56 protein-coding genes (2 of these 56 running past the window's edge) are annotated in these 54259 nt (G+C 68.0%); 18 read left to right on the forward strand and 38 right to left on the reverse strand.

Annotated features, from left to right (window positions below; all coding sequences use genetic code 11):
* Positions 1–186, forward strand: partial view of a posphoenolpyruvate synthetase regulatory kinase/phosphorylase PpsR gene (ppsR, locus tag ACKTT0_RS21295; protein ID WP_028355977.1) — the end only. It extends 645 nt beyond the left edge of the window; 186 of the gene's 831 nt are visible here — the last part of the coding sequence; its start codon lies off the left edge, out of view; the stop codon is at positions 184–186.
* 45 nt (positions 187–231) lie between these two features.
* Here ppsR and ACKTT0_RS21300 read toward each other — a convergent pair whose 3' ends face one another.
* Positions 232–1221, reverse strand: a complete 990-nt coding sequence (locus tag ACKTT0_RS21300) for a Bug family tripartite tricarboxylate transporter substrate binding protein (protein ID WP_407851761.1) — start codon at positions 1219–1221, stop codon at positions 232–234.
* Between the two features lie 60 nt (positions 1222–1281).
* Positions 1282–2613: an aromatic ring-hydroxylating oxygenase subunit alpha gene (locus ACKTT0_RS21305; protein WP_407851762.1), complete on the reverse strand. Its 1332-nt coding sequence runs from the start codon at positions 2611–2613 to the stop codon at positions 1282–1284.
* A gap of 203 nt (positions 2614–2816) precedes the next feature.
* Here ACKTT0_RS21305 and ACKTT0_RS21310 point away from each other — a divergent pair, with 203 nt between their 5' ends.
* The 6 genes from ACKTT0_RS21310 to ACKTT0_RS21335 are packed head-to-tail and all read left to right on the forward strand — an operon-like array spanning position 2817 to position 7044.
* Positions 2817–3590, forward strand: coding sequence for a FadR/GntR family transcriptional regulator (locus tag ACKTT0_RS21310; RefSeq protein WP_407851763.1), 774 nt, complete (start codon positions 2817–2819; stop codon positions 3588–3590).
* Positions 3591–3631: 41 nt separating this feature from the next.
* Positions 3632–4834: an NAD(P)/FAD-dependent oxidoreductase gene (locus tag ACKTT0_RS21315; protein ID WP_407851764.1), complete on the forward strand. Its 1203-nt coding sequence runs from the start codon at positions 3632–3634 to the stop codon at positions 4832–4834.
* Positions 4835–4850: 16 nt separating this feature from the next.
* Positions 4851–5177: a 2Fe-2S iron-sulfur cluster-binding protein gene (locus ACKTT0_RS21320; protein ID WP_407851765.1), complete on the forward strand. Its 327-nt coding sequence runs from the start codon at positions 4851–4853 to the stop codon at positions 5175–5177.
* Between the two features lie 31 nt (positions 5178–5208).
* Complete coding sequence (locus tag ACKTT0_RS21325; RefSeq protein WP_407851766.1) at positions 5209–5415, forward strand: hypothetical protein; 207 nt, start codon at positions 5209–5211, stop codon at positions 5413–5415.
* A gap of 36 nt (positions 5416–5451) precedes the next feature.
* Positions 5452–6453, forward strand: coding sequence for a 2-hydroxyacid dehydrogenase (locus ACKTT0_RS21330; RefSeq protein ID WP_407851767.1), 1002 nt, complete (start codon positions 5452–5454; stop codon positions 6451–6453).
* A 21-nt stretch (positions 6454–6474) separates the two neighbouring features.
* Positions 6475–7044 carry a 3-phenylpropionate/cinnamic acid dioxygenase subunit beta gene (locus tag ACKTT0_RS21335; protein WP_051439555.1) on the forward strand — a complete coding sequence of 190 codons (570 nt, stop codon included), beginning with the start codon at positions 6475–6477 and terminating at the stop codon, positions 7042–7044.
* An 8-nt stretch (positions 7045–7052) separates the two neighbouring features.
* On the opposite strand, the gene ACKTT0_RS21340 is transcribed toward ACKTT0_RS21335, so the two are convergent.
* The 16 genes from ACKTT0_RS21340 to rpsB form a co-directional block, all read right to left on the reverse strand.
* Positions 7053–7838, reverse strand: a complete 786-nt coding sequence (locus tag ACKTT0_RS21340) for a TrmH family RNA methyltransferase (protein WP_407851768.1) — start codon at positions 7836–7838, stop codon at positions 7053–7055.
* A complete protein-coding gene (gene rnhB / locus ACKTT0_RS21345) occupies positions 7835–8449 on the reverse strand; it encodes a ribonuclease HII (protein ID WP_407851769.1) in 615 nt (204 codons plus the stop codon). The genes ACKTT0_RS21340 and rnhB overlap by 4 nt, the downstream gene beginning before the upstream one ends.
* Entirely contained in the window at positions 8436–9623 is a 1188-nt protein-coding gene (gene lpxB, locus ACKTT0_RS21350; protein ID WP_407851770.1) for a lipid-A-disaccharide synthase, read from the reverse strand. Before lpxB ends, rnhB begins: the two co-directional genes overlap by 14 nt.
* Positions 9620–10414 carry an acyl-ACP--UDP-N-acetylglucosamine O-acyltransferase gene (gene lpxA, locus ACKTT0_RS21355; RefSeq protein ID WP_407851771.1) on the reverse strand — a complete coding sequence of 265 codons (795 nt, stop codon included), beginning with the start codon at positions 10412–10414 and terminating at the stop codon, positions 9620–9622. Before lpxA ends, lpxB begins: the two co-directional genes overlap by 4 nt.
* On the reverse strand, positions 10415–10870 hold the full coding sequence (fabZ, locus tag ACKTT0_RS21360) for a 3-hydroxyacyl-ACP dehydratase FabZ (protein ID WP_407851772.1): 456 nt from the start codon (positions 10868–10870) through the stop codon (positions 10415–10417). It lies immediately after the preceding gene.
* Positions 10871–10931: 61 nt separating this feature from the next.
* Complete coding sequence (lpxD, locus tag ACKTT0_RS21365) at positions 10932–12026, reverse strand: UDP-3-O-(3-hydroxymyristoyl)glucosamine N-acyltransferase (RefSeq protein WP_407851773.1); 1095 nt, start codon at positions 12024–12026, stop codon at positions 10932–10934.
* Positions 12027–12044: 18 nt separating this feature from the next.
* Positions 12045–12602: an OmpH/Skp family outer membrane protein gene (locus ACKTT0_RS21370; RefSeq protein WP_407851774.1), complete on the reverse strand. Its 558-nt coding sequence runs from the start codon at positions 12600–12602 to the stop codon at positions 12045–12047.
* A 112-nt stretch (positions 12603–12714) separates the two neighbouring features.
* Complete coding sequence (gene bamA / locus ACKTT0_RS21375) at positions 12715–15045, reverse strand: outer membrane protein assembly factor BamA (RefSeq protein ID WP_407851775.1); 2331 nt, start codon at positions 15043–15045, stop codon at positions 12715–12717.
* A 54-nt stretch (positions 15046–15099) separates the two neighbouring features.
* A complete protein-coding gene (rseP, locus tag ACKTT0_RS21380) occupies positions 15100–16431 on the reverse strand; it encodes an RIP metalloprotease RseP (RefSeq protein WP_407851776.1) in 1332 nt (443 codons plus the stop codon).
* Positions 16432–16457: 26 nt separating this feature from the next.
* Positions 16458–17657 carry a 1-deoxy-D-xylulose-5-phosphate reductoisomerase gene (locus ACKTT0_RS21385; RefSeq protein ID WP_407851777.1) on the reverse strand — a complete coding sequence of 400 codons (1200 nt, stop codon included), beginning with the start codon at positions 17655–17657 and terminating at the stop codon, positions 16458–16460.
* The gene (locus tag ACKTT0_RS21390) at positions 17654–18511 is read right to left on the reverse strand and encodes a phosphatidate cytidylyltransferase (protein WP_407851778.1); all 858 of its coding nucleotides are present in this window, start codon (positions 18509–18511) and stop codon (positions 17654–17656) included. Before ACKTT0_RS21390 ends, ACKTT0_RS21385 begins: the two co-directional genes overlap by 4 nt.
* 18 nt (positions 18512–18529) lie before the next feature.
* Positions 18530–19294, reverse strand: a complete 765-nt coding sequence (gene uppS, locus ACKTT0_RS21395; protein WP_407851779.1) for a polyprenyl diphosphate synthase — start codon at positions 19292–19294, stop codon at positions 18530–18532.
* Between the two features lie 138 nt (positions 19295–19432).
* Entirely contained in the window at positions 19433–19993 is a 561-nt protein-coding gene (gene frr, locus ACKTT0_RS21400) for a ribosome recycling factor (RefSeq protein WP_407851780.1), read from the reverse strand.
* Between the two features lie 15 nt (positions 19994–20008).
* Positions 20009–20725, reverse strand: a complete 717-nt coding sequence (pyrH, locus tag ACKTT0_RS21405) for a UMP kinase (RefSeq protein ID WP_407851781.1) — start codon at positions 20723–20725, stop codon at positions 20009–20011.
* Between the two features lie 93 nt (positions 20726–20818).
* On the reverse strand, positions 20819–21697 hold the full coding sequence (gene tsf / locus ACKTT0_RS21410; RefSeq protein ID WP_407851782.1) for a translation elongation factor Ts: 879 nt from the start codon (positions 21695–21697) through the stop codon (positions 20819–20821).
* Positions 21698–21874: 177 nt separating this feature from the next.
* Positions 21875–22624: a 30S ribosomal protein S2 gene (gene rpsB / locus ACKTT0_RS21415; protein WP_407851783.1), complete on the reverse strand. Its 750-nt coding sequence runs from the start codon at positions 22622–22624 to the stop codon at positions 21875–21877.
* Positions 22625–23001: 377 nt separating this feature from the next.
* On the opposite strand from rpsB, the gene map reads away from it, so the two are divergent.
* A complete protein-coding gene (gene map, locus ACKTT0_RS21420) occupies positions 23002–23823 on the forward strand; it encodes a type I methionyl aminopeptidase (protein WP_407851784.1) in 822 nt (273 codons plus the stop codon).
* A gap of 10 nt (positions 23824–23833) precedes the next feature.
* Positions 23834–26446 (forward strand): [protein-PII] uridylyltransferase, encoded by a 2613-nt coding sequence (locus ACKTT0_RS21425; protein ID WP_407851785.1) that lies wholly within the window; start codon positions 23834–23836, stop codon positions 26444–26446.
* A 130-nt stretch (positions 26447–26576) separates the two neighbouring features.
* On the opposite strand, the gene ACKTT0_RS21430 is transcribed toward ACKTT0_RS21425, so the two are convergent.
* The 3 genes from ACKTT0_RS21430 to ACKTT0_RS21440 all read right to left on the reverse strand — a co-directional run bounded on the left by ACKTT0_RS21430 (position 26577) and on the right by ACKTT0_RS21440 (position 29186).
* Complete coding sequence (locus ACKTT0_RS21430) at positions 26577–27995, reverse strand: dihydrolipoyl dehydrogenase (RefSeq protein ID WP_407851786.1); 1419 nt, start codon at positions 27993–27995, stop codon at positions 26577–26579.
* Between the two features lie 126 nt (positions 27996–28121).
* Entirely contained in the window at positions 28122–28850 is a 729-nt protein-coding gene (locus ACKTT0_RS21435; protein ID WP_407851787.1) for a glutathione peroxidase, read from the reverse strand.
* A 132-nt stretch (positions 28851–28982) separates the two neighbouring features.
* The gene (locus tag ACKTT0_RS21440) at positions 28983–29186 is read right to left on the reverse strand and encodes a heavy-metal-associated domain-containing protein (protein ID WP_407851788.1); all 204 of its coding nucleotides are present in this window, start codon (positions 29184–29186) and stop codon (positions 28983–28985) included.
* 195 nt (positions 29187–29381) lie between these two features.
* On the opposite strand from ACKTT0_RS21440, the gene cueR reads away from it, so the two are divergent.
* Positions 29382–29771 (forward strand): Cu(I)-responsive transcriptional regulator, encoded by a 390-nt coding sequence (gene cueR, locus ACKTT0_RS21445; RefSeq protein WP_407852475.1) that lies wholly within the window; start codon positions 29382–29384, stop codon positions 29769–29771.
* 56 nt (positions 29772–29827) lie between these two features.
* Here cueR and rlmD read toward each other — a convergent pair whose 3' ends face one another.
* The 7 genes from rlmD to surE all read right to left on the reverse strand — a co-directional run bounded on the left by rlmD (position 29828) and on the right by surE (position 36304).
* Entirely contained in the window at positions 29828–31201 is a 1374-nt protein-coding gene (rlmD, locus tag ACKTT0_RS21450; RefSeq protein WP_407851789.1) for a 23S rRNA (uracil(1939)-C(5))-methyltransferase RlmD, read from the reverse strand.
* Between the two features lie 102 nt (positions 31202–31303).
* Positions 31304–32056 (reverse strand): TorF family putative porin, encoded by a 753-nt coding sequence (locus ACKTT0_RS21455; protein ID WP_407851790.1) that lies wholly within the window; start codon positions 32054–32056, stop codon positions 31304–31306.
* Positions 32057–32354: 298 nt separating this feature from the next.
* Complete coding sequence (locus tag ACKTT0_RS21460) at positions 32355–32990, reverse strand: hypothetical protein (protein WP_407851791.1); 636 nt, start codon at positions 32988–32990, stop codon at positions 32355–32357.
* A gap of 110 nt (positions 32991–33100) precedes the next feature.
* Positions 33101–33889 (reverse strand): 3'-5' exonuclease, encoded by a 789-nt coding sequence (locus ACKTT0_RS21465; protein ID WP_407851792.1) that lies wholly within the window; start codon positions 33887–33889, stop codon positions 33101–33103.
* Complete coding sequence (locus ACKTT0_RS21470) at positions 33886–34728, reverse strand: peptidoglycan DD-metalloendopeptidase family protein (RefSeq protein ID WP_407852476.1); 843 nt, start codon at positions 34726–34728, stop codon at positions 33886–33888. The genes ACKTT0_RS21465 and ACKTT0_RS21470 overlap by 4 nt, the downstream gene beginning before the upstream one ends.
* Positions 34729–34745: 17 nt before the next feature.
* A complete protein-coding gene (locus tag ACKTT0_RS21475) occupies positions 34746–35561 on the reverse strand; it encodes a protein-L-isoaspartate(D-aspartate) O-methyltransferase (RefSeq protein WP_407851793.1) in 816 nt (271 codons plus the stop codon).
* Entirely contained in the window at positions 35546–36304 is a 759-nt protein-coding gene (gene surE / locus ACKTT0_RS21480) for a 5'/3'-nucleotidase SurE (protein ID WP_407851794.1), read from the reverse strand. The genes ACKTT0_RS21475 and surE overlap by 16 nt, the downstream gene beginning before the upstream one ends.
* 158 nt (positions 36305–36462) lie before the next feature.
* On the opposite strand from surE, the gene plsY reads away from it, so the two are divergent.
* Positions 36463–37101: a glycerol-3-phosphate 1-O-acyltransferase PlsY gene (gene plsY / locus ACKTT0_RS21485; RefSeq protein ID WP_407851795.1), complete on the forward strand. Its 639-nt coding sequence runs from the start codon at positions 36463–36465 to the stop codon at positions 37099–37101.
* Positions 37102–37108: 7 nt separating this feature from the next.
* On the opposite strand, the gene tsaD is transcribed toward plsY, so the two are convergent.
* Positions 37109–38152 carry a tRNA (adenosine(37)-N6)-threonylcarbamoyltransferase complex transferase subunit TsaD gene (gene tsaD, locus ACKTT0_RS21490; RefSeq protein WP_407851796.1) on the reverse strand — a complete coding sequence of 348 codons (1044 nt, stop codon included), beginning with the start codon at positions 38150–38152 and terminating at the stop codon, positions 37109–37111.
* A 61-nt stretch (positions 38153–38213) separates the two neighbouring features.
* Here tsaD and ACKTT0_RS21495 point away from each other — a divergent pair, with 61 nt between their 5' ends.
* From ACKTT0_RS21495 to trxA, 3 genes are all read left to right on the forward strand, one after another.
* Entirely contained in the window at positions 38214–39506 is a 1293-nt protein-coding gene (locus tag ACKTT0_RS21495; protein WP_407851797.1) for an NCS2 family permease, read from the forward strand.
* 170 nt (positions 39507–39676) lie between these two features.
* Complete coding sequence (locus ACKTT0_RS21500; RefSeq protein ID WP_407851798.1) at positions 39677–40696, forward strand: LLM class flavin-dependent oxidoreductase; 1020 nt, start codon at positions 39677–39679, stop codon at positions 40694–40696.
* Between the two features lie 129 nt (positions 40697–40825).
* Positions 40826–41206, forward strand: a complete 381-nt coding sequence (trxA, locus tag ACKTT0_RS21505; protein ID WP_407851799.1) for a thioredoxin — start codon at positions 40826–40828, stop codon at positions 41204–41206.
* A gap of 51 nt (positions 41207–41257) precedes the next feature.
* Here trxA and ACKTT0_RS21510 read toward each other — a convergent pair whose 3' ends face one another.
* The 6 genes from ACKTT0_RS21510 to ACKTT0_RS21535 form a co-directional block, all read right to left on the reverse strand.
* Complete coding sequence (locus ACKTT0_RS21510; RefSeq protein WP_407851800.1) at positions 41258–41851, reverse strand: IMPACT family protein; 594 nt, start codon at positions 41849–41851, stop codon at positions 41258–41260.
* Between the two features lie 27 nt (positions 41852–41878).
* Entirely contained in the window at positions 41879–42751 is an 873-nt protein-coding gene (locus ACKTT0_RS21515; RefSeq protein WP_407851801.1) for a type 2 periplasmic-binding domain-containing protein, read from the reverse strand.
* Positions 42752–42768: 17 nt separating this feature from the next.
* Complete coding sequence (locus ACKTT0_RS21520; RefSeq protein WP_407851802.1) at positions 42769–43542, reverse strand: ABC transporter permease; 774 nt, start codon at positions 43540–43542, stop codon at positions 42769–42771.
* A complete protein-coding gene (locus tag ACKTT0_RS21525) occupies positions 43539–44537 on the reverse strand; it encodes an ABC transporter substrate-binding protein (RefSeq protein WP_407851803.1) in 999 nt (332 codons plus the stop codon). The genes ACKTT0_RS21520 and ACKTT0_RS21525 overlap by 4 nt, the downstream gene beginning before the upstream one ends.
* 85 nt (positions 44538–44622) lie before the next feature.
* Positions 44623–45381: an ABC transporter ATP-binding protein gene (locus tag ACKTT0_RS21530; protein WP_407851804.1), complete on the reverse strand. Its 759-nt coding sequence runs from the start codon at positions 45379–45381 to the stop codon at positions 44623–44625.
* A gap of 144 nt (positions 45382–45525) precedes the next feature.
* Positions 45526–47130 carry an ABC-F family ATPase gene (locus tag ACKTT0_RS21535; RefSeq protein ID WP_407852477.1) on the reverse strand — a complete coding sequence of 535 codons (1605 nt, stop codon included), beginning with the start codon at positions 47128–47130 and terminating at the stop codon, positions 45526–45528.
* A 315-nt stretch (positions 47131–47445) separates the two neighbouring features.
* Here ACKTT0_RS21535 and ACKTT0_RS21540 point away from each other — a divergent pair, with 315 nt between their 5' ends.
* The 4 genes from ACKTT0_RS21540 (at position 47446) to ACKTT0_RS21555 (ending at position 52052) form a co-directional block, all read left to right on the forward strand.
* Entirely contained in the window at positions 47446–48570 is a 1125-nt protein-coding gene (locus tag ACKTT0_RS21540; RefSeq protein ID WP_407851805.1) for a TRAP transporter substrate-binding protein, read from the forward strand.
* A 124-nt stretch (positions 48571–48694) separates the two neighbouring features.
* Entirely contained in the window at positions 48695–49318 is a 624-nt protein-coding gene (locus tag ACKTT0_RS21545; protein ID WP_407851806.1) for a TRAP transporter small permease subunit, read from the forward strand.
* Positions 49315–51240 carry a TRAP transporter large permease gene (locus ACKTT0_RS21550; protein WP_407851807.1) on the forward strand — a complete coding sequence of 642 codons (1926 nt, stop codon included), beginning with the start codon at positions 49315–49317 and terminating at the stop codon, positions 51238–51240. Before ACKTT0_RS21545 ends, ACKTT0_RS21550 begins: the two co-directional genes overlap by 4 nt.
* Positions 51241–51257: 17 nt before the next feature.
* Positions 51258–52052, forward strand: a complete 795-nt coding sequence (locus ACKTT0_RS21555) for an enoyl-CoA hydratase/isomerase family protein (protein ID WP_407851808.1) — start codon at positions 51258–51260, stop codon at positions 52050–52052.
* An 89-nt stretch (positions 52053–52141) separates the two neighbouring features.
* Here the strand turns inward: ACKTT0_RS21555 and ACKTT0_RS21560 are convergent, their stop codons facing one another.
* The 3 genes in view from ACKTT0_RS21560 to ACKTT0_RS21570 are tightly spaced (at most 52 nt apart) and all read right to left on the reverse strand, a layout consistent with a single transcriptional unit that may run on beyond the window.
* Positions 52142–53113 (reverse strand): LD-carboxypeptidase, encoded by a 972-nt coding sequence (locus ACKTT0_RS21560; protein ID WP_407851809.1) that lies wholly within the window; start codon positions 53111–53113, stop codon positions 52142–52144.
* On the reverse strand, positions 53110–53559 hold the full coding sequence (gene tadA / locus ACKTT0_RS21565) for a tRNA adenosine(34) deaminase TadA (RefSeq protein ID WP_407852478.1): 450 nt from the start codon (positions 53557–53559) through the stop codon (positions 53110–53112). The genes ACKTT0_RS21560 and tadA overlap by 4 nt, the downstream gene beginning before the upstream one ends.
* 52 nt (positions 53560–53611) lie before the next feature.
* Positions 53612–54259: the 3' portion of an HAD family hydrolase gene (locus tag ACKTT0_RS21570; protein ID WP_407851810.1), read on the reverse strand. The gene runs 201 nt beyond the window's last position; 648 of the gene's 849 nt are visible here — the last part of the coding sequence; the start codon falls outside the window, past its right edge; it ends in the stop codon at positions 53612–53614.

Consider the following 54259-nt stretch of genomic DNA (forward strand, 5'->3'; position numbering starts at 1 on the left):
GAAGTGCGCAACGAACGGCGTCCGAACAGCAAATACGCCACCCTGGAACAGTGCCGCTACGAAGTGGCGGAGGCCGAGCGCATGATGCGGCGCGAGGGCATTTCGTGGCTGTCCACCACCACCAAGTCGATCGAGGAAATCGCCACCACCGTCATGCAGGAAGTGGGGCTGGACCGCTCGAACTGACGCCGCCCCGGGCCGGCGGGCCGCCGCGCCCGGGACGCGGCAGGCTCAGGCCGAGCCGTACGGGATGCTGACGCCGGCGTGCCTGGCAACCTCGCCCCAGCGTTTCAGCTCGGCCTGGTTGAAGGCGGTGAATTCCGCCGCATTGCGCAGGCGCGGCTCGAAACCGGCCGCGATGAATTTCTCGCGGTATTCCGGCGTGTCGAAGCCCTTGACCAGCGTATCCGAGAGCAAGGCGACGATATCGGGCGGGATGCCGGCCGGGCCGTAGACGCCCAGCCAGCTCGTCACGTCGAAATCCGCCATGCCCTGTTCCTGCATGGTGGGCACGTCGGGCAACTGGCGGGCCCGGTAGCCGCTGGTCACCGCCAGGGCCTTGAGCTTGCCCGACTGGATCATCGGCAAGGTCGGCGGCAGGTTCATGAACAACAGGTCCAGGTCGCCATTGGCGACCCCGACCAGCGCGTCGCTGGCGCCCTTGTAGGGCACGTGCTGGACCTTCAGCCCGGTGCGCAGCCCGAACAGCTCGCTGGTCATGTGCGACGAACTGCCCACGCCGTTGCTGCCGTACAGCAGCGGCTTGCCGGTTTTCTGCTGGTAGGCGATGTACTCCTGCAGCGAATTGGCGGGATGCCGGCTGCCGACCACCAGCACGTTGAGAAACTCTGCCGCCTGGGCGATGGGCATGATGCGCTTGGGAATATCCAGCGGCATGCCGGTGCGCGTGACCGGCGGGATCACATTGTGGCCCAGGCCGCCCAGCTGCAGCACGTAGCCGTCCGGCGGCGAGGCCGCCACGGCCAGCATGCAGATGACGCCGCCGGCGCCCGCGCGGTTCTCGACCACGACACTCTGCTTGAACCTTTCCTGCATGACCTGCGCCGCCATGCGGGCCGCCAGGTCGGTGGCACTGCCCGGGGTGGAGCCGACCATCATCGTCACCTGCCGCGAGGGATAACCCTGCGCCTGCGCCGCCGACCACGCCGGCACGGCCAGCGGTGCGCTGCCCAACAGTTTCAGTACGGTACGCCGTTTCATCATTTTCCCCTGTCGATTTTGTGTGGATACGACCCGGTACAACGTCCCTGCGTCCGGCGCCTAGTCGCGCGGCGCCAGATCCTGCCAATCGAGGCCCTTCATGAACTGCGCCCAGCGCCGGTAATAGGCCCGCGCGTTTTCCTCGGTGAACTCATTGCTGACGACGGCGCCGCGCAATTCCGGCACGGGCTGCGCGTGGCCGATGCCCATCTGGTAATTGAAGTACAGGCCGCGCGCGACCGCGCCCTTGCTGGCGTCCGTCGCGCAGGTCCAGTTTTCCATGTCGTCCGATTCGGTCATGCCGCCGGGCCCCGAGTAGCGCAGGTAGTAATGCCGCGCCGCTTCCTTCACTTCCTCGGGCGCGTCCTTGTCGACCAGGTACATGCGCCACATCTCCATCTCGGTGGGGCTGACCGGGTGGTAGACGGTGATGGTCCGGGGCTGCCAGCCATGAAACGACATGTTGGGGAAAATGGTGCCGACGCGATGCCGGACCCGCATCCGATCGCCCAGGTTGGCCACCCGCTTTTCGTGGATTTCGCGGTAATAGCGCTCGAGTTCGGGGTGCTGCTGATAGGTGGGGTTGTAGTCCGGCTCTTCGAAATGCGGCAGGTTGCCCAGCAGGCCGTGGCCCAGGTCCTTGAAGGCGATGGCCACCCGCCCCTTCATCGCGTCGCGCCGCCCCTTTCCGCCGCTGGGTCCGATGCCGACGATATCGACCGAACGATGGCTGATGTCGTGGTACAGGTCGCCGATGAAGTTCTCCGCCGGCATCTTCCAATTGCAGGGCACGCGCCACTTCTGCACGCCGCCGATCACTTCGGAGCCGCCCGGGCTGCCGTCGCGATGGTCCAGCGCCGAGTCCAGGTAGTGCTTCATATCGCCCAGGTAATCCAGGAACGGCACGGCGTGCTCGTCCCAGGTCGCCCAGATCGCGCCCTTGTAGTTATAGACCTGGGCCACAGACTTCAGGCCCCACTGCTTCTTGTCCAGTTCCGACTTGTAGTGGGTGGCGAAACCCGGCACGCCCACCAGCTCGCCGGGCCGCTCGACCAGGTTGCCGTCGGTCGAGAAGCTCCAGCCGTGGTACGGACAGGTAAAGGTGCGGTTGTTGCCGTGGTCGTAGCGGCACAGCTTCATGCCGCGGTGCGTGCAGCTGTTGAGCAGCACCTGGATCTGCCCCTGCCGGTCGCGCGTGAGGATCACCGAATCCGTGCCCATCTGCGACAGGAAATAGTCGTCCGGGTTGGGCACCAGGCTTTCGTGCCCCACGAACAGCCAGGCCCGCGAGAATATCTGCCGGATTTCCTCGCGGAAGATCTCCTCGCTGGCAAACAGTTCGCGGCTGACCAGCCCCTCGTCGGCCCGTACCAGTTCTTCTATCGACCTCATGCATGCCCCTTGTATGAGCGGCAGCCGGACCACCAGCCATGCCGCCAGCGTCAATCGGATAATAATATAAGTTAATACTACGATTGAAAAAACGCGCCGACAAGGTGATAAATGATAGGTAAATACCCTGATTTAAGCGTTATTGTTCGAATATAGTTAGTTTGTAGTATAATTCCACAAACTGCTCTCACAAGGCACCTGACATGGCTCTACTCAAGCGTCAGCGAGACACCGCGGCCCGGTCCGAGCCCAACCTCACCGACCGCATCACCGAGGTCCTGATCAGCGAGATCACCAGCGGCCAATACAAGGCGGGCGAAATCCTCCCGCCCGAGCAGATCATCGCCGAGCGGCTGGGCGTGTCGCGTACCGTGCTGCGCGAGGCCGTGTCGCGCCTCAAGGCCGAAGGCCTGGTGTCCAGCAAACAGGGCCGCGGCCTGGCCATTACCGCCACGGTGCGCCCTTCCATCCTGCGCATGCACGCCGCCTCCGCCGACGATATCAAGCAGATCCTCAGCATCGTCGAACTGCGCCGCGGTTTTGAAATCGAAGCCGCCTCGCTGGCCGCCACGCGCCGCACGGACCAAGACCTGGCCGCCATGCGCGAGGCGCTGCACGGCATGGCGCAGGCCATCGAATCCGACAATGTCGTCGCCGGCGTCGAGGCCGACATGCATTTTCATCGCGCCATCGCCCAGGCCACGCACAACAGCCATTACATCGATTTCTTCCATTTCCTGAGCAGCCTGCTGGACCGCAACCTGCGGGTCTCCCGCACTCGCTCGGCGCGCGCCAAGCGCGGCATCGACGCGCAGCGCGAGCACGAGACCCTGTATCGGGCCATCGCGGCCGGCGACCCGGAGCTCGCGCGCAAGTACGCGCGGCACCACATTGAAAACACCGAGACGCGGCTGCGTCTGAGCAACCAGCTCCAGGCAAGGCCCGACCAGGCCCGCGAAGCGCATCCGGTCTCATAGCGCCCCGCCACGGCGCAAAACAACGACACCAAGGGGAATGCATGGACATAACCGTGCAGCGGACGATACAAACCGGCGTCCTGATCATCGGCGCCAGCCATGCCGGCGTTGAATGCGCGTGGTCGCTGCGCGTGGCCGGCTTCGCGGGCCGCATCCTGTTGCTGGACACCCAGGCTGTGGCCCCTTACCAGCGCCCGCCCCTGTCCAAGGCGCTGCTGGCCGGCGCCACCGACGCCGCACGCCTGGCGCTGCGCTCGGACGAAACCTACCAAAAGCAGGCCATCGAACATCTTGCCGGCCATGCCGTGGCGCGGCTCGACGCCAGCAGCAAGATCGCGCTTACCGAATGCGGCCTGCAGGTCGGTTTCGACCATTGCGTGATCGCCACCGGCGCCCGGGCGCGCGGCCTGCCGGTCCTGCAAGGCCCCGGCATCTACGGCATCCGCACACTCGACGATGCGACCGCCCTGCAGGCCCGGCTCGCCGAGCCACTCGAATTGCTGGTGCTGGGTGGCGGCTATCTTGGGCTCGAAGCCGCTTCCACCGCGGCCAAACTGGGCGCGCGCGTCACGGTCGTCGAGCAATCGCCCTGCCTCATGGGCGGCAAAGTGTCGCCCCACACCGCCGCGCGGTTCGAAGCGCTGCATCGCGACGCCGGCATCGATATCCTGCGCGGCGCCACCGTGCTGGACTGGCAGCGCACCAACGACGCGTGGCGCGCCACCCTGGCCGACGGCCGCCGCATCGCCGGCCAGGCAGTCCTGGTCAGCATCGGCGCCATTCCCAACGCCGAACTGGCCGAAGCGGCCGGCATCCGTTGCGCCGACGGCATCGTGGTCGATGGCGCCTGCCGCAGCTCCGCTCCCGACATCTATGCCATCGGCGACTGCGCCAGCAGCCATCGGCACGAGCTGGGCCGGTTCGGCCGCGTCGAAAGCGTCCAGAACGCGCTGGAGCAGGCGCGCATCGCGGCCGCGGCCATTGCGGGCGCGCCGCCGCCGGCGCCGCGCCCGCTCACCTTCTGGTCCGAACAACAAGGGCGCCGCCTGCAAATGGCCGGCCTGCCCCGCCCGGCCGGCCCCTGCCAGGACCGGGTGTCCGAGACCGCCAAGGGCTGGGTGGTCGAGCGCTACCAGGCGCAGCGGCTGGTGGTGGTCGAGGCCGTGGACAGCCCCGTGGAATTCATGCGCGCCGCCAAGCAACTGGCCAGCCAGGCCGCGGCCCCGCAAACGCTCACCACCTGACTGGAGCCTCTCCACCATGCCTCAAGTGTTTTTCGTGCTGCCGGATGGCGCCGAGCAAAGCGTCGATGTGCCGGCCGGCTGGTCCCTGATGGAAGCGGCGCGCCGCGACGGCATCGAGGGCATCGTCGCCGAATGCGGCGGCGGCGCCATCTGCGGCACCTGCCATGTCCATCTGCCGGAAGACTGCTACGCCAGGCTGGAGCCACCGGATTTCACCGAGGCCGCCCTGCTGGAGATCGTGCCCGAGTCCGCTCCCACCAGCCGCCTGTCCTGTCAGGTCATCATGACCGAGGAGCTGGCCGGCATGCGGGTGCGGGTGCCCGCCGAACAGCTCAACCTGTAGGCCAGACGGCCTGCCCACCGGAACAAATGCCATGTCCGACTTCAAGACCGTGAACCTCACCACCCTGGCGCCGGGCACCCGCGTGCGCCTGGCCGACGGCGCGGTGGCCGAAGTGACCGAAAACCCGCAGGACGGCACCTGGCTGATCTGCCGCTACATCGAGCATCCCACCGCGCCGGAGCTCGTCGACGGCCGTGAACAGCCGATCTTCGCCACTGACATCGAAAGCCTGGCCTGACCCGGGCCTCCATCATTGACCCCAGGAGTATCCGACATGTCCAAACCCCTCGTCGTCGTTTCCGTGGCCCTGCCCGATGACCTGCGCGCGCAGGTGGCCGCCGCCTGCGACATCATCGACGTGCCCGTCGGGCAGAGCATTGCCGCCGCCCTGGACGCCCGGCAGGCGCCACAGGTGCGCGGCATCCTTTGCACGGTGCGTTCCAGGATCGACGAGCCGCTGCTGGCCGCCCTGCCGGCCTTGCGCGTGGCCTCCAACTTCGCGGTCGGCTTCGACAATGTCGACGTGGCGGCCGCGACCGCCCGCGACGTGCTGATCTGCAATACCCCGAAGGTGCTGGACGGCGCCGTCGCCGACCTGACGCTCGGCCTGGTGCTGTGCCTGGCGCGCAACCTGGTGGCCGGCGACGCCTTCGTGCGCAGCGGCGCCTGGACCAAGGGCGCGTTCCCGCTGGCGCGCGATATCCGCGGCAAGACGCTGGGCCTGCTGGGCATGGGCCGTATCGGCCGCGTAGTGGCGCGTTCCGCCCAGGCCTTCGACATGAACGTCATCTACCACAATCGCAGCCGCGACCAGGAGGCCGAAAGCGCCGGCCTGGCGCAATACCGCAGCCGCGACGAGCTGTTCGCGCAATCGGACTTCCTCAGCATCCATATCCCGCTCAGCGCCGAGACCCGCCACAGCATTGGCGAGCGCGAATTCGGCCTGATGAAGCCCAGCGCGTATGTCATCAATACCGCACGCGGCGCGGTCATCGACGAGCAGGCGCTGATCGCCGCGCTGCAGGCCGGCCGGATCGCCGGCGCCGGCCTGGACGTGATGGAAACCGAGCCCCTGCCCGCTTCGAGCCCGCTGTGCAGCATGCCCAATGTGGTGCTGCAGGCCCACATCGGCAGCGCCACCGTCGAGACGCGCCGCGCCATGATCGAACTGGCCGCCCGCAACCTGCTGGACGCCCTGTCGGGCACCCGGCCGCAGGCCATGGTCAACCCGCAGGTCTGGAACGCAGCGGCGCGGCAGGACATGCCGGTTGCCTGACCAATGCCAAGGAGCCTTCCCATGAACGACCCGACCCGGCCAGCCGCGCCGGCCGCTCCCGACCGGCGGCCCGCGTCACTCGATCTCTGGTGGGAGATCCAGGATTTCTTCTACGCGGAAGCGGACCTGCTCGACCAGCGCCGGTACGACGACTGGCTGGCCTTGCTGCATCCGGACATCGAATACCGCATGCCGCTGGCGCGCAATATGCGCCGCGACCAGATGAGCCGCGAATTCACGCAGCCCGGCGAGGCGGCCTGGTTCGATGAAGGCCTGCAGACGCTGACCCAGCGGGTCGCGCAGATCAGCACCGGCATCCATTGGGCCGAGGAGCCGGCGTCGCGCGTCTCGCATTTGATTACCAATGTGCGTGTTTGGGTCGATGCCGCGCAGGGCGTCCAGCCGTCGCGCGTCTGGGCGGCATCGCGCTTCATTGTGTACCAGAATCGCCTGCAGACCGAGACCGCCCTGTTCGTCGGCCGCCGCGAGGACGAGCTTTGCCGGGAGGAAGCTGGCTGGAAGATCCGCCGGCGCACCATCTACCTGAGCCAGAACGTGCTGCAGGCCAAGGCGCTCACCACGTTCTTCTGAGTGGCTCGCTAAGCCGCATTGCGCGCCGCCGCCTGGCGGCGCTGCTCGAACAGGCACAGCGCCGCGGCCACGCCCACGTTCAGCGATTCCACCGCCGCGGCGTGGTCGATGCGCACGCGCAGCGCCGCGGCCCGTTGCAGTTCGGGCGCCACGCCCTGGCCTTCATGGCCGAACACCCATGCGCAGGCGGCGGGCAGTGCGGCGGCGTAGAGGTCTTCGGCGTCTTCCAGGGTGGTGACCGCCAGCGGCACCGCCAGGCGCGCGACGCAGGCCGCCAGGTCGACGTGCTCGTGCAGTTGCAGGGCAAAATGCGCGCCCTGGCCGCCGCGCAGAACCTTGGGCGCCCATGCCGCCGCGCAACCCGGCGACAGCAGGACGCGCCGGATGCCGGCCGCCGCGCTGACGCGCAGGATGGTGCCGACATTGCCCGGGTCCTGCACGCGGTCCAGCCACACCATCGGTTCGTCCAGGCGCGCTGGCAGTTCCGTTGCGGGCGGGTCCACCACGAACAGCACGCCCTGCCCCGTCTCGACGGTCTCGAGCTGCCGCAGCAGGCGGGGCTCGACCAGCAGGACCTGCCGCTGCGGCACCGCCGCCAGCAGCGCGGCAAGCTCGGGGCGCCCCGCCCGCTCGGCGTCGAACACCGCCAGGGCCGGCGGGCCGGCCAGCTGCAGCCACGCCTGGCATACATGGATGCCCTCGAGCAGGGCCTGGGCGCCGCGCCGGCCGGCGTGCGCGGCCAGGCGCTGCAATTGCTTGAACTGGGGATTGTCGCGCGAGGCGATCTGCTTCATGGCGCCACGGCCAGCCGCTCGCGCACCGGCGCGAAGCTGCGCCGATGCTCGGGACATGGCCCATGCTCGCGCAGGCGGTCGATGTGCAGCGGGGTCCCATAGCCCTTGTGCTGGTCGAACCCGTACTGCGGGTACAGGCCATGCAGGCGCAACAAGTCGGCATCGCGCGCCGTCTTGGCCAGGATGGAGGCGGCCGATATGGCCGGCACCAGCGCGTCGCCCTTGATGACGGTCTGGACGGTGCAGCGCAGGCGCGGCGCCTGGTTGCCGTCCACCATGGCCACCTGCGGCGCATGCGTCAGGCCCTCGACGGCGCGCTGCATGGCCAGCATGGTCGCGCGCAGGATGTTCAGCGTATCGATTTCCTGCACGGTGGCACTGGCCACGAACCAGGCCAGCGCGCGCTCCTGGATGAGCAGCGCAAGTTCTTCGCGACGTGGCGCGGCCAGGATCTTGGAATCGGCCAGGCCATCGATGGGGCGGTCGGGATCGAGGATGACCGCCGCCGCATACACGCCGCCGGCCAACGGCCCGCGCCCGGCCTCGTCCACGCCGGCCATGCGCACGCCGGCGAAATCGGGCGATTCGGCGAACAGGCTATGCTGGGCCATTGGCCACCTCGAGTATGGCACGCGCCGCCAATTGGGCGGTGTCGCGCGCGAGGTCTTGGTGCAGCGCGGTAAAGCGTGATTCGATCCGGGCCGCCAGGGCCTCGTCGGTCAATGCGGCCCAGGTGGCTTCAGCCAGTTTATCCGGCGTGGCGTCATCCTGCAGCAGCTCGGGCACCGCGAAATCGCGCAACAGCACATTGGGCAGCCCCACCCAGGGCAGATAGGGCCGCTGCTGGCCTGATTTCCAGGCCATGATGCGCCGCATCCAGGGCGACAGGTAGTACGAGATGACCATGGGCCGCTTGAACAGGGCGGCCTCCAGGGTCGCGGTGCCGCTGGCCACCAGCACTGCGTCGCTGGCTTCCAGGGCGCTCCAGGCGACCGGCGCGCCATCGGCGGCCGCGACGTCGGCGGCGGTAAGGCAGCGCAACCCGGGCACCGGATAGCTGGCCAGTATGGCCTCGAACTCCTGCCGCCGCTGGGCGTTCACCATGGGCACGACGCAGACCAGGTTCGGATCGCGCTGGCGCAATTGCCGGGCCGCCTGCAGGAAGCGCGGCGCCAGGATGCGGATCTCCGAAGAGCGGCTGCCCGGCAGGATGGCCAATACCCGCGCGTTGTCGTCCAGCCCGAGCCGCTGCCGGGCGGCCCGGCGGTCCGGCTGCATGGGAATGGCGTCCGCCAACGGGTGCCCCACGTAGGTGACCGGGATGCCTTCCTTGCGATAGAGCTCTTCTTCGAACGGAAACAGCACCAGCATGTGCGAGACCGCCGCGCGGATCTTGTGGATGCGTTCATAGCGCCAGGCCCAGATCGACGGCCCCACGAAATGCACCGTGGGCGTGCCGGCCTGTCGCAATTGCAGTTCGAGCTTGAGGTTGAAATCGGGCGCGTCCACGCCCACGAATACCGAGGCCGGCTCGCGCAGCCAGCGCTGCTTGACGTCGCCATACGTACGCAGCAGGCTGGGCAGGCGCTTGAGCGCATCCACATAGCCGAATACGGTCAGGGCATGCATCGGGTGCCAGGTCTCGAAGCCGGCCGCCTGCATCGCCGGACCGCCGATGCCTTGGCACCGCAGGTCCGGCGCCTGGCGACGCAAGCCCGCGATGACGCGGCTGGCCAGCAGGTCGCCGGACGGCTCGCCCGCCACCATGCCGACGGACAGGGTCATGGCCGGATGATGCCCCGGTTCGAGGCGTCGAGGAAGTCCAGGAGGGCCTGCAGGGACTCCGCCGCGTCCGGATGCGACTGCTGGCGGGCGCGCAGTTCGGCGCGCGCCTCGTCCAGCGACAGGCCGCGCCGGAAGATGATCTTGTAGGCCTCGCGCAGGGTGGCGATGACCGACGCGCTGAACCCGCGCCGGCGCAGGCCTTCGACATTGACGCCCACCGGCCGGCACGGGTTGCCGGCGCCCAGGACGAATGGCGGCATGTCCTGCATGAGCGAGCTGTTGCCGCCGGTCATGCTGTGCGCGCCGATCTTGCTGAACTGGTGCACGCCGGTCAGGCCGCCGACGATCGCCCAGTCGCCGACATGCACGTGGCCGCCGAGCTGCACCGAATTGGCCAGGATGGTGTTGCTGCCAATATGGCAATCGTGCGCGATGTGCACGTACGCCATGATCCAGTTGTCGTCGCCCAGCGTGGTGGCGCCGCCGTCCTGGACCGTGCCCGTGTTGAAGGTGGTGAACTCGCGGACCGTGTTGCGGTCGCCGATGACCAGCCGGGTGGGTTCGCCCGCGTACTTCTTGTCCTGCGGCATGCCGCCGATCGAGCAGAACCGGTAGAAGCGGTTATCGCGGCCGATGGTGGTGATGCCGTCGAGTACGCAGTGCGGGCCGATTTCCGTGCCGGCGCCAATGGTGACACCCGGGCCCACGACGCAATACGGCCCGATGCGGACACTGCCGTCGATCTGGGCGGCAGGGTCGATCAGGGCGGTGGGATGGATGTTTCCGGACATTTACGCTTCCAGGCTGCGGATCGCGCACATCAGCTTGGCCTCGGCCACCACCTGGCCGTCGACCAGCGCGCGCCCTTGGTATTTGCAGATGGCCCGGCTCAAGCGTTCGGCCTGGACTTCGAGCCGCAGCTGGTCGCCCGGCACGACCGGACGGCGGAAACGCGCCTCGTCGATGCCGACCAGGTAATAGGCGGTGGTGGCGCTGTCGCACTTCAGGCCGCCGTCTTCGTCGGTGAACGAAAACAGCGCGGCGGCCTGGGCCATGGCTTCGGTGATGAGCACGCCGGGCATCACCGGGTGATGCGGGAAATGGCCTTCGAAGAACGGTTCGTTGATCGTGACATTCTTGATGGCGACGATGGATTTGCCCGGTACGATGTCCAGTACACGGTCGATGAGCAGCATCGGATAACGATGCGGCAACCGCTCCATGATCGCCTTGATGTCCAGTTCCATTTCGTAAGGTTTCCTACCGTTTTGAATTATGATGCCGCGCCGCCGGTTGCCGGCGGCGGGGTCAGGCCCTTTCCAGGGCCCGCAGGCGGCGGCGCAGCTGCGAAAGTTGTTGTAACACAGCGGCGTTGCGCTGCCATTCGCCGTGTTCGGCGTAAGGATACACGCCCGTATAGCGGCCCGGCTGCAGAATACTGGATGTGACCGCCGTGCCGCCCGAAATGTGCACATCGTCGGCCAGCGTCAGGTGGCCCGACAGCATGGCTGCCCCGCCGATGGTGCAGCGCGACCCGATGACGGTAGAACCCGCCACCCCCACGCAGGCCGCCATGGCGGTATGCGCGCCGACGCGCACGTTGTGGCCGAGCATGATCTGGTTGTCGAGTTTCACCCCGTCGCCGATCTCGGTGTCTTCGAGGGCGCCACGGTCGATGGTGGTGTTGGCGCCGATCTCCACGTCGTCGCCGATGCGCACGCCGCCCAATTGGGCGATCTTGCCCCAGGCGCCCTGCCCGAGGGTGGGATCCGGCGCGAAGCCGAAACCGTCGGCGCCCAGCACGGCGCCGCTGTGCAGGATGGCCCGGGCGCCGACGCGCACGTTGGCATAGAGCGTCACGCGCGCATGCAGCAGGCTGTCGGGCCCGATGCTGGAACCGGCGCCGATGACACAGCCCGGGCCCAGCGTGGTGCCCTTGCCGATGCGCGCGCCCGGCTCGACCACGCAATGCGGCCCGATGCGCACGTCATCCTCGATGACGGCATCATCCGCGACCACGGCGAGCGGATGGACGCTGGCCGGCAGCCTGGGCCGGCGCGCCGCGTCGAACCACTGGGCCAGGCGGGCGTACAGCAGGTACGGATGGGCGCACACCACGCGCGGGCAGGCCGGCGCATCCGGGTTGGCGGCCAGGGCGCCAGCGGCTTCGGCCGTGACGATCACGGCGCCCGCGCGGGTGGCAAGCAGTTGGTTCTGGTAGCGCGGATTGGCCAGGAAGCTGATTTCCTCGCTGCCGGCGGCGGTCAGGCTGCCAATGCCGCGGATCCTGGGCAGGCCGGCGGCCGGCGCCGCCTCGATGCGCCAGTCCAGCCCGCGAGTATCGGCGGCGGCCAACAGGGCATCGAGGGCCGGCGCGTTGGCGGGGTCCAGCAGAATCGGCATGCGTTCGGGCGCCTGCGATTACTTCAGCGCCTGGATCACCTTGTCGGTGATGTCGACGCGCGGGTTGACCGTCACCGCGTCCTGGACGATCAGGTCGTAGTTTTCCTGTTCGGCGATGCGCTTGATCGCCTGGTTCGCCTTGGTGACGATGGAGGAAAACTCTTCATTGCGACGGCGATTGAAGTCTTCCTGGAATTCGCGGCGCTTGCGCTGCAGCTCGGTGTCCAGGCGCGACAGTTCGCGCTGGCGGCTGACGCGATCGGATTCCGACAGGACCGGCGCGTCCTTGTCGAACTTCTCGGCCTGGGCCCGCAGGTTGTTGCTCAGGCGCTGGAGCTCGTCGTCGCGCCTCTTGAATTCGGACTCGATCTTGCTTTGCGCGGTCTTGGCGGGCGCCGATTCACGCAGGATGCGCTCGGTGTTCACGAAGCCGATCTTGGTGCCTTGCGCCTGGACAGGCAGCGCCACCGCCGAACCCAGGACGAGTGCACCCGCCAAGGCCAGCGTACCGCGCAGTTTGCCGACGCGCTTGGCACGCGAAGGGCTCGAGGTGTTGAGTGCGAAATCAGACATCATGAAAATCTCACCTTCCAATGAGGTAAAGCAAAGCCAATATTGTGCCACTAAACGGAGCGGGTACCGTCCCGCCCCGCCCTACTGGTGTGATCAGGCGTAACCGGGCCGGTCATCAGAAGCCCGTGCCGATCTGGAACTGGAAGCTCTGGCGGTCGTCTCCCGACTTGGCGTTGAGCGGCCGGGCATACGAGAGCTGCAGCGGTCCCAGCGGCGATTGCCACGACAGGCCGATACCGGCCGAATAGCGCCAGCCGCAGGGATCCTCGACCTCGTTGCCCGGCTCGCCGGCGGTGCAGCTCATGCCGCTGCCGGCGGCCACCTGGCCGGCGTCGGCGAACAGGAACCAGCGCAGCGTGCGGTCCTTGGTGGCGCCCGGGAACGGCAGGTAGAGCTGCGCGTTGGCCACGATGCGGCGCGAGCCGCCCAGGTAGTCGCCGGTACGGGTATCGCGCGGGCCCAGCGAGGCGCCGTCGTAGCCACGCACCGTGCCGATGCCGCCCGCGTACACGTTCTTGATGACCGGGTAGTCGAGGCTGCCGTAGCTGCGGCCCCAGTCGACCATGCCGTTGAGCGCCAGCGTGTAGCTGCGGCCCAGCGGGATGTAGTACTGCTGCTGCGCGCTCAACAGGTAGTACTTCAGGTCCATGGTGGAGAAGTCGCCCTTCAGCCGCGTATACGAACCCTTGGTCGGGGCCAGGGCGCTGTCGCGCGTGTCCTTCGACCAGCCGGCGTTCAGGATGAACGCATTGGTGCTGTCGCCGTACTGGTCGACGAAGTCGCGGTAGGCCTGCGGGGAGTCGTCGTACAGGTCGATCTGGTTGCGCTCGAAGGTGCCGCCCAGGAAGATGCGGTCGTACTCGGAGATGGGCACGCCGAAGTTCATGCCCAGGCCCATGGCCTTGACGCGGTAGTCGCCGTCGTTGTTGTCCCAGGGCTCGGTGACGCGGTAGTACGCCGAGGTGGTGCGGCTGATGCCATCCTTGGTGAAGTACGGATCGGTGTGCGACAACACCGCGGCGCGATTGGTCTTGCTGGTGTTGAACTGCAGCGTCAGGTTGGTGCCGCTGCCGAATACGTTGTCTTCGCTGATGCCCGCCGACAGGATGGCCTTTTCGGACGAGCCGTAGCCCACGCCGAGGTTGATCATGCCGGTGGGTTTTTCCTTCACGTCGACATTGACGTCGACCTGGTCGGGCGAGCCCGGCACGGGCTCGGTGGCCACGTTGACTTCGCTGAAATAACCCAGCCGGTCGATGCGGTCGCGCGAGATCTTGAGATCGCCCGAGTCGTACCAGGCGGCCTCTTCCTGGCGCATTTCGCGGCGCACCACCGCATCGCGGGTGCGCGTGTTGCCGCCGATCTGGATGCGCCGCACATAGACGCGCCGGCTCGGGTCGACGTAGAACGTGACGTCGGCCTCGTGCTTGTCGCGATCGAGCGTGGGGTTGGGGTTCACGTTGGCGAACGCGTAGCCCAGCTCGCCCAGGTAGTCGGTAATGGCCTTGGCCGAATCGTTGGCCTTGGCGGCCGAAAAGACCTCGCCTTCCTTGGTCTGCACCAGGTTGTTGATTTCCTTGTCCAGGCCAAGCAGGTTGCCCGCCAGCTTGACGCTGCGGACCTTGTAGGGCTTGCCCTCGTGCACCGTGACGGTGATGTAGATGTCCTTGCGGTCGGGCGAAATCGTGACCTGCGGGGGCTCGACGGAGAACTCCAGGTAGCCTTGGTCGAGGTAGAACGAGCGCAGCCGCTCGATGTCGCCCTCGAGCTTCTCGCGCGAGTATTTGTCGGTATTCGTGTACCAGGTCAGCCAGCCCGGCGTGGTGAGGTCGAACAGGTCGAGCAAATCGCCCTCGGAGAAGGCTTCGTTGCCGACGATGCTGATCTGGCGGATCTTGGCGACCTCGCCCTCGAATACATCGAAACTGACGCCCACGCGGTTGCGCGGCAGCGGCGTGACGGTGGAGGTGACCTCGACGCCGTACTTGCCCTTGCCCAGGTACTGTTCCTTCAGTTCGAATTCGGCCCGCTCGAGCATCGACTGGTCGAAGATGCGCCCTTCGCCGAAGCCGACCTGCATCAGCGACTTGGTGATCGCCTTGGAATCGAACTCGCGCATGCCGTTGAACGTGACCGACGCGATGGTCGGGCGTTCCTGGACGACGACCACCACGACGTCATTGTCGGTCTGGATCTGCACGTCGCTGAAGAAGCCCGTGCCGTACAGGCGGCGCACCGCCTCGGTGGCGTCGGCTTCCGTGAATTGCTCGCCGACCTTGACCGGCAAATAGCCGAACACGGTGCCGGCGTCGGTGCGCTGAATGCCTTCTACGCGGATATCCCGCACGACAAAAGGGTCGAACGCATGAGCCAGGGCCGGCATGAGCAGCGCGGCGAGCAGGCTCGGCATGATGCCCTTTTTGTGATGAAACATCCGAAAAGACATGTCCTTGGCTATCCTAGGTCGAGCAAATGGCGGAGGATTTTATTCGATCGCCCGTCAAGTGAACAGGCGCGCGAAATCATTGAACAGGGCCAGCCCCATCAGCCCGGCCAGCAGGCCGATGCCGGCGCGCTGGCCGATGTCGATCCATCGATCGGGCGGCGGGCTGCCACGCACAATTTCGACGAGATAGTACAGCAGATGTCCGCCGTCGAGCATCGGGATCGGCAACAGGTTCAGTACGCCGAGGCTGATGCTGATGAGCGCCAGATAGGCGATATAGGCCGCAATGCCGATGCGCGCGGTCTGCCCCGCATAATCGGCGATGGTCACCGGACCACTGATATTGCGCCAGGAAACCTCGCCGATCACCATGCGGCCCATCATGCGCAGCGACAGCCACGCGGTATCCCAGGTGCGTACCGTGGCCCGCCATATACTCTCGAACACACCGTAACGGACGGTCACCATGGGCAGGTCGCCGCCAAGCTGCACGCCGATGCGGCCGATGGCCTGCCCCTGCGCCGTTTCGGGCCGCGGCACCACGGTCAGCGACACGCGCGCGCCGTCGCGCAACAGCGCCAGGGACAGCGGCTGGCCGGGGTGCTGCTGGATGATACGCACCAATTCGGCGGTATCGGGCTCGGCGGTGGCCCCGACGGCGACAATACGGTCGCCCTCGCGCAGGCCTGCCTGTTCGCCGGCGCCGCCGGCGATGACCTCGCGCACGATGGGCTTGGGCGGCGCCATGCGCAGCCCGGTGTCGGCCAGGGGGTCGCCCTGCGCCGGGTCCATGCGGTTGCCGGGCACCTGCAGCGCGAGCCGGTTGGTGCCGCCATCGGCGGTGCGGACCTCGATCTCGGCCTGGCCACCCGCCGACAGCACGTCGAGCAGGCGCCAGCGGGCGTCGTTCCAGGACGCGACCTCGCGGCCGTCAATGGCCAGGAGGCGGTCGCCAGCGCGGAAACCCGCCTGCTCGGCCGGCGTGCCGGCCACCGGCGCGGCGATCACGGCGGCAGGCTCTTCGGTGCCGGCCAGATTGAGCCCGGCGTAGAGCATCACTGCCAGGGCCAGGTTGAACAGCGGCCCGGCCGCCACGATGGCGATGCGACGCCCTACCGGCTGGGTATTGAACGACTGGGCCGCCAGCGCCGGCGGCGCGCCCGGGGGAGGATCGTCCTGCATCTTGACGTAGCCGCCCAGGGGAATGGCGGAGACGGCCCATTCCGTGCCCTGGCGGTCGACGCGGCGCAGCAGGACCCGGCCGAAGCCCACCGAAAAGCGCAGCACGCGCACGCCGCACAGGCGCGCCACCCAGTAGTGGCCCAGCTCGTGGAACGTGATGAGGATGCCCAGGGCAACGATGAAGGCAAGCAGGGTGAAAAGCATGGATGGACTCTGTGGGCCGGAACGCGTCAGGCCAGGCCGAGATTGCCTGCATAGGCGCGCGCCTCGGCGTCGAATGCCAGGACGTCGGCCAGGCTATCGAGCGTAACAGAAGACTGCCGCTGCTGCCATTCCAGGGCGGCCGTGATGACGCGGGGAATCCAGGTGTAGCGCAGCCGCCCCGACAGGAAGGCCTCCACGGCGATTTCATTGGCGGCATTCAACGCGACGCAGGCGGCCTGGCCGGCCCGCAGGGCGTCGAATGCCAGGCCCAGGCACGGAAAGCGCTGCAGGTCGGGCGTTTCGAATTCCAGCCGGCCGCAGCGCGCCAGGTCGAGCGGCCCCACCCCGCTGGCCAGCCGGTCGGGAAAACCCAGGCCATAGGCAATGGGCGTGCGCATGTCGGGCTGGCCCAATTGGGCCAGCACCGAGCCATCCTCGTATTCGACCAGCGAGTGGACCACGCTCTGGGGGTGGATCAGGACTTCGATGCGGTCGGCCGGCATGGCAAACAGCCAGTGCGCCTCGATGACTTCCAGCCCTTTGTTGAGCATGGTGGCCGAATCGACCGAGATCTTGCGGCCCATGCTCCAGTTGGGGTGGGCACAGGCCTGTTCGGGCGTGACCTCGTGCAGGTCTTGCGGGTCGTGGCGCCGGAAAGGCCCTCCCGACGCGGTCAGCAGCAGCCGGCGCACGCCGCGCGCGGGCTGGTCCGGCGCGCCAGCCCGTTCGCCGTGCGGCAGGCACTGGAAAATGGCGTTGTGTTCGCTGTCGATGGGCAGCAGCTCGGCGCCATGCTCGCGCACCGCGCGCATGAACAGCCCGCCAGCGGCCACCAGCGCCTCCTTGTTGGCCAGCAGCACGCGCTTGCCGGCACCCGCGGCGCCAAGCGCCGCCGGCAGGCCGGCGGCGCCCACGATGGCCGCCATGACCGTGTCGCAGCCGTCGTCGGCCGCGGTGTCGGCCAGCGCCTGCGCGCCGACGCGGATCTCCGGCGCAGGCCGTCCCGCCGGCCAGGCGGCCAGGAAGCGCCGGCGCGCGGCCTCGTCGGGCACAACCACCACCGCCGCCCCGCTGCCGGCGGCCTGCTCCGCCAGGCGTTCCATGCGGCTGTGCGCCGACAGCGCATGCACTTTCAGCCGCTCGGGATGGCGGGCGATGACGTCCAGGGTGCTTTCCCCGATGGAGCCGGTGGAGCCCAGGACGGCGACGCGTTGGAAACGACTCAAAACGACACTCCAGACAACAGGAACGCGACGGGCGCCACCGGCAGGATGGCGTCGATGCGATCGTAGACTCCGCCATGGCCGGGCAGCAGCGCGCTGGAATCTTTGCGGCCGGCCCGGCGCTTGAGCAGCGACTCGAACAGGTCGCCCACGATGGACAGGATGCCCAGGACCGCGGCGGCGGGCAGCGCCAGCCACAGCGACCAGCGTTCGACCAGCGCATGGCCGAAGCTGCCCGTCCATAGACTGGACAGGCCCACCCAGGCCACCGCGGCCAGCACGCCCGCCACTGCGCCGGCGATGGTCTTGCCAGGGCTGACCCTGGGCGCCAGTTTACGCTTGCCGAAGGCCCGGCCGGCGAAATACGCGGCGATGTCGGCCACCCATACCAGCGCCAGCAGCGACACCACGAAGGCGCCGCCGCGCGCCATGAAAAGCAGCGCCAGGACAGCCCACGCGGCCAGCACCGCGGGCACGCAGAACAGCGACCACGCGGCGCTGGCCGGCGGCGCGTCGGCCCGCCCGCGCACCACCGCCGTGCCGGCTCCCAGCACCCAGGCCAGCGACACGAGCGGCACCAGCCAGCGCACCACCGCGACCTGCGGTCCCAGGCCGGCCGGGGCGCCGGACAACCAGGCCCAGGCGAGCCACAGCATGGCCGCCAGCAGCGCGGCGGCCCCGCCGACGCACAGCGCGCGCGATGGCGGCTGGGGCGCGGTCAGCCGCAGCCATTCCCAGCAGGCGCACGCGGCCGCCACCGCCAGCAGCGCCACGAACCACCACGGATTGCCGCTGGCCAGCGCGGCCGCCAGCACCGCCAGCAGGACCACAGCGGTCACGACGCGTTGTCCGAGCATGGGGAGTCTCCGTAGGGATCAGCGCGCGGCGCCGTCGCGCAATTGCGCGCTGGTACGGCCGAAGCGGCGTTCACGGTTGCGGTACCACTCGAATGCCGCGTCGAGCTCGGCCGCGCCGAAATCGGGCCAGTATTGGTCGGTGAAATACAGCTCGGTATAGGCGAGCTGCCAGATCAGGAAATTGGAAATGCGCTGTTCGCCGCCGGTGCGGATGAACAGGTCGGGCTCGGGCGCCCAGGCCATGGAGAGATGGGCGGCCAGATGCTGCTCGTCGATGCGCCGCGGGTCGCGCGCCAGGTCGGGGTTCTGCGCCAGCATGGCACGCGTGGCCTGCAGGATGTCCCAGCGGCCGCCATAGTTGGCCGCCACGGACAGGTGCAGGCGGTCGTTCTGCGCGGTGCGCGCCTGGGCCTCGGCGATCAGCCCCTGCAGCCGCGGCTCGAAGCGCGACATGTCGCCCACTACGTGCAGGCGCACCCCCTGCTCGTTGAGCTTGTCGACCTCGCGCTCGAGCGCCTGCACGAACAGGCGCATGAGCAACGAGACTTCTTCGGCCGGGCGCCGCCAGTTCTCGGAGCTGAAGGCGAACAGGGTCAGGTAGCGCACGCCGCGCCGGCCGCAGGCCTCGACCACCCGGCGCACCGCCTGTACGCCCTTGGCGTGCCCGGCCGTGCGCGGCAGGTGGCGCTGCGTGGCCCAGCGGCCGTTGCCGTCCATGATGATGGCAACGTGCTCGGGAATGGCCTGGGTGGGAGGGATTGCCTGTGTGGAACTGATAGCCATGAGCTGGGAACGTCGTGCCGAAGAGGTCCGGGATGGGCCTGAGGAACCTAAAGAACCACGCCGCCGGGCCGACTCCGCACTCGCCAGGCGAGTTGCAGCGCGGCGTGGGCGGCGCGTGGCATCGGCACCTGGCGCAAATTATACGGTCATGATTTCCGCTTCTTTCTGGGCGATGAGCTTGTCGATCTCGGTCACGTGGCGATCGGTGAGCTTCTGGATGTCGTCCTGGGCGCGGCGCTCGTCGTCTTCGGAGATTTCTTTGTCCTTGACCAGCTTCTTGAGCGCTTCGTTGGCCTCGCGGCGCAGGTTGCGCACGGCGATCTTGGCATCCTCGCCCTCGCTCTTGACCACCTTGGTCAGGTCGCGGCGGCGCTCTTCGGTCAGGGCGGGCATCGGCACGCGGATGCTGTCGCCCATGGCCATGGGATTCAGGCCCAGGTCGGACTCGCGGATGGCCTTCTCGATGGCCGCCGCCATGGGCTTCTCGTAGGGCTGCACGCTGATGGTGCGCGCATCGACCAGGTTCACATTGGCGACCTGGCTCACGGGCACGGGCGAGCCGTAGTACTCGACCTGCACATGGTCGAGGATGCCGGTATGGGCGCGCCCGGTGCGGATCTTGGACAAGTTGACTTTGAGCGTATCAAGCGACTTGGCCATCCTGGTTTCGGCGGATTTGCGGATTTCTGCGACGCTCATGGGAATTTCCTCTGCTTAAACGTGTACCAGTGTGCCTTCGTCTTCGCCGCTGGCGGCTCGCTTGAGCGCGCCGGACTTGTTGATCGAAAACACCTTGATGGGCAATTTCTGGTCGCGGCACAGCGCGAAGGCCGTGGCGTCCATGACCTCGAGCCGGCGCACGATGGCCTCGTCGAAGCTGATGCGCGTGTAGCGCGTGGCGGTCGGATCCTTGTTGGGATCGGCGCTGTAGATGCCGTCGACCTTGGTCGCCTTGAGCACGATCTCGGCGCCGATCTCCGCGCCGCGCAGCGCGGCCGCGGTGTCGGTGGTGAAGAAGGGGTTGCCCGTGCCGGCCGCGAAAATGACGACCTTGCCCTCTTCCAGGTAGCGCAGCGCCTTGGGGCGGATGTAGGGCTCGACCACCTGGTCGATGTTCAGCGCCGACTGCACGCGCGTGTCGACGTTCTTGTGCTTGAGGGCGTCCTGCAGCGCCAGGGCGTTCATGATGGTGGCCATCATGCCCATGTAGTCCGCAGTCGCGCGGTCCATGCCCTGCGCGCCCGGAGCAACGCCGCGGAAAATGTTGCCGCCACCGATGACGATGGCCAGCTCTACGCCCAGCGCGACCACTTCGGCGATCTCGTCGGTCATGCGCACGATGGTGCCGCGATTGATGCCGAAGGCATCCTCGCCCATCAGCGCCTCGCCGGAAAGTTTGAGAAGAACCCGTTTGTATGATCTGCTGGTCATAGGTGATGTCCCGGAGAACGATCCGACGAAAGTGTAAGACAAGAAATGGGGCCGGACTAGATTTTTCTAGCCGGCCCCAGGTACCACGACCGATCAGGCGCGACCGGCGGCGGCAGCGGCGACCTCGGCGGCGAAGTCGCTGGTCTTCTTCTCGATGCCCTCGCCCACCACGAACAGCACGAACTTGCTGATCGAGGCGTTCTTTTCCTTGAGCATCTGCTCGACGCTCTGCTTGTCGTTCTTGACGAACGGCTGCGACAGGAGCGTGACTTCCTTCAGGAACTTCTGCACCGAACCCTCGACCATCTTGGCGACGATCTCGGCGGGCTTGCCCGATTCGGCGGCCTTCTGCTCGGCGACCGAGCGCTCGGCGGCGATGTCGGCGGCCGGCACGCCTTCGGCACTCAGGGCCTTGGGTTTGGTTGCGGCGATGTGCATGGCCAGGTCCTTGCCCACTTCCTCGGCGCCGGCGTACTCGACCAGCACGCCGATCTTGCCGCCGTGCACGTAGCTGGCCAGGGCGTTGGGGGTCTCGATGCGCTCGAAGCGGCGCACGGAGATGTTCTCGCCGATCTTGCCGATCAGGGCGGTGCGGGTGGTTTCGACCGTGCCCTCGCCCAGCGGCAGCGCCGACAGCGCGGCCACGTCGGCCGGCTTCTGGGTGGTGACCAGTTCGGCCAGCGTGTTCACAAAAGCGACGAAATCGTCGTTCTTGGCCACGAAGTCGGTCTCGCAGTTGACCTCGATGACGGCGCCCTGCTTGGCGTCGGCCGAGATGTACAGGCCGATCAGGCCCTCGGCGGTGACGCGCGCGGCGGCCTTGCTGGCCTTGTTGCCCAGCTTGACGCGCAGGATTTCCTCGGCGCGGGCCAGGTCGCCTTCGGCTTCGGTCAGGGCCTTCTTGCACTCCATCATGGGCGCGTCGGTCTTCTCGCGCAGTTCCTTGACGAGGGCGGCGGTAATTTCAGCCATGGTTGCTCCAATTTCGCTAAGACATGCCCCGGCACGACCGGGGCACATGGTTTGAATCGACTGGGCGCCCGCGGCGGCGGGCGGCGAGACGGGAGCCCGTCTCGGGATCTGCGCCGGCGGGGGCGGCCGCGGGACGGTTGCCCGCCCGCCGCGGCCAGCCCGCCGGCGCTACCGGGCTCAGCCCTGGTTGTCCTGCACTTCGACGAACTCTTCCGAGCCTTCGCCGCCTTCTTCGACCAGGCCGTTCAGGTTCTGCTCGCGGCCTTCCAGGACGGCGTCGGCGATGCCCTTGGCGTACAGCGCGATGGCCTTGGCCGAGTCATCGTTGCCGGGAATGACGTAGTCGATGCCTTCGGGCGAGTGGTTGGTGTCGACCACAGCCACGACCGGGATGCCCAGCGTGCGGGCCTCGGCGACGGCGATCTTGTGGTAGCCCACGTCGATGACGAACAGCGCGTCGGGCAGGCCGTTCATGTCCTTGATGCCGCCGATCGACTTGTTCAGCTTGTCCAGTTCGCGCTGGAACAGCAGGCCTTCCTTCTTGATCATGCGCTCGGCGCCGCCGTCGGCGATGACGGCTTCCATGTCCTTCAGGCGCTTGACCGAGGTCTTGACCGTCTTGAAGTTGGTCAGCATGCCGCCCAGCCAGCGGGCGTCGACGTAAGGCATGCCGCAGCGGGCGGCTTCGGCGGCGACCAGCTCACGGGCGGCCCGCTTGGTGCCGACGAACAGGATGTTGCCGCCGCGCGCGGCCAGCTGCTTCACGAACTTGGTGGCGTCCTGGTACTTGGCCACCGTCTGCTCGAGGTTGATGATGTGAATCTTGTTGCGATGGCCGAAGATATAGGGGGCCATCTTGGGGTTCCAATAGCGGGTCTGGTGACCGAAGTGGACGCCAGCTTCCAGCATTTCGCGCATAAGGGACATGAGTTTCTCCGAGGGTTGGTTCTTGCACTACGCCTGTACCGGCCATACGGCACGGCCGGCACCCTGGGTGGCATAGCGCGCGATTTCCTGACAATCAGGATGGACAAGCCCGAAACCGGCAGGCCGATCGCCATGCTGCGGCGAACGAACCCAGACGGCCGTGGCGGCCAGGGCCTACAATGTGCATTCATGCAGGGCCCCTGCCGCCAAGGCAATGCCAGCCAACGCCTGCAACATGTGGCTTTGCGGCGTGTTGCAACATGCAACACCACACGCGAACCACACGCAATACCACGCAGCGCGGCTGGCTTTGCCCCCGGTTTTTTAGGCAAGCCTATAATTCTACTATTTTTTCACCCAGTCACTCAAGCCAATACATGGGCATCGTTACCAATCCCGCCGATCTGGACAAAATGCGCGCGGCCTGCCAGACCGCCGCGCAAATCCTCGATTTCATCACCCCTTACGTCAAGCCGGGCGTCACCACGGGCGAGCTCGACCGCCTGTGCCTGGAATACCTGACCGACGAGCTGAAGGTGAAATCGGCCACGGTGGGCTACGCGCCGCCGGGCTACCCGCCCTTCCCGGGCGCCATCTGCACCTCGGTCAACCACCAGGTCTGCCACGGCATCCCGGGCGACAAGGTGCTGAAGAACGGCGATTCGCTCAATATCGATGTCACCATCATCAAGGACGGCTGGTTCGGCGACACCAGCCGCATGTACCACGTCGGCGAGCCGACGATCCAGTCGCGCCGCCTGGCCGAGGTCACTTTCGAGTGCATGTGGAAAGGCATCCAGCAGGTGCGCAACGGCGCCACGCTGGGCGACGTGGGCCATGCCATCCAGAAGCACGCCGAGGCCAACGGCTATTCGGTGGTGCGCGAGTTCTGCGGCCACGGCATCGGCCAGCGCTTCCACGAAGACCCCCAGGTGCTGCACTACGGCAAGCCGGGCAGCGGCGTGCGCCTGACCACCGGCATGATCTTCACCATCGAGCCGATGATCAACGCCGGCCGCCGCGAGATCCGCCAGTTGGCCGACGGCTGGACGGTAGTGACGCGCGATCACAGCCTGTCGGCCCAGTGGGAGCACACCATCGTCGTGACCGACACCGGGTATGAGGTGCTGACGCTGTCGCCCGGCGTGCGCCAGCCGCCCGCCTTCGTGACCGAACCGCTGGTCTTGCCGGCCGCCTGAGCGCGCCCGCATGAACGCCGCCGCCCTGCCTACGTTGCCCGGCCTGCGCGAGCGGCTGCAAACCGCGCGCCGGGCCGCCATCGCGCAATTCCGCCAGCACCGCCGCCCCGATACGCTGCTGGGCGACTTGCGGCGGATCGTCGACCAGGCGCTGCGCGACCTGCTCAAGCTGCACCCGCTGCCGGCCGGGGCCACGCTGGCTGCGGTGGGCGGCTATGGCCGCGGCGAACTGTATCCCCATTCCGACGTCGACCTCCTGATCCTGCTGCCGCACGCGCCCGCGCCCGCCGATGCCGGCGCCATCGAGCGCCTGGTCGCGGCCCTGTGGGACCTGGGCCTGGAGCCGGGGCACAGCGTGCGCACCCTGGCCGATTGCGAACAGGAAGCCCAGGCCGACATCACGGTCGAGACCGCCCTGCTGGAATCGCGCTGGCTGGCTGGCAGCCGCGCCCTGATGAAACAATTCGAGGCCGCCATCCAGGCGCAGCTGGACGCGGCCGCTTTTTTCCAGGCCAAGCGGGTCGAGATGCAACAGCGCCACGCCCGCTACCAGGAAACACCATACGCGCTGGAACCCAATTGCAAGGAATCTCCCGGCGGGCTGCGCGATTTGCAGGTCATCCTGTGGATGGCGCGGGCCGCGGGCTTTGGCCGCAACTGGCGCGAAGTGGCCCAGGCGGGCCTGCTGACGCCGTCCGAGGCGCGCGACCTGCGCCGCGCCGAACAGGCATTCAAGCGCCTGCGCATCGAACTGCACCTGCTGACCGGCCGCCGCGAGGATCGCGTGCTGTTCGACCTGCAGCCCGGGCTGGCCGAGGTGTATGGCATCCAGGCCACGGCCACGCGGCGCGCCAGCGAGCTGCTGATGCAGCGCTATTACTGGGCGGCGCGGCTGGTGACGCAGCTCAATGCCATCCTGGTGCCGAACATCGAGGAACGCCTGTTCCCGCGGCCCGATACCGGCGCCCGCGACATCGACGACGATTTCCGCAACCTGCGCGACCGCCTCGACATCGTGCGCGACGACGCGTTCGAGCGCAACCCGACGCTGCTGCTGCGCGCTTTCCTCGTGATGCAGCAGCACGCCGAACTGACCGGCATGTCGCCGCGCACACTGCGCGCCATCTGGCACTCGCGCCATCGCATCGACGCGCAGTTCCGCCGCAATCCGGTCAACCGCAAGCTGTTCCTGCAGATCCTGCAGCAGCCGCGCGGCATCGTGCACGAGCTGCGGCGCATGACCATGCTGAACATCCTGCCGCGCTACCTGCCGGTGTTCCGGCGCATTGTCGGGCAGATGCAGCACGACCTGTTCCATGTGTACACGGTGGACCAGCACACGCTGGCGGTGGTGCGCAACATCCGGCGCTTCACCATGCCGGAGCACGCCCAGGAGTACCCGCTGGCCAGCCAGCTCATCGCCAGTCTCGAGCGCCACTGGCTGCTCTACGTGGCGGCGCTGTTCCACGACATCGCCAAGGGCCGCGGCGGCGACCATTCCGAACTGGGCGCGCGCGACGTGCGCCGCTTCGCCCACGACCATGGGTTGGAGCCGGAGGACGCGGACTTGGTGGAATTCCTGGTGCGCCACCACCTGCTGATGTCGGCCGTGGCCCAGAAGCGCGACCTGTCCGACCCCGCCGTGATCAAGCAGTTCGCCGCCACGGTAGGCAACGAGCGCCACTTGACGGCGCTGTACCTGCTGACCGTCGCCGACATACGCGGCACCAGCCCGAAGGTCTGGAACGCCTGGAAAGGCAAGCTGCTCGAGGACCTGTACCGCCTGACGCTGGCCACCCTGGGCGGCTCGCCCGCCGATACGCACACCGTGCTGACCGAGCGCAAGGAAGAAGCCGCCCGGCTGACCCGGCTGGCGGGCCTGCGCGACGATGCCCGCGAGGCCTTCTGGAACCAGCTCGACGTGGCCTATTTCCTGCGCCACGACGCCTCGGACATCGCCTGGCACACCCGCCACCTGTACTACCAGGTGGCGCCCGACGGCCCGGTGGTGCGGGCGCGGCCCACCGAACATGGCGAGGGCTTGCAGGTGATGGTCTACACGCGCGATGTCCCGGAACTGGTGGTGGCGATTTGCGCCTATTTCGACGCCAAGTCGCTCGGCATCCAGGACGCGCGCATCCATACGACGCGGCATGGGTGGGCGCTGGACAGCTTCATCGTCCTGCCGCCCGAAGGCAGCACCGACCTGCGCGCCCAGGCCGCGCTGGTCGAGCACGAGCTGGCCGAACGCCTGCGCGACCCGCATGACACGGCTGGTCCGCGTGGCGCCTATGGCGCCCCGGTGCGGCGGCGCCAGTCGCGCATTTCCAAGGTATTCCCGGTGATGCCGCAAGCCGAGCTGCAGCCGGACGAACACAGCCAATCATGGCGGCTGTCGGTGACGGCCACCGACCGGCCCGGCCTGCTGCACGCCCTGACGCGGGTGTTCGCCGAACATGGCGTGAGCGTCGGCATGGCCAAGATCATGACCCTGGGCGACCGCGTCGAGGACGTATTCATCATCACCGGCTCGGCCCTCGAGCGCCCGCGCACCCAGATGCAATTCGAGCGCGCGGTGCTCGACGCCCTGGCCGGCGACCACATCCAGCAACGCGCGGCCTGACTAGCCGGGCGGGTGACAGGTACCTGACACCCCACAGCGACACCGTCTCCATGGGCAGGCCGCCTCACAGGGGGCAGACACCTGCATGCAGGCGCCTGCATGGCCTCCATTTGCCTGCAGCCCGGCCGGCTCAGGCGGCGGCGCGGCGCTGGCGTCGGGCCTGCTCGAGGCGGGCGGCCGCGTCGCGCAGGGCGGTGCGCACGCCCTCTTCCACCACCGGGTGGTAGAACGGCATGTCGAGCATCTGCGCCACAGTCAACTGCTGCTGCGCGGCCCAGGCCAGCAGGTGGCCGATGTGCTCGGCGGACGGCCCGACCATCTCGGCGCCCAGGAAGCGCCCGGAATCGATGTCGGCGTAGACATGCAGCATGCCCTTGTTCTTCAGCATGACGCGCGAGCGCCCCTGGTCGCCGAAATCGACCTCGCCGGTCACGAAGCCGCCGGACGGCAGCCGCCCGTATGAAGCACCGACCAGGGCAATCTGCGGATCCGAGAACACCACGCCGAGCGGCGCGCGGCGCTGGCCCGGCCGGACATCCGGATAGCGGGCGGCGTTCATCCCGGCAATGCGGCCTTCGTCCGCCGCTTCGTGCAGCAAAGGCACGTCGGCATTGGCATCGCCGGCGATGAAGATGGCCGATTCGCCCGCCTGCATGGTGGTCCGGTCGAACTCGGGCACCCCGCGGCTGTCGAGCGGCAGGCTGGTCCGGTGCAAATCCAGGCGGTCGACGTTGGGGCGCCGTCCGGTCGCGACCAGCGCATAATCGAAGCGCTCGGTGCGCTCGGTATTGTCGAGCGCCACATAGCGCACTTCGACCTCATCGTCGACCCGCTGGGTGGACAGGACGCGCGCATCCGGGTCCAGGTAGAACTCGTCCTGGAAAATGCGGCGCGCGCGCTGGCGCACCACCGGGTCGGCCAGGCCGCCCAGGCTGCCGCTGACGCCGAACACCCGCACGCGCACGCCCAGCCGCGCCAGCGCCTGGCCCAGCTCGAGTCCGATGACGCCGGGCCCGAACACGGCCACGCTGCGCGGGAGGTCCTGCCAGGCGAACACGTCGTCGTTGACCACCAGGCGGTCGCCCAGCGCCGCGAACGACGCCGGCACCGACGGACGCGAGCCGGTAGCGATCACGACGCTGGCGGCATGCACCTCGACCCGGTCATCCACGCGCAACGCAGTGTCCGAGACGAAACGCGCGTAGCCGGCCAGCTTGTCTTCGGCCGGGATATTCTCCACGCCTTCGAGCACGAAGCCGACGAAGCGATCGCGTTCCCGGCGCACGCGCTCCATGACTGCGCGGCCATCGATACGCACCTTGCCATCCACATGTACGCCGAATGGCGCGCCATGCGCCGCGGCATGCGCCGCTTCGGCGGCGGCGATCAGCAGCTTGGAGGGCATGCAGCCGACCCGGGCGCAGGTCGTGCCATAAGGTCCGCCCTCGATCACCACCGCGCGCTTGCCGGCGGCGCGGGCCGCCCGATAGGCGGCCAGGCCGGCCGTGCCGGCGCCGATGACGGCGATATCGGTATGCAAAGTATCCATGACTGTTCCAGGCTGAAGCCCACGCCGCGGGCGTTCGCCCGCGGCCAGCCGCAACGGCGGCTGCGGGCGCGAGAGAGAAAAATGATGAGATGGCGGCGGCCCGCGCCAGGCGGGCCGCCATGGCCGTCAAGCCAGGTGGGCCTTCAGGTCGTCCAGGCCGCCGATCAGCTTGCCGTTGATGAAGACCTGGGGCGCGGTGGCCTTGCCGGACACGGCACCAATGACCCGGCCACGGACCTTGTGGTCCAGCGGGATCTCGAGCGCATCGTAGCCCTTGTCGGCCAGCAGCGCCTTGGCTTCCACGCAGAACGGGCAGCCGGGCTTGGAGAACACCACGACCTGGTCCGGCTTCTTGGCGTCCGGCGCGATGTAGGCCAGCATGGTGTCGGCGTCCGACACTTCGAACGGGTCGCCTTCCTTCTGGGGCTCGATGAACATCTTTTCGATCACGCCGTCCTTGACCAGCATCGAGTAGCGCCAGCTGCGCTTGCCGAAGCCGAGGTCGCGCTTGTCGACCAGCATGCCCATGCCTTCGGTGAAGTCGCCGTTGCCGTCGGGCAGCAGCGTGATATTGGCCGACTCCTGGTCCTTGGCCCATTCGTTCATCACGAACGTGTCGTTGACCGAAACGCACACGATACTGTCGACGCCGGCCTCGCGGAAAGCGGGCGCCAGCTCGTTGAAGCGCGGCAGGTGGGTGGACGAGCAGGTCGGCGTGAACGCGCCCGGCAGCGAAAAGACCACCACGGTCTTGTTCTTGAACAGGTCGTCGGTGGTGACCTGTTTCCAGTCATTGCCCTGGCGCACAGGGAAGGTCACGTTGGGAACGCGTTGGCCTTCGCGGTTTTGCAGCATTCGATCATCTCCTTGGGTTGGCATTGGTGGAATGACCACCATGGAGAGAATGATAAATACACACTATCAATATATCAAATTTAATTATTTTAATAAATTGATAGCCAAGGCCAATCAGCCGCGCCCTGGCACTCAGCCGATCAGCTGGGGTTCATAGCCGGCGTCGACGATGGCGGCGCGCACGCGCTCCACGTCGGCCGCGCCGTCCACGGTGACGCGGTGGGCGGCAAGATCGGCCGCCACGCGCGCGCCGGGCACGGCCTGCTGCACCGCCGTCGTAATGGACTGCACGCAGTGGCCGCAGGACATATCGGGCACATTGAACTGGATGGACATGGTGGGCTCCTTCAGAAGAAATGGCCGCGGTGAACAGCGGCAACGGAGATCAGCTTAAACCTTCCCATAATGGCAAAGTCAAGCCTATAATGCATTCAACCTTCCCATCATGGAAAGGATGCCGCCCTGCTCTGGCGGCGCCTGCGCACCTATCGCGCAGCTTCAACACCCTTTCGCGAGGAGCCCGCCATGACCATGAATATCGGAGAGGCCGCGCGAGCCTCCGGCATCTCGGCCAAGATGATCCGCTACTACGAGAGCATCGGCCTGGTCGGCCCGGCCATGCGCACGGAATCGGGCTATCGGGTATATGGCGACAACGACCTGCATACGCTCAGGTTCGTGCGCCGCGCGCGCGACCTGGGCTTTTCGGTCGAACAGATGCACGAGCTGCTGGCGCTATGGCGCGACCGCGGCCGCGCCAGCGCCGACGTCAAGCGCATCGCGCTGCGCCATGTCGAGGGACTGGAACGCAAGGCGGCGGAACTGCAGCAGATGGCCGACACGCTGAAGCACCTGGCGCGTCACTGCCATGGCGACAACCGGCCGGACTGCCCGATCATCCAGGAGCTGGGCGCCGACTAAGGCTTGTCGCCCTGGACGCCGCCCCGGCCTGGCCGCGCCGGGCTGCCAGTTGGCGGCTACGCCGCTTCCTGGCCTTTCAGGCGGGCCTGGGCCTGGACCGCCAGGACCTCGCCGGCCGGCAGCGATTCGAACACCGCGATCGATTCCACATGGCCGGTGTGGGGGAACATGTTGATCACGCCGGCGCTCTTGAGCACGTAGCCGCCCTCGTGCGCCATGATGGCCGCATCGCGCGCCAGCGTGGCCGGGTTGCACGACACGTACACAATGCGGACCGGACGCTCGCGCGGCGCCAGCTGCGCCAGCGCCTGCGCCACCGCCTGGGCCCCCTCGCGGGGAGGATCGATCAGCATGCGGTCGAAATGGCCGAGCCCGCGCAGCCAGTCGGCGTCTACCTCGAACAAGTTCAAGGTGGCGAAACTCGTGCGCCCTTCCAGCCCGTGGCGCTGGGCGGCGGCCAGGGCGCGGTCGGTCAGGGCCTTGCTGCCTTCGACGCCCACGGCTTCGCGGGCCCGCGTGGCCAGCGGCAGGGTGAAATTGCCCAATCCGCAGAACAGGTCGGCTACCCGGTCCTTGGGCTGCACATCGAGCAGCATGAGCGCGCGCGACACCATGGCCCGGTTGATCGCGTGGTTGACCTGCGTGAAGTCGGTGGGCCGGTACGGCATGCGCAGGCCGAACTCGGGCATGGTGTAGCACAGCGCATCGGCATGCGCCGGCTCGAGCGGATGGACCGTGTCGGGGCCCTTCGGCTGCAGCCACCACTGCACGGCATACTCGGCGGCAAAGGCGCGCAGCACCTCCAGGTCGCGATCGGTGAGCGGCTCGAGGTGGCGCAGCACCAGCACCGTGACGCCCTCGCCCAGCGCCACTTCGATCTGCGGCATGCGGTCGGGCGCCGACATGGCGGCGATCATGGCGCGCAGCGGCATCAGCATGCCGCTCACGTGCGCCGGCAGCACATGGCATTCGCGCATGTCGGCCACGTAGCTGCTCTTGCGTTCATGAAACCCCACCAGCACGCCGCCTTTCTTGGGCACGACCCGCACCGACAGGCGCGCGCGATAGCGATAGCCCCAGGTGGGTCCGTGCAACGGCGGCAGCACGCGCTGCGGGCGCAGTTTGCCGACATGCCAGAAAGTGTCTTCCAGCGCGCGCTGCTTGATCGCCACCTGGGCGGTGGGTTCCAGGTGCTGCATGGCACAGCCGCCGCACACGCCGAAGTGCGGACAGCGCGGCGCCACCCGCAGCGCGGCGGGCCGCAGGATGTCTTCGACCCGGGCGATCTCGTACGAGGGCTTGCGCCGCACCGTCTGCGCGGTGACGCGCTCGGTGGGCAACGCGCCCTCGACGAACACCACCTTGCCGTCGCGGCGGGCGATTCCCCGGGCCTCCAGGTCCAGGGACTCGATATTCAGTACTTCGGCCATCTCTCTTGCAATCCAGGCATTTACAGGCAACCGGGCATTGTAAAAGAGGACGGCGGAATCCGCCGCGACCGGCGCGGGCGCGCCTTTGGGCGTGAGCCGCCCCTAGAACGAACGGGCCACCGAGAAAACTGCCCCCAGCCGGCCGGACGGATGGCCATTCTTGGTCGGCAGCCAGTTGTCGGCCGACGCGCCCACCGCGGCCAGCCCGAGCACCCAGCCGTTCAGGTCCTTGGTCACGCCCAGCTTGTAGTCGACATAGTGGCCGATGGCGTCCCCGTCCATGTCGACCTGCTGCTTCAGCTTCTGGTAGCCCACGTGGGCCACCAGGCCCCAGCCATCGCCCAGGTCGAAATTGGCGGTGCCGTCCAGGTACCAGGTGCCTTTGCTGTCCGGGGTGCTGAAGAAGTCGCTGGGGGTATAGGAGTATTTCAGCGAGTAGCTGCCGTAGCTCAGCCCTACATACAAGTCCGTGTTGTTGTAATTGCCCCCCTTGGGCGAGGAGGAACCGGGATAGTAGTAGTACAGCGCCCCGACATCCAGGCCCAGGCCATGCCCGAGCTCGCCCTTCCAGCCGCCGTAGAAGTCCATTTCCAGGTTGCCCTCGGGGAACACGAAATCGGAGACATTCGAGTTCCAGTTGCCCAGGTAGAAGCCCGAGCTGTGCGCCAGGTCGAACCCTACTTGCACCGCCGGGCGGAAGTTGGTCTGCGAATAGCCGCGGAACCGGTAGTCGCTGACAATGGCGGCATTGCCGCTGAGCGAAAAACCCGCGCCCAGGTCGGTGGGCTCGGCGTGGGCGGACACGGTAGCGGCGGCGAGGACGGCCAGGGGCAAGGCAGGCAGGGAGCGTTTCATGGTGCGGGATCCTGTGCGGAAGTCGCGCGCGGCGGGACTGCCGCGCCCGGCGGCCGGCTGTCATGGAAATGTCACCGGCTCGCCCCGCTTGAAGCAGCTTCCGTGCCAACTCCGGCGCCGGGCAGCAACTGCCCCTGACACCCCCGGGCAAGCACCGCGCCGGTGCGCCGACTGCCCGGTCCGCACCCATTCGAGGCAGCCGGGGCGCGCATGCGCCAGGTTGGCGAAAAAAAGCCGCGCGGCGGGATGCCGCGCGGCGGATGGCGCGGCATCCCGCCGCGCCCTGCGTGCTACCGGATCAATTGGACTGGGCGGCCCCGCCGGCCGAGGCCTGGCCAGCGTCCTGGCGCGCGTCACGGTTCGCCCGGCGCTCCTGCATCTTGGCCCGGCGCTCCTGCATCTTGGCCCGGCGCTCCTGCATCCTGGCGTGGCGCTCCTTGACGATTTCGGTGATTTGCTGGCGCTGGCCGTCATTCAGGCCATCCCAGGCGGCCAGCCACTTCTCGCGCACCTGCTCGGCCTGCTTGCGGAACTGGTCGCGGTTCTCGTCGTGGCTCGCCATCAGGGCGCGGGGATCGAGCTTGCCGCTCTCGAGCTGGCTGGCCAGCAGTTCATGACGCTTGGACCCAGCCTCGCGCCTGGCCGTGTGCAGATCGCGCTGCGCCTGCCGCGCGGCATCGAACGCGGCCTGTTGTTTGGCATCGAGCTTGAGCGCATCGATCTGCTTTTGCGACAGTGGGCCGATGCCGGGCACGCCGACGCCGTCGCCGTCGCGCATCATCATGCCGCGATGGTGGCCGTGGTACTTGCCGTGGGCTTCCTGCATGCCGCCCATGCCTTCGCCGGGCGCGGCAACCGCGGCGCCAGCGAGGCCGCCGGCGGCGACGACGAAGCTGAGGGCCGCCAGGGAGGAACGAATAGCGTATCGGGACATGGTGGTCTCCTGAAAAAGTGGAACGCGAACCCATTGTGCGAGCCGGGCGGTTACGCACCCGTTTCGCGCCGGCGCTCCAATATTTCAGTCGGTTGCTGGCGGCCGGCGGCTCAGGCCGGGACGGAAGCGTCCCAGGCCTGCAGGTAGACGCGCCAGTGCGGCGCGTCGCTGGCCGCGAGGGTCTGCCGCACCAGGTCGATTTCGGCCTGGTAGGCGGCGGCATCGAGCTCGCCGCGCAGGAAGCGGAAACGGCAGTACACCAGCCAGGTGTTGACCACGTCGGTCTCGCAATAGGCGCGGACCTCGTCGGCCTTGCCTTCCTGCCAGGCCTGCCAGACCTGGCCGCCGTCCATGCCCAGCTTGCCGGGAAACCCGCACAGCTTGGCCAGTTCGTCCAGCGGCGCATTGGCCCGGCCGTTGTACTTGGCCAGCAGGTCCATCAGGTCGATGTGGCGGGTGTGATAGCGGCCGATATAGTTATTGAACTTGAACTCGCGGTCTTCTTCGCCGGTGTCCCAATAGCGCGGCGCGGGCACGCCGTGGATCAGGCTGCGGTAGTGCAGCACCGGCAGGTCGAACCCGGAGCCGTTCCAGCTGACCAGGCGCGGCGTATAGCGCTCGATGGTCTTGAAGAACATGTTCAGCAGGACCGGCTCGGGGTCGTCCGGCTGGCCCAGCGTCTTGACGCGAAAGCCCTGGTCGTCGCGGAACACGCAGCCGATGACCGCGACGTGGTGCAGGTGCAGCGGCAGGAAGTCATGCCCTACCGCCTCGCGGCGCGCCTGGAAGGCGCGTTCGGCGACCTCGGCGTCGGGCACGTCGGGGCCCCAGCCGTTGAGCCGGCGCAGGCCGGCCACATCCGGCAGGGTTTCGAGGTCGAAGACCAGCGTGGGGGTCATCGCGGCGGCAGGTACTGCAGGGGATCGACCGGCGTGCCCTGGCGACGGATCTCGAAATGCAGCCGTGGCGAAGTGGTGTCGGTCTGGCCGATTTCGGCGATCTTCGCGCCGCGCTTGACGGTCTGGCCGGTCTTGACCAGCAGGGTGCGATTGTGCGCGTACGCGGTGATGAAGCCGTTCTGGTGGTTGATGATGATGAGGTTGCCCAGGCCGCGCACGCCGTTGCCGCTGTACATGACCTTGCCGTCGGCCGCCGCGCTGACCGGGTCGCCCAGCGAGCCGCCAATGTCGATGCCTTTGGTGGAGGTGCTGAAGGCCTGGGTGACCGGGCCGCTGGACGGCCATCCCCAGGTGATGAGGCTGGCGTCGGAAGCGCGCGGCGGCGTCGCCACGGGCGCCGGCGTCTGGGCCGGCGGCGTGGTGGCTGGCGGGGTTTCCGGTTCGCCCAGCGGCACGGGCTTGGTTTCGACCGGGCTGGGCGTGGGCGCCGGCGCGGACGGCTTGGCGGACGCGCTGCCCGACAGCTTGAGCACCTGGCCCACGCTGATCTGGTTGGGGTCGCTGATGTTGTTCCAGCGCTTCACGCTTTCAATGTCGACATTGTTGGCGCGCGCGATCTGGTAGAGCGTGTCGCCCGGCTTGACGACATAGGTGCCGCCGGGCTGCGCGGCGGCAGGCTGATTGGACAGGTCCACCACCGGGGCGCGCGTCTTCGTGGTCGAGCAACCGGCCAGCAGCGCCAGGCCGATCAGGCCCGCCACCCATGCGGCGCGGGGACGGCGCGCGACGCGCGTCGCGCGGAAAGAAAGGTCGGTCAGTGGCAACTGCCCGTTGAGCATGTGCTTCTCCTGTTTGCTCAAGATTGTATTCCGGCCCTCAGCGGCACGAAACGTACCGCCTCCAGTTCGGTGCGCTTCCAGCTGGACGTGCCGGTGCGCTCTACCAGCACCAGCCGTTGGTTGGTGGCGCCTTCCGGCGCGATCAGACGGCCGCCGGGCGCGAGCTGTTCCAGCAGCGCCTGCGGGATGGCCAGTCCGGCCGCAGCCACAACAATAGCATCGAACGGCGCCACGCCGGGCAGGCCCTGCATGCCGTCGCCGTGGATGAGGCGTACGCGCGTGGCCAGCCGCAGCGACCGCAAATGATTGCGGGCCAGTTCGAACAGGCCGCGGATACGCTCGATGGCATGCACCTCGCGCACGAACTGCGCCAGCACCGCCGCCTGGTAGCCGCAGCCGGCGCCGACTTCGAGCACGCGGGTCGGGCTGCGGTCTTCGCAGGCGGCCGAGATCATGCGCGCCACCACCCACGGCTGCGAGATGGTCTGCGAATGGCCGATCGGCAGCGCGGCGTCTTCGTAGGCCCGGCTGGCGAGCGCCTCGTCCACGAAGACATGGCGCGGCACGGCGCTCATGGCGTTGAGGACGCGCTCGTCGGTAATGCCCTGGCTGCGCAGCCGCTGCACCATGGCATGGCGCAGGCGGTCCGAATTGAGCCCCAGGTTGCCGCCCTGCCCGGCCGCGCCGCCGGCGGGCGCGGGGCGCGCCAGCGTGGCGGGCGAAATGCGCGTGTTGCTGTTGGTGGCGGTCACCCCGGGCGCCAGGCCCGTGGAACCATAGCCGGCAGAGCGCGGACGGCCCGGCGGGCCGGGAGGCGTCACAGGCTTGCGCATAGCGGCTCCGCCCAGTGCCGGACTTCGTCGAGCTGGCTGTGCTGGGTCAAGTCCAGCCGCAGCGGCGTCACCGACACGGCGCCTTGCGCCACTGCGTGGAAGTCGGTGCCCGGCGCGGCATCGGCGGCCAGCCCCACCGGCCCGATCCAGTAGACGGTGTCGCCGTAGGGGGTGGTGGTGCGCACGACGGGCTCGGAAGGATGGCGCTTGCCCAGGCGCGTGACCTGGAAGCCGTCGAGGGCGTCGTACGGGCGGCTGGGAATATTGACGTTGAGCAGCACCGGCGCGGCGAGCGGCTCGGCCAGTTGCCGCTCGACCACCTGGCGCGCCGCCCGGGCGGCGGATTCCAGATGCGCCCAGCCTTTCTCGGCCAGCGAGAAGGCGATGGACGGGATGCCGAACAGATAGCCTTCCGCGGCCGCCGCGACCGTGCCGGAATAAAGCGTGTCGTCGCCCATGTTGGCGCCATTGTTGATGCCCGACACCACCAGGTCCGGCCGCGCCTCCATGAGCCCGGTCAGCGCCACGTGGACGCAGTCCGATGGCGTGCCGTTGACGCAGACGAAGCCGTTGGCCGCCGTGCGCACGGTGAGCGGCCGGTTCAGTGTCAGGGAATTGGAGGCGCCGCTGTGGTTGGTTTCGGGCGCCACGACGGTGAGCTCGCCCAGCCCTTCGAGCGCCTTGACCAGCGCTTCGAGGCCGGGAGCGGTATAGCCATCGTCATTGGAAACCAGAATACGCATTGTGCATCCAGAAGAAAGCGCGCGCGGCGAAACGCGACCGATTGTACCGCCGGAAAATGACCCGGCCCGCTCCGCCGCGCGCCGGCCGGCGCCTGCGCGCCACGCCCCCCGCGCGGTAGAATCCGCTGCCACGATCTCATACGCAACGGATACTCGCCATGGTGCAGACCGCCCCCTCGCTCTTGTTCACCGCCGCGCTGGTCGCGCTGGCCTACCTGATCGGCTCCATTCCTTTCGCCGTGGTGGTCAGCAAGCTCATGGGGCTGCAGGACCCGCGCAGCTATGGCTCGAAGAACCCGGGCGCCACCAATGTGCTGCGCACCGGCAACAAGGCCGCCGCCGCCCTGACGCTGCTGGGCGACGCCGCCAAGGGCTGGTTCGCGCTGTGGCTGGCCCAGGCGCTGGCGCCGGGCCTGTCCTGGACCGGCTTCGCGCTGGTGGCGCTGGCGGTGTTCCTGGGCCACCTGTACCCGGTTTTCCTGGGTTTCAAGGGCGGCAAGGGCGTGGCCACCGCGCTCGGCATCCTGCTGGCCGTCAACCCGTGGCTGGCGCTGGCCACCGCGGCCACCTGGGCCATCATCGCCGCGTTCTCGCGCTATTCCTCGCTGGCCGCCCTGGTGGCCGCCTTCTTCGCGCCGGTGTACTACCTGTTCGGCTCCGGCGTGGCCTGGTACGCGCAGGCGCCAGTGGGCGTGGCCCTGGCGGCGATCACCGCGCTGCTGTTCTACCGCCACCGCGCCAATATCGCCCGGCTGCTCGCCGGCACCGAAAGCCGCATCGGCAGCAAGAAAAAATAACCGCATCCTACGCCGGCGTAGCGGACAATTCGGCCAAGTCCCAGCGCGGCCGCACCGTGAACGCGTGCTGCCCGGGCTGCAGGGTAGCCAGGCCGGCCCTGACCCGCTCGGCCGCCGCGTACGCGATCATGGCTCCGTTGTCGGTGCACAACGCCAGAGGCGGGAAAAACGCCCGCGCCCGCAGCGGCCGCATGGCTTCATCCAGCCGCGCGCGCAGCAACCGGTTGGCCCCTACCCCGCCCGCCACCACCAGCCGCTTCAAGCCGCTCTGCTTGAGCGCCCGCACCGCCTTGGCCGCCAGCACTTCGACGATGGCCGCCTGGGTGGCGGCGGCCAGGTCGGCGCGGACCTGGTCGTCGAGCCCGCCGGCCCGTTCGGCCTCTTTCACGCGCGTCAGGACGGCGGTTTTCAGGCCGCTGAAGCTGAAATCGAGGTCGCCGCTGTGCAGCATCGGGCGCGGCAGCGCATAGCGCCGCGCGTCGCCGTGGTCGGCCAGGCGCGCCAGGGCCGGGCCGCCCGGGTAGCCCAGGCCCAGCAATTTGGCGGATTTGTCGAATGCCTCGCCGGCGGCGTCGTCCAGCGTTTCGCCCAGCAAGGCATAGCGCCCCACGCCATCGACCCGCATGAGTTGCGTGTGTCCGCCCGACACCAGCAGCGCCACGAAGGGGAAATCGGGGCGCGGGTCGGCCAGCCGGGGCGACAGCAGGTGCCCTTCGAGATGGTGGATGGGAATGGCGGGCAGCCCGCGCGACCAGGCGAACGCCTGGGCCACGCTGGCGCCCACCAGCAAGGCGCCGGCCAAGCCGGGACCGGCGGTGTAGGCCACGGCGTCGACGTCGCCCAGCCCCAGGCCGGCTTCGGCCAATACCTGGCGGGCCAGCGGCACGGCGCGGCGGATATGGTCGCGCGAGGCGAGTTCGGGCACCACGCCGCCGTATTCCTGGTGCATGGCGATCTGGGTGTGCAGGGCGTGCGCCAGCAGGCCGCGTTCGGTGCAGACCGCCGCCACGCCGGTCTCGTCGCAGGAGCTTTCGAAGCCGAGGATGATCATGGCAACGAAGTGTACATCTGGTGCGAAAATGGCGGCTTCTTATAACCCCGGGGAACCCGAAATGCTGGAGAAGCTATTCCAATTGCGCGAACACGGTACCAATGCCCGTACCGAAATGGTCGCCGGCCTGACGACATTCCTGACGATGTCGTACATCATCTTCGTCAACCCGGACATCCTGTCGTCCACCGGCATGGACCGCAACGCGGTGTTCGTGGCCACCTGCCTGGCGGCGGCGCTGGGGTCGCTGATCATGGCGCTGGTGGCCAACTGGCCCATCGGCATGGCGCCCGGCATGGGACTCAACGCCTTCTTTGCGTTCACCGTGGTCAAGACCATGGGCTACACCTGGGAACAGGCGCTGGGCGCGGTGTTCATCTCGGGCGTGATTTTCCTGCTGCTGACGGTCACCGGCATCCGCGCCTGGCTGATCAAGGGCATCCCGCACTCGCTGCGCAGCGCCATCGCGGCGGGCATCGGCCTGTTCCTGGCCATTATCGCCCTGTCCAACGCCGGCATCGTGGTGCCCCACCCGGCCACCAAGGTCACGCTGGGCGACTTGCGCGGCCACGCCCCGCTGTTCGCGGTCCTGGGCTTCTTCATCATCGCCGTGCTGGACGCGCTGCGCGTGCGCGGCGCGATCCTGATCGGCATCCTGGCCGTCACGGTGCTGTCGATGGCGCTTGGCTACAACCAGTTCCAGGGGGTGTTCTCGGCCCCGCCCAGCCTGGCGCCCACCTTCCTCAAGCTCGACATCCTGGGCGCCCTGCACACCGGCTTCGTGCACGTGATCCTGGTGTTCGTGCTGGTCGAGGTCTTCGATGCCACCGGCACGCTGATGGGCGTGGCCAAGCGCGCCGGGCTGGTGCCCGAGGGCCGGCCCAATCGCCTGGGCCGGGCGCTGTTCGCCGACAGCACGGCGATCGTGGCGGGCTCCATGCTGGGCACCAGCAGCACCACCGCCTACGTCGAAAGCGCCTCGGGCGTGCAGGCCGGCGGCCGCACCGGCATGACCGCCCTGGTGGTCGGGCTGCTGTTCCTGGCGGCGCTGTTCATTTCGCCGCTGGCCGGCTCGGTGCCCGCCTACGCCACGGCGCCCGCCCTGCTCTACGTGGCTGGCCTGATGATGCGCGAACTGGTCGATATCGACTGGAATGAAGTCTCGGAAGCCACGCCGGCGGCGCTCACGGCGCTCATCATGCCGTTCACGTATTCCATCGCCAACGGCCTGGCCTTCGGCTTCATCAGCTACGTGGTCCTCAAGACCTGCACGGGCCGCGTGCGCGAGGTGCACCCCGCCACCTGGCTGGTGGCCGCGCTGTTCGTGATCCGCTACGCGTTCTTTCCGGAATAAGCGGCGGCACGCCGCTTGCGTGGGCGCCCATTGAGCCAGCCTATCGACCCGATCGACCGCAAGGTTGCTCGGGTCGCGGGTTGATTTCACCGATACACTCTCCATGTAGAGAAGAACCGACGCCGGCGCCGGCCGGCGACGTCCGCATCACGACCTGGAGATTCAGACCCATGACCGAACTGGCTCGCGTGCCGTTTTCCGTACTCGACCTTGCGCCCATCGTGCAAGGCGGCGATGCCGCGGCCGCGTTCCGCAATACGGTCGACCTGGCCCAGCATGTCGAGCGCTGGGGCTACCGGCGCTTCTGGCTGGCCGAGCACCACAACATCACCGGCGTGGCCAGCAGCGCCACGGCGGTCATCATCGGCCAGGTGGCCGCCCACACCAGCACGCTGCGGGTAGGCTCGGGCGGCATCATGCTGCCCAACCACGCGCCGCTGATCATCGCCGAACAGTTCGGCACGCTGGAAAGCCTGTTCCCTGGCCGCATCGACCTGGGCCTGGGCCGCGCGCCCGGCAGCGACGGCGCCACCCAGCAGGCCCTGCGGCGCGGGCCACGCAGCGGGCTGGAATTCCCGGCACTGCTCGACGAACTGCGCTTCCTGCTGGCGCCGGCCCAGCCCGGCCAGGCGGTGCGCGCCATCCCCGGCGCCGGGCTGGACATTCCCATCTGGCTGCTCGGCTCGAGCGATTTCAGCGCCCGGCTGGCGGCCGAGCTGGGCCTGCCGTTCTCCTTCGCGGGGCACTTCTCGCCCGAGGGCATGGCGGCCATGCGGCTGTATCGCCACCTGTTCAAGCCGTCGGCCACGCTGGCCCGGCCCTACGCGATGATCGGCGTGCCGGTCATCGCGGCCGAAACCGACGAACAGGCTCGCCACCTGGCAACCACGCAGCAACTGAAGTTCCTTTCGCTCATCCGCGGCAACCGGCTGCCGCTGCAGCCGCCGGTCGACAGCATGGATGGCCTGTGGAACGAATGGGAGCGCGAGGCCGTCGGCCAGAAACTGGCCGCGGCGATCGTCGGCGGCCCCGATACGGTCAAGCGGGGGCTCCAGGACCTGATCGCGCGGACCGAGGCCGACGAGGTCATGATCGTTTCCGACTTCTACCGCCACGCCGACCGCCTGCGCTCGTACGAAATACTTGCCTCGCTGAAAAGCGGCGGCACAGCCGAGCAGGCCGCCGCATAGGGCCCGCCGCGCGCCGCGCGGCAAGCCCCACGCCCCGTCCCGCGCGGACGGGAACACGCGGTCCCACCGGGCCGCCCAACTGGCCATCCGGCCATCGACGCCGCCCAACCGGCGGCAAGGACGCGAAGCATGAGCAGCATCGTTGAACTGACCAAAGACTCCTTCCAGGAAGCCATCACGCCCGACAGCACCCTGATCGTCGACTTCTGGGCGCCGTGGTGCGGCCCCTGCCGCGGCTTCGCGCCGGTGTTCGAGCAGGCCGCCGAGCAACACCCCGACGTGACCTTCGCCAAGGTGAATACCGACGTCGAGCAGGAATTGGCCGGCGCCCTGGGCATCCGCTCGATTCCCACCCTGATGGTGTTCCGCGAACAGGTGCTGTTGTTCTCGCAGCCGGGCGCCCTGTCCGCCGGGCAGCTGCAGGAACTGCTGGAAAAGATCAAGGCGGTGGACATGGAGAAAGTCCACCAGGAAATCGCCGCCGCCAAGGAAGGCGGCGCCGGCGAATAACGGCGCGGCGGCCGGCGGTCTCGGCGCGGCGCCTTGCGGGCGCCGCCCGCGCTACCCTGCGTCGCGCACTTGCCAGTGCGCCCGGCCGCGCGTCACATCGGCCGCGGTGCGCTCCAGTTCAGCCAGCCCGGCCCGCGGCACTGAAAGCGTCAGCGCGACCCCATCGGCATCAAAAGCTTCGGCCTGCACCGTGGCGCCCGCCTGCGCCAGGCGCGCCTTCAGCAACGGCAATTCGCCATAGGCGCAGCGGCACGCCACCTGGGCCGTCTCGACGATGGGCTCGCGCGGCCCCAGGCGCAGGCATTGGGCCGCGCAGCCGCCATAGGCCCGCACCAGCCCGCCGGCCCCCAGCTTGATCCCGCCGAACCAGCGCGTCACCAGCACCGCGACGCGGTCCAGCCCCTGGCCCTCGATGGCCTGCAGGATGGGCCGGCCGGCAGTGCCGCCAGGCTCGCCGTCGTCGTGGAAGCGGTAGGCCTGGCCGATGCGGTAGGCCCAGCAATTGTGGGTGGCGGCCGGATCGCTGTGTTGCGCAAAGAATGCCATGGCGTCGGCCACGTCGGCCACCGGGGCGGCATGGGCCGCGAAACGGCTTTTCTTGATCTCTTCCTGGTAGGCGCAGGGCGCGCGCAGTGTCTCGCTCATACGCCGGGATTGTAGGCGGGCCGGCGTTCAGCCGCCGTGGCAGTCGGGCACTTCCTGGTCCAGGTACACGTCGAAAGCCACGTCGCGGGCCCACTTGCCGGCCATGGCCTGCCACGCGCCCTCGTTGCGCCAGTCGGCCATGGCAGCCGCCAGCCAATCGGCCGCGGCGCCGTCGCCGGCCCGCGCCAGCCAGACCCGCTCGGCCGGCGGCCCGTCCGGCGGCAGGGTTGCCGAGAACTTTTTCCACTCCGGAAACTTCATCAGCGCAGCCCAGGTCGTGTCGTCGACCAGGCCGATGTCACAGGCGCCTTCGCGCACCGCCACCAGCGCGTCGGACGGCACGCGGAAGGTGCGCACCACCGTGCCCCAGCGCGCGGCCAGCGCCTGTGCCTGGAACGCCGCCGAGGCCATGCACACGCTGCGGCCGCGGGCATCCTGCCAGCGTCGCATGGGCGTGTCGCTGCGGATGACGGCCTTGGGCCGCGCGGCGTAGCCGGTCGGCACCAGCGCCACGCCGGGCGCCTCCAGGCCGGGCGCCGACTGGCCCGCGACGCGGTCGGCCAGCAGCAGGTCCACGCTGCCATCGGCCAGGACCGCGCTGCGTCGCGCCGGCTCCACCTGCACGACCTGGACCGGCAAGCCGAGCCGCGCGCCCAGGCGCTCGGCCATGACGGTATCCAACCGTTCCGGCGTGCGCACCTTGGCGCCCGCCGCGGCGGGCGGCGCCAGGTACGGCACGCCGACCACCAGCAGGCCCCGCGCGCGCGCCTGTGGGAACGGGTCCGCCTCGCGCGGCGCGGCCGCCCAGGCGGCCGCGGCCAGCGCCAACGCCAGCGCGGCCACGGCCGGCCCGCGGGCCGGCCGGCCGAAACGAAGCAGGGAATGCAGCGGCGCGATCATGACGGGCGGGCGCCGCGCTACACGTACTGGTAGCGCAGCAGGCGATGCTTGAGGTTCTCGAGGATGAACTGGTCGATCAGCGCCGCCAGGATGGCGATGACCAGGATGTTGGCCATCACGCCGGTCATGTCGGCGATCTCGCCCGAATAAGCCAGGGAGCGGCCCAGGCCATTGCCGAAGCCGATCAGCATCTCGGCCGAGATCAGCGCCCGCCAGGCATTGCCGAAGGCCAGTTGCGCGCCGGTGATCAGTTCCGGCATGACCGCCGGCAGGTAGACGCGCTTGATCAGCCCCCAGGGCGTGGCCCCCATGACGCGCGCGGCCGATACGTGCACGCGCTGGACCGATTCGGTGGCGTTCGTGACGCTGAGCGCGGCCGGGAAGAACGCCGCCAGCGCCACCACCACGATGATCGGCGTATTGCCGAAGCCCATCACGATGAGGAACAGCGGCACCCAGGCAATCGATGGGATCGATTGCAGGATGACGATGGCGCTGCGCAGCACCTCACGGAAGAAATACAGCACCGCGGCGACCAGGCCGAAGCCGATGCCGGCCAGCAGCGCCAGGCCGTAGCCGGCGCCCAGGCGCCCCAGCGTGCCCAACAGGCTCTGGTGGAATTCGGATTGGCCGAGGTCCTGGACCAGGCGCGCCACGACCGTGGGCACGCCGGGCATCAGGAAGTCGGGCAGCGCCCAGGCGGCGGCCTGCCACAACACGAAGATGAAGGCCACGCCAAGCACCCCGGCGAGGTGCTTGCGCAGGCCGGTTACGCGGGTCGAAGTACTCAAAGCTTGCGCGCCTCTTGCCAGGACAGGTCGACGATGCCCGATACGTCGTACGGCTTGCCGTCGCGGGTCTTGAGCGAACCCTGCTCTTGCAGGATGCCGGCGATCTCCTGCATGCGGGCCGTGTCCTTGTCGGTCAGCTTGGCGGTGAAGACCTGGGTCTTGATGGCTTCGGCGATGACCGTCTCGCGCGGCAACTCGCCGCGCTCGAGCGTCTTGAGCGTCGGCTCGGCGATAAAGTACGAGGCGATCAGCTTGGCGGCCTGTTCAGGCTGCTGCTGCAGCAGCTCGATGGCGGCCTTCTGCGCATCCAGGGCCTTCCAGACGTCGTCCTTGCGCTTGTCCAGCACATCGCCCGAGGTGATCACCACCATGCACGGGAACGGCCACGCCTGGCCCACTTCGTAGATCTGCTTGACGGGCGCCACCAGTTGCGCGATGCGGTCATAGGGTTCGAACAGGAAGGCGGCGTCGACGCGCTGGCCCACCAGCGACTGCACCGCCACGGCGGGGCTGACGCCCATGATGTTGACGTCGGCCGGCTGCAGGTTGCCCTCCTTCAGGACCACGCCCTTGAGCACCACGTCCGCCGTGCTGCCCTCCTTCTGCGAGGCCAGCGTCTTGCCCTTCAGGTCGGCGATCTTCTCGATGCCGGCGTCGTTGCGCACGACCAGCGAATGATAGCCCTGCTGGGCGCCCCCCACCACCTTCAGGTCCGCCCCCTTGGAGGCCCAGGCCACGGCGTTGGTGAACCCCAGCACGCCGATGTCGGCCTGCCCGCCCACGATCGCCTTGATCAAGTCGGTGCCGGACTTGAATTCGATCAGTTCGGCATCCAGGCCGGCCTTCTTGTAGAACTCGCCTTCCTGCGCCACGATAGCCTGCGCGTCGTCCATGACGCGCAGATAGCCGACGCGGAACTTCTCGGCGGCCATGGCGGGCGCTGCCGCCAGCAGCGCCGCGGCCAGCGGCAGGGTCAGCCAGTGCTTCAGTTTCATGAATGCTCTCCAGTGCATGGATATAGGTATGGGCGTTGCGGCGCGGCCGGCGCGAGCACGCCGGCCGCGCCGGATATCGGGATGCTCAGGCGGCCAGCGCCACGTCGCCGTCGGCCACCTGGATGCCCAGCAGGCTCAGGATCTCGCGCTTCTCGCCGGCCAGGTCGGCCAGGTCATGCGTCTTGCGGCGATGCTGAAGGTTGAATTCGCGCAGCACGCGCGCCGGGCGCGGGCTGAATACCACGACGCGGTCGGCCAGGAACAGCGCCTCGTCGACGTCGTGGGTGACCAGCAGCACCGAGGGCTTTTCCTGCGCGATGAGCTGGCGCAGCACGTCCTGCAGGCTGAGGCGGGTCAACGCGTCGAGCGCGCCGAAGGGCTCGTCCATCAGCATGGTCTGGGGCTGGGCGATGAACGCGCGGGCCAGCGCGGCGCGCTGGCGCATGCCGCCGGACACCTGCTGCGGATAGTAGTTCTCGAAGCCGGCCAGGCCCACGCGCTCGAGCCAGGCCACCGCCTTATCGCGCGCCTCGGCCTTGGCCACTTTCTGGAATTCGAGCGCCAGCGCGACGTTGTCGCGCAGTGTCAACCACGGGTACAGGGCATGCTCCTGGAATACCAGCGTGCGGCTCGGATGCGGCCCTTCCACCGGCTTGCCGTCGGCCAGCACACGGCCTTGCGAGGGCATCTCCAGCCCGGCGGCCATATGCAGCAGGGTCGACTTGCCGCAGCCGGACGGCCCCACCAGCGCCACCAGTTCGCCGGTGCGGAATTCGCTGGAGAACCCGTCCACCACCTGCAACGCGCCGAAATTCTTGTGGACGTGGTCGAAAGTGAGGTTCATAGGGCTGGCTCGCGCGTGAAAGCGTACGGAAAGGAAGCCCTAATCTAACAATCCGTTATATAAATCCAAACGATATTTTTATAATTCATTAAGCACTTTTAGTTATATAGATAAGCCCCGGGTCGGCCCGCCGGCCGCCCGCGCTCAGCCCTCGATGCCGCGCGAGGCCAGGTAGTCCTCGTAGCCGCCGCGATAGTCGACGATTTCTCCGCTCGGCAGGATCTCGATGACGCGGGTCGCCAAGCCGGACACGAACTCGCGATCGTGCGACACGAAAACCAGGGTGCCCTGGTATTTTTCGAGGGCGAACTGCAGCGACTCGATCGATTCCATGTCGAGGTGGTTGGTGGGCTCGTCCAGCAGCATGACGTTGTGCCGCCCCAGCATCAGGCGGCCGAAGGTCATGCGGTTCTTCTCGCCGCCGGACAGCACCTTGGGCGCCTTGGGCAGGTCGTCGGCCGAGAACAGCAGCCGGCCCAGCACCGAGCGGATCGACTGGTCGTCGTCGCCCGGCTGGCGGTATTCGCCCATCCAGTCGAACAGATTGATGTCGCCCTGCTGGAATTGGTCGGATACGTCCTGCGCCATGTAGCCCAGGTCGGCGTTGTCCGACCACTTGACCGTGCCGGAGTCGGCCGCCAGGTCGCCGGCCAGCAGGCGCAGCAACGTGGTCTTGCCGACGCCGTTGGCGCCGATGATGGCGATTTTCTCGCCCGCGTCGATCATGGCCGAGAAATCGCGGATGACCGGGGCATCATAGGACTTGGACAGCCCCTCGATGGTGGCCGCCAGGCGGTGCATGACCTTGTTCTGCTCGAAGCGGATGTACGGGTTCTGGCGCGAGGACGGCTTGACCTCGACCTGCTCGGCCTTGATGCGGTCGATCTGCTTCAGGCGCGAAGTGGCCTGGCGCGACTTGGACTTGTTAGCGGCGAAGCGGCGCACGAAGTCCTGCAGTTCGGCGACGCGCTCCTTGGCCTTGGCGTTGTTGGCCACCAGCCGCTCGCGGGCCTGGGTGGAGGCCAGCATGTAGTCGTCGTAGTTGCCCGGATAGATGCGGATCTCGCCGTAGTCCACATCGGCCATGTGGGTGCACACCTGGTTCAGGAAGTGGCGATCGTGGCTGATGATGATCATGGTGCTCTGGTAGCCGTTGAGCACGTTCTCCAGCCAGCGGATGGTGTTGATGTCCAGGTTGTTGGTGGGTTCGTCCAGCAGCAGCACGTCCGGATTCGAGAACAGCGCCTGGGCCAGCAGCACGCGCAGCTTCCAGCCCGGGGCGATTTCGCGCATGGGAAGCTGGTGCTGGTCGACGCCGAATTCCAGGCCCAGCAGCAGTTCGCCGGCGCGGGCCTCGGCCGTGTAGCCGTCGTATTCGGCGAACTTGGCCTCGAGCTCGGCCGCGCGCATGTAGTCGTCTTCGGTGGCTTCCGGGTTGGCGTAGATGGCGTCGCGCTCGGTCATGGCGGCCCACATCTCGGTATGGCCCATCATGACCACGTCGAGCACGCGGTAGTCTTCGAATGCGAACTGGTCCTGGCGCAGCTTGCCCAGGCGCACGCCCGGTTCGAGCGAGACGTTGCCGGCGGAAGGCTCGAGGTCGCCGCCGATGATCTTCATGAAGGTCGACTTGCCCGAACCGTTGGCCCCGATCAGACCGTACCGGTTGCCTTCCCCGAACTTGACGCTGACGTTCTCGAAAAGGGGCTTGGGGCCGAACTGGATAGTGAGATTGGCGGTAGAGATCACGGCGATGGAATAAAGGCGAGGCGCGCCCGTCGGACGCAGGGGTAAACCCATTAGTATACCAACACGGCATGGCGCGCCGTGCGCCGCGGCGGCGATCGGCCCGCCACGCCACTGTGCGCCCCTACGGGTTATTCCCAGTCGTCAGACAATTGTCAGGACTTGTTGAGCAAGGTTTAATCCCGAAGCGGCCTTGCGGTTTGCCGCCGCCGACCGGCCATGCCGGCCGCGTTTTTCGCATTGCGCTTTGTTCTTGCTGCACCCATCAAGCTGTCACAACAAGCTGGTTCATGCAGTCCACTCCGGAGACAACAAGCCATGCAACACGCCCCCTCTTCCCGCCGCCGATTCATCGCTGGTGCCACCACCGTCGCAGGCACCGCAGCGCTGGGATTTCCCGCCGTCATCCGAGCCCAGGGTTCGCCGATTTCCTTGCGCTTCCAGAGCACCTGGCCTTCCAACGACATTTTTCACGAATTCGCCCAGGACTACGCCCGCAAAGTCAACGACATGGCCGAGGGCCAGCTCAAGATCGAAGTGCTGCCCGCCGGCGCGGTGGTGAAGGCCTTCGACCTGCTGGACGCCGTATCGGCGGGCACGCTGGACGGCGGCCACGGCGTGGTGGCGTACTGGTATGGCAAGAATACCGCCGTGGCGCTGTGGGGCTCCGGCCCGTCGTTCGGCATGGACGCCAACATGCTGCTGGCCTGGCACGAGTATGGCGGCGGCAAGGAACTGCTGGCGGAGATCCAGAAGGCCATGGGGGTCAATGTGGTGTCGATGATGTATGGCCCCATGCCGACCCAGCCGTTCGGCTGGTTCAAGAAGCCGGTCACCAAGGCCGAGGACGTCAAGGGCCTGAAGTTCCGCACCGTGGGGCTGGCCATCGACATGTACAGCGCCATGGGCGCGGCGGTCAATGCGCTGCCGGGCGGCGAGATCGTGCCGGCGCTGGACCGCGGTCTGCTGGACGGCGCCGAGTTCAACAATGCCTCGTCCGACCTGGCGCTGGGCTTCCAGGACGTGTCCAAGATCTGCATGCTGCAGAGCTTCCACCAGAGCGCCGAACAGTTCGAGATCCTGTTCAACAAGAACAAGTACGAAGCGCTGCCCAAGCACCTGAAGCATATCCTGGCCTACGCGGCGCAGGCCGCCAGCGCGGATATGTCGTGGAAGGCCGCCGACCGCTATTCGGCCGACTACATCAAGCTGCAGAAGGACCATAACGTCAAGTTCTACAAGACGCCGGACGCCATCCTGCAGCAGCAGCTGAAAATCTGGGACCAGATGATCGAGAAGCGCTCGGCCGAGAACCCGCTGTTCAAGAAAGTGCTCGACTCACAGCGCGCCTTCGCGCAGCGCGCTGGACGCTGGCACAACGATACGTCCGCCAACTTCAGGATGGCGTTCAACCACTACTTCGCGCGCAAGCCGGCCGCCTGACCCGCCGCCGGCCGATGTACCGCCGCGGCGCCGCCCCCGCCCTGCCGGCGCCGGACTCCCCGTCCGGCGCGGCGCGCGGGCGCGCGCCAGCCGCGGCCCCGTTTCCCGACCTGGATCGCGCCCGATGCTCAAGCTGATACGCATGGTGGACCGCCTGTCCACCTTCGTCGGCCAGGCTTTTGCCTGGCTCATCGTGATATTGACCGTGCACATATGCTGGGAAGTCATGGCGCGGTATCTGTTCAATACGCCCAGCGCCTGGGCCTTCGACCTGCAGTTGATGTACTACGGCATCCTGTTCATGATGGCGGGCGCATACACGCTGGCCAAGAACGGCCACGTGCGCGGCGACATCCTGTACGGCTTCCTGCCGGCGCGGGTGCAGGCCGGGCTGGACATCATCCTGTACATCGTGTTCTTCATTCCCGGCGTGGTGGCCATGGTCTGGGCCGGCTGGTATTACGCGGGCGAATCCATCGCCATCCGCGAGCACTCGTCGCTGATGGCCGACGGCCCGCCCATCTACCCGTTCAAGGCTTTCATCCCGATCGCCGGCGCGTTCCTGCTGCTGCAGGGCCTGGCGGAAATCGCGCGCTGCGCGCTGTGCCTGCGCAACGGCGCCTGGCCGTCGCGCGCCGAGGACGTCGAGGAAGTGGACGTCGACAAGCTCAAGGAGATGGTGCACGTCAAGGACGAGGACATCGCCCGCCTGGACCGCTACGTCACGAACGAGGAGAAGGCCAAATGAAGATCCACAAGGCACTGTGGTTCGGCCTGACCTGCATCGGCATCGTGCTGGCGATGATCGGCTTCCTGACGCCGTGGCACGACATCACCACCGGGCACCTCGGGCTGCTGATGCTGGCGCTGATCGTGGTGGCGATCATGCTGGGCTTTCCCACCGCGTTCACCCTGATGGGCATGGGCGTGCTGTTCACCTTCCTGGCGTACTACCTGCAGAACCCGGACGTGCAGCACTCGGTGCGCCAGACGCTGGACCTGATGGTGCAGCGCACCTACGCCACCATGACCAACGACTCGCTCATCTCGGTGCCGCTGTTCGTGTTCATGGGCTACCTGGTCGAGCGCGCCAACCTGATCGAGAAGCTGTTCCGCTCCATGCACCTGGCCCTGGCCCGGCTGCCCGGCGCCCTGGCGGTGGCCACCTTGACGACCTGCGCGATCTTCGCCACCGCCACCGGCATCGTCGGCGCGGTGGTCACGCTGATGGGCCTGCTGGCCATGCCCGCCATGCTCAAGGCCGGCTACAGCGTGCGCCTGACGGCCGGCTCGATTACCGCGGGCGGCTGCCTGGGCATCCTGCTGCCGCCGTCGGTGATGCTGATCGTCTACGGCGCCACCACCGGCGTGTCGGTGGTGCAGCTCTATGCCGGCGCCTTCTTCCCCGGCCTGATGCTGGCCGGCCTGTACGTGCTGTACGTGATGATCGTGGCCAAGCTGCGGCCCGACATGGCGCCGCCGCTGACACCGGAAGAACGGCGCATCGCCCTGCCCGCCGACGCCCAATCGCTGGCCGGCCAGGGCTACACCCACGCCATGACCGGCATGCTGGCCGCGATGTTCAAGGGCCGCCGCAATAGCGCCGTATCGATGGGCTTCCTGTCGCGCAACATGGCGTTGGCCCTGGCGCCGCTGATGGCCTTCGTGCTGCTGACCGGTTCGGTCTATTACCTGGTGACCGAACCGCCGGTGGTGTACGAAATTCCCGACGAGCTGCGCCTGGGCGGCGGGGGCGATTACGACAGCGGGCTGGCCGAGCCGCCGGCGGAAGGCGGCCTGGCTGAACCGCCGGCCGATGGCGGGCTGGCCGAACCGCCCGGGGCCGCGCCGGCCGGCCCGGACGCCGCGGCCGAGGCGCCCGCCGAGGCGGCATCCGACGCAGGGCCGGCGCGCCTGCCCGCGCCCGCCGGATACTGGATATTCTTCGGCGTATGCACCGTGCTGCTGGCGATCTTCTATGCGCTGTTGACCTGGGCGCGCCTGGAGATCTTCAAGATGCTAATGGGCTCGTTCTTCCCGCTGGCGTTGATGATCGCCGCGGTGCTGGGCTCCATCACGTTCGGCCTGGCCACGCCCAGCGAGGCGGCGGCCATGGGCGCCATGGGCGGCGCGCTGCTGGCGCTGGCGTACCGACGCCTGAACATGCCCGTGCTGAAGGAGTCGGTGTTCCTGACCGCCAAGACCAGCGCCATGGTGTGCTGGCTGTTCGTCGGGTCGTCGATTTTTTCCGCCGCGTTCGCCCTGCTGGGCGGCCAGCGCATCATCGAAGAATGGGTGCTGTCGCTGGGGCTGACGCAGATCCAGTTCCTGTTGCTGGCGCAGGTCATCATTTTCCTGCTAGGGTGGCCGCTGGAATGGACCGAGATCATCGTGATCTTCATGCCGATCTTCGTGCCGCTGCTGATCACCTTCGACATCGATCCGCTGTTCTTCGGCCTGCTGGTGGCGCTCAACCTGCAGACCGCCTTCCTGTCTCCGCCGGTGGCCATGTCGGCCTTCTACCTGAAGGGGATCTCGCCGCCCCACGTGACGCTGAACCAGATATTCCTGGGCATGATGCCTTTCATGGGCATCCAGCTGCTGGCGATTTTCCTGCTGTATGTTTTCCCGGAAATCGGCCTGTGGCTGCCCACCGTGCTGTACCGTTGATGCAAAGGAAGCTGTAGATGCTGCAAACCCTGGAAGTGGCGTACGGGCCGCAGACCGCCGTGGTCTGGCTGGCGCGGCCCGATGTGCGCAACGCGCTGGATGCGCGCCTGATCGCCGAGCTGACCGAAGTATTCATGACCTTGGGCGAGGACAGCGCGGTGCGCGCCATCGTGCTGGCTGGGCGGGGCAAGGCATTCTGCGCCGGCGCCGACTTGAACGCCATGCGCCGCAGCGCGCAGGCCAGCGAGGCCGACAACCGCGCCGATGCGCAAGGCATGGCCACCTTGCTGCACACCATCTACACCTGCCCCAAGCCCACCATTGCGCGCGTGCACGGCGCCTGCATGGCCGGCGGCATGGGCCTGGCCGCCGCCTGCGATATCGCGGTGGCCGCCCGCGAGGCCCGCTTCGCGCTGACCGAGACCCGCCTGGGGCTGATTCCCGCGATGATCTCGCCCTACGTATTGCGCGCCATCGGCGCGCGCGCCGCGAGCCGCTGGTTCCTGAGCGCCGAGGTGTTCGACGCGGCCGAGGCCTGGCGGATGGGGCTGGTGCACGAGCTGTGCGAGGCCGACGAGCTGGACGCGCGCATCAATGGGCTGCTGGGCAGCTTCATGCTGGCCTCGCCGCATGCCCTGGCGCAATCCAAGCGCCTGATCCGCGAATTGGCGGGCCGCCCCATCGATGCCGCGCTGCTGGAAGACACCGCCGCGCGCCTGGCCGCGCAGCGCGCCACGGAAGACGGCCGCGAAGGCATCGCCGCCTTCCTGGAAAAACGCGCGCCGCGCTGGGTGCCAACGGAGCAAGAATAAGGTGTCTCCGCGACCGGCTGATGATCCGTGGGGTGTCAGACACCCTTCGGGTGTCTGACACCTGTGCGCCTGCCTACGCGCGTGTCCGGCTAGTGGTGGTGCTCGTCGATCACCAGGTGCGCCATGCCGGGTTCGGTGGCCAGGCCGACCTTCTGCCCGACCGGCAGCGTCGCCTTGGTGGCGATGTGCCCGTACGGCAGGCCCGTCACCACCGGCACCTTGACGGTGCGGCGCAGCCACTGCAGCACGGCCGGCATGTCATAGCCCGCGTCGTGCGGCGCCAGCCGGTAATTGGTGAAATACCCCAGCACGATGGCTTTCTGGCGCTCCAGTACGCCGGCCTGCCACAGCTGCGCCAGCATGCGTTCGACGCGATACGGATGCTCGGCCACGTCCTCCAGGAACAGGATGCCGCCGCGCACGCGCGGCATGTAGGGCGTGCCCAGCAGCGAAACCAAGGTGGCCAGGTTGCCGCCCCATAGCGTGCCGCGGCAGTCGACCGGATCGGCATCCGCCGTTTCGAAGCTGAGGATTTCCAGCTCGCCGCGCATCAGTTCGCCGAACAGCGCGGCGGTCAGGTCGTCGACCTCGTCGCCGCCGAAATCCGCCACCGCCGTGGCGCCGGAATAGCTCACCGCCCCGGTCTGCGCCAGCAACGCCAGGTTGAAGGCGGTGAAATCGCTCATGCCCACGAAGCGCTTGCCGCTGTCGGCCATGGCGCGCCAGTCTATGGCGGGCAGCAGCCGGCTCAGGCCGTAGCCGCCGCGCGTGACCATGACGATGGGATGCTTCTGGCGGGTGGCGCGCGCCAACCCTGCCAGCCGCTGTTTTTCGGTACCGGCGAAGCGCTGGTGCACGGCCAGCGCGGCGCGGTCGACCGCGGTCTTGAACCCTTCCTGCGCCAGGCGGCGGCAGGCCAGCTCGACGGCCGCGGGATCGCGCACCGCCGAGGACGGCGACACCAGGTAGATGCCGCCGGACGCCGGTATGTGATCATGGTCGCAAGCGTCTGAACAGAGGTGGCCGTGCTGTCCATGGGCCGGATCGTGCGGGGAGGTCATGCGAGAGGTTCCTTGCTGCGGCGCTCGCGGAAGAACCGGCGCAGCAGGTCGCCGCAGGGTTCCGCCAGCACGCCGCCGGTGATGGTGGTGTGATGATTGAGCCGCGCCACCGCGCCCACGTCCAGCACGCTGCCGCACGCGCCGGTCTTGGGGTCGGCCGCGCCGTAGACCACGCGCGCCAGGCGCGCATGCAGCATGGCGCCGATGCACATGACGCAGGGCTCCAGGGTGACGTACAGGCTGATGCCCGGCAAGCGGTAGTTGCTCAGGTGCCGCGCCGCGGCGCGCAGCGCCACGATCTCGGCATGGGCGGTGGGATCGTGGTCGGTGATGGTGCGGTTAAAGCCCGTGCCCAGCACCTGCCCCCGGGCGTCGACCACCACCGCGCCGACGGGGACTTCGCCCACCCGCCAGGCGGCTTCGGCCTGCTGCAGGGCCAATGCCATCAATTCGGCGTCGCCGGCCCGCGGTTCGGCCGGCTCGGGCGCCAGCGTGACCTCAGCCACGGTACACCCGGGACTTCAGGGCAATGCGGCCGGCCAGACTGGTGACGGCTTCCTCGAGCCACTGATAGAGTTCGGCGTTCTCGTCGTAGCGGGCCTGGTTCAGGTTGGAGACGCGCCCCTCCTCGATGAAGCCCCAGGCGCGACTGCGCTTGTCGCGGTGCTTCGGATCCCACACGCCGAAGGCGAAGCCGCCGGCGCGGCGGATCAGCGAAAAACACGGAATGTCGGTGTAGCCATCGCCCACGAAGACCATCTGGTCGAACGGCACGCGCAGGCGGTCCTCCGGGACTTTGCGATTGACCTCGAACGGCTTGTTGCGGAACTCGCGCCCGATGATGCCCTTCTGGATATGGAACAGATAACGCGTCTTGTCGGTGAAGCTGACCAGCCGGCGCGGGAAGACGATGCCGCCGTCCTCGCCGTAGACGAACTCGGAGGCCCAGATTTCCGTGAACTCGTGCGCGATCGGCGTGGCGCCCACGACATCGCCGATGCCGCTGGAGATGAGGTAGAACTCGAGCTGTACCTGCGGGTGCTCGGCCCGTACCGCGGCGCGCAGGCGCTGGAACAGGGTCGGCACGCCATCGTGCAGCGGCAGGCCGGCGCCCCATTGCGCCAGCCGCTCGCGCGTGATGAGGCC

The sequence above is a fragment of the Bordetella saccharivorans genome, assembly GCF_045862855.1.
Taxonomy (GTDB): Bacteria; Pseudomonadota; Gammaproteobacteria; order Burkholderiales; family Burkholderiaceae_B; genus Bordetella_A; species Bordetella_A petrii_F.

Coding starts and splice junctions, on each gene's coding strand:
- ACKTT0_RS21300 (WP_407851761.1), bottom strand. CDS start 1,221: ATGAAACGGCGTACCGTACTGAAACTGTTGGGCAGCGCACCGCTGGCC.
- ACKTT0_RS21305 (WP_407851762.1), bottom strand. CDS start 2,613: ATGAGGTCGATAGAAGAACTGGTACGGGCCGACGAGGGGCTGGTCAGC.
- ACKTT0_RS21310 (WP_407851763.1), top strand. CDS start 2,817: ATGGCTCTACTCAAGCGTCAGCGAGACACCGCGGCCCGGTCCGAGCCC.
- ACKTT0_RS21315 (WP_407851764.1), top strand. CDS start 3,632: ATGGACATAACCGTGCAGCGGACGATACAAACCGGCGTCCTGATCATC.
- ACKTT0_RS21320 (WP_407851765.1), top strand. CDS start 4,851: ATGCCTCAAGTGTTTTTCGTGCTGCCGGATGGCGCCGAGCAAAGCGTC.
- ACKTT0_RS21325 (WP_407851766.1), top strand. CDS start 5,209: ATGTCCGACTTCAAGACCGTGAACCTCACCACCCTGGCGCCGGGCACC.
- ACKTT0_RS21330 (WP_407851767.1), top strand. CDS start 5,452: ATGTCCAAACCCCTCGTCGTCGTTTCCGTGGCCCTGCCCGATGACCTG.
- ACKTT0_RS21335 (WP_051439555.1), top strand. CDS start 6,475: ATGAACGACCCGACCCGGCCAGCCGCGCCGGCCGCTCCCGACCGGCGG.
- ACKTT0_RS21340 (WP_407851768.1), bottom strand. CDS start 7,838: ATGAAGCAGATCGCCTCGCGCGACAATCCCCAGTTCAAGCAATTGCAG.
- rnhB (WP_407851769.1), bottom strand. CDS start 8,449: ATGGCCCAGCATAGCCTGTTCGCCGAATCGCCCGATTTCGCCGGCGTG.
- lpxB (WP_407851770.1), bottom strand. CDS start 9,623: ATGACCCTGTCCGTCGGCATGGTGGCGGGCGAGCCGTCCGGCGACCTG.
- lpxA (WP_407851771.1), bottom strand. CDS start 10,414: ATGTCCGGAAACATCCATCCCACCGCCCTGATCGACCCTGCCGCCCAG.
- fabZ (WP_407851772.1), bottom strand. CDS start 10,870: ATGGAACTGGACATCAAGGCGATCATGGAGCGGTTGCCGCATCGTTAT.
- lpxD (WP_407851773.1), bottom strand. CDS start 12,026: ATGCCGATTCTGCTGGACCCCGCCAACGCGCCGGCCCTCGATGCCCTG.
- ACKTT0_RS21370 (WP_407851774.1), bottom strand. CDS start 12,602: ATGATGTCTGATTTCGCACTCAACACCTCGAGCCCTTCGCGTGCCAAG.
- bamA (WP_407851775.1), bottom strand. CDS start 15,045: ATGTCTTTTCGGATGTTTCATCACAAAAAGGGCATCATGCCGAGCCTG.
- rseP (WP_407851776.1), bottom strand. CDS start 16,431: ATGCTTTTCACCCTGCTTGCCTTCATCGTTGCCCTGGGCATCCTCATC.
- ACKTT0_RS21390 (WP_407851778.1), bottom strand. CDS start 18,511: ATGCTCGGACAACGCGTCGTGACCGCTGTGGTCCTGCTGGCGGTGCTG.
- uppS (WP_407851779.1), bottom strand. CDS start 19,294: ATGGCTATCAGTTCCACACAGGCAATCCCTCCCACCCAGGCCATTCCC.
- frr (WP_407851780.1), bottom strand. CDS start 19,993: ATGAGCGTCGCAGAAATCCGCAAATCCGCCGAAACCAGGATGGCCAAG.
- pyrH (WP_407851781.1), bottom strand. CDS start 20,725: ATGACCAGCAGATCATACAAACGGGTTCTTCTCAAACTTTCCGGCGAG.
- tsf (WP_407851782.1), bottom strand. CDS start 21,697: ATGGCTGAAATTACCGCCGCCCTCGTCAAGGAACTGCGCGAGAAGACC.
- rpsB (WP_407851783.1), bottom strand. CDS start 22,624: ATGTCCCTTATGCGCGAAATGCTGGAAGCTGGCGTCCACTTCGGTCAC.
- map (WP_407851784.1), top strand. CDS start 23,002: ATGGGCATCGTTACCAATCCCGCCGATCTGGACAAAATGCGCGCGGCC.
- ACKTT0_RS21425 (WP_407851785.1), top strand. CDS start 23,834: ATGAACGCCGCCGCCCTGCCTACGTTGCCCGGCCTGCGCGAGCGGCTG.
- ACKTT0_RS21430 (WP_407851786.1), bottom strand. CDS start 27,995: ATGGATACTTTGCATACCGATATCGCCGTCATCGGCGCCGGCACGGCC.
- ACKTT0_RS21435 (WP_407851787.1), bottom strand. CDS start 28,850: ATGCTGCAAAACCGCGAAGGCCAACGCGTTCCCAACGTGACCTTCCCT.
- ACKTT0_RS21440 (WP_407851788.1), bottom strand. CDS start 29,186: ATGTCCATCCAGTTCAATGTGCCCGATATGTCCTGCGGCCACTGCGTG.
- cueR (WP_407852475.1), top strand. CDS start 29,382: ATGAATATCGGAGAGGCCGCGCGAGCCTCCGGCATCTCGGCCAAGATG.
- rlmD (WP_407851789.1), bottom strand. CDS start 31,201: ATGGCCGAAGTACTGAATATCGAGTCCCTGGACCTGGAGGCCCGGGGA.
- ACKTT0_RS21455 (WP_407851790.1), bottom strand. CDS start 32,056: ATGAAACGCTCCCTGCCTGCCTTGCCCCTGGCCGTCCTCGCCGCCGCT.
- ACKTT0_RS21460 (WP_407851791.1), bottom strand. CDS start 32,990: ATGTCCCGATACGCTATTCGTTCCTCCCTGGCGGCCCTCAGCTTCGTC.
- ACKTT0_RS21465 (WP_407851792.1), bottom strand. CDS start 33,889: ATGACCCCCACGCTGGTCTTCGACCTCGAAACCCTGCCGGATGTGGCC.
- ACKTT0_RS21470 (WP_407852476.1), bottom strand. CDS start 34,728: ATGCTCAACGGGCAGTTGCCACTGACCGACCTTTCTTTCCGCGCGACG.
- ACKTT0_RS21475 (WP_407851793.1), bottom strand. CDS start 35,561: ATGCGCAAGCCTGTGACGCCTCCCGGCCCGCCGGGCCGTCCGCGCTCT.
- surE (WP_407851794.1), bottom strand. CDS start 36,304: ATGCGTATTCTGGTTTCCAATGACGATGGCTATACCGCTCCCGGCCTC.
- plsY (WP_407851795.1), top strand. CDS start 36,463: ATGGTGCAGACCGCCCCCTCGCTCTTGTTCACCGCCGCGCTGGTCGCG.
- tsaD (WP_407851796.1), bottom strand. CDS start 38,152: ATGATCATCCTCGGCTTCGAAAGCTCCTGCGACGAGACCGGCGTGGCG.
- ACKTT0_RS21495 (WP_407851797.1), top strand. CDS start 38,214: ATGCTGGAGAAGCTATTCCAATTGCGCGAACACGGTACCAATGCCCGT.
- ACKTT0_RS21500 (WP_407851798.1), top strand. CDS start 39,677: ATGACCGAACTGGCTCGCGTGCCGTTTTCCGTACTCGACCTTGCGCCC.
- trxA (WP_407851799.1), top strand. CDS start 40,826: ATGAGCAGCATCGTTGAACTGACCAAAGACTCCTTCCAGGAAGCCATC.
- ACKTT0_RS21510 (WP_407851800.1), bottom strand. CDS start 41,851: ATGAGCGAGACACTGCGCGCGCCCTGCGCCTACCAGGAAGAGATCAAG.
- ACKTT0_RS21515 (WP_407851801.1), bottom strand. CDS start 42,751: ATGATCGCGCCGCTGCATTCCCTGCTTCGTTTCGGCCGGCCGGCCCGC.
- ACKTT0_RS21525 (WP_407851803.1), bottom strand. CDS start 44,537: ATGAAACTGAAGCACTGGCTGACCCTGCCGCTGGCCGCGGCGCTGCTG.
- ACKTT0_RS21530 (WP_407851804.1), bottom strand. CDS start 45,381: ATGAACCTCACTTTCGACCACGTCCACAAGAATTTCGGCGCGTTGCAG.
- ACKTT0_RS21540 (WP_407851805.1), top strand. CDS start 47,446: ATGCAACACGCCCCCTCTTCCCGCCGCCGATTCATCGCTGGTGCCACC.
- ACKTT0_RS21545 (WP_407851806.1), top strand. CDS start 48,695: ATGCTCAAGCTGATACGCATGGTGGACCGCCTGTCCACCTTCGTCGGC.
- ACKTT0_RS21550 (WP_407851807.1), top strand. CDS start 49,315: ATGAAGATCCACAAGGCACTGTGGTTCGGCCTGACCTGCATCGGCATC.
- ACKTT0_RS21555 (WP_407851808.1), top strand. CDS start 51,258: ATGCTGCAAACCCTGGAAGTGGCGTACGGGCCGCAGACCGCCGTGGTC.
- ACKTT0_RS21560 (WP_407851809.1), bottom strand. CDS start 53,113: ATGACCTCCCCGCACGATCCGGCCCATGGACAGCACGGCCACCTCTGT.
- tadA (WP_407852478.1), bottom strand. CDS start 53,559: ATGGCATTGGCCCTGCAGCAGGCCGAAGCCGCCTGGCGGGTGGGCGAA.